The sequence below is a fragment of the Jatrophihabitans fulvus genome (assembly GCF_054781375.1).
In genome coordinates this window covers 1,524,824-1,581,669 of record NZ_BAAGUN010000001.1, presented here as the reverse complement: position 1 = coordinate 1,581,669, position 56,846 = coordinate 1,524,824, and the positions used below count along the sequence as shown (strand labels likewise).

Genomic DNA, 56,846 nt, shown 5'->3' with positions numbered 1-56,846 from the left:
CGGTGGTACTCGTCGACCACCACGCGTCCGTCGTCGCGGACGTCGACACCCGCCTTGTCCAGGCCCAGCCGGTCGGAGTTCGGCGTGCGTCCGGCGGCGACCAGGATGTCGTCCGCCTCGACGACGGTGCCGTCGGAGAGCGTGAGCCGGATGTCGCCGGTCGTGCCCTCCAGCGATTCGACGGTGACGCCGAGGCGCAGGTTCCACTCGTCGGCCTTGAGCTCGGTGAGCCTGCGGCCGAGGCTCTCGTCGAGTTCGCGCAGCACGCTGGTGCGCGACACCATCGTCACCTCGGTGCCGAAGGCCGAGAACACGTGCGCGAACTCGCACGCGATGTACCCGGCGCCGACGATCACGAGCCGCCGCGGCAGCTCGGGGATGCGCATGATCGTGTCGGACGTGTGGAACGGCACGTCGGCCGCCGCGATGGGCGGCGGGATCACCGGACGGGACCCGGTCGCGATCACGACCTGGTCGCCCGTGATCGTCGTGCCGTCGTCGAGCCGGACCGTGCGCGGCGCGACGAACTCGGCGTGCGACTCGTACAGGGTCAGGTTCGGGGTACCGGTGGCGCGGTAGTCCCGTCCGCCGGCCGAGATCGGGTCGATGCGACCGAACACGCGGTCGCGGATCGCGGCCCAGTCGGCGCGCAGCCGCGCCGGCTCGAGACCGAGACGGGCGGCCTCGGCGGCCTTCGCCGCCGTGTCGGCGGGATACACGTACATCTTGGTCGGGATGCACCCGACGTTGAGGCACGTGCCGCCGAAGACGCCCTGCTCGACGAGCGCGATGCGCTTGCCCTCGAGCTCGGGGGTGACGAGCGAGTTGGCCGAGCCGGAGCCGATGATGACGAGGTCGTAGTGGGTGGTTGCCACGGTTTCGAACGTACCGGCATCACCACCGGGCCACCGCCGTCGCCATGAGGTCGCCGAAGAGGTGGTCCAGTTCGGGTGTCTCCAGCCCCCGGGAGGAGAACCAGCTGCACACGTTGCGGACGTCGCGCTCGAGGTAGCTCGCGCCCTGCGGGTTGATGACGAGGTCGACGATCTGCGGCACGTCGATCATCACCAGCCGTCCACCGTGCACGAGCAGGTTGAACGCCGACAGGTCACCGTGCGCGAAGCCGGCGGCGGCCAGCTGGTGCATCGCGGCGACGCACTGCTCGAACAGGTCGGCGAGTTCCTCCGGTGACGGCCGCGTCTGCGCCAGTCGTGGCGCGGCGGTGCCGTCGGAGTCCCCGACGAACTCGAGCATCAGTTCCGTCCCGAGCAGCTGGACGGGGTAGGGGACGGGCGCACCGAGCGTCCAGAGGCGGGTGAGGGCGGCGAACTCGGCGTTCGCCCACTGCCCGGCGGCCAGCTCCCGTCCGTAGCCGGTGCCGCGGGCGACCGCGCGCTGGTCGCGGGAGCGGCGGGTCCGCCGTCCCTCCTGGTAGCCGGCGTCGCGGTGGAACATGCGGTGCTCGGCGGTGCGGTAGCGCTTGGCGGCCATGAGCACGCCGTCGGTGCCGGGAAGGGCACGGCGGACGAGGTGGACGTCCGCCTCCTTGCCGGTCTTCAGCACACCAAGTTCGGTGTCGAGGGCGTTGCGGTCGGTGACCACCCAGTCGGGGACCGGCTCGGGTCCGTGGGTGGAACCGTCCCAGCTCGAGAACGGTGGTTCCTCGAAGTCGGGATCGGGCTTGCGGTCGTCGTAGAGGGACGGGTCGTACGGCACTGTCGGGCTCCGTGAGGACGGGACGCGCCCGTCCGAGGACCGTCAGCGCGTGAGCGGGAGGGGGGTGGGCGCGCACGCCCGGACCACGTCGGACAAGGTGCACCTCCCGCAGCTCCGGGGGCCCCGCCTCGGGACCCGCTGAACCGATGCTCCCGTCCGGAGCAACCGCTTTTCGGGCCCGCACTAGCCTTGGCCCGTGCTGCGAATGTCGACCCTGTTCCTGCGTACCCTGCGCGACGATCCCGCCGACGCGGAGGTGCCGAGCCACAAGCTGCTGGTGCGTGCCGGCTACGTACGGCGCGTCGCGCCCGGCATGTACTCGTGGCTGCCGCTGGGCATGCGGGTTCTCGCCCGCGTCGAGGCGATCGTCCGCGAGGAGATGAACGCGATCGGCTCGCAGGAGGTGCACTTCCCGGCGCTGATCCCGCGGGAGATCTTCGAGGCCAGCGGCCGCTGGGACGACTACGGCGACACCCTGTTCCGGCTGCAGGACCGCAAGGACGCCGATTACCTGCTCGCCCCGACGCACGAGGAGCTGTTCACGCTGCTCGTGAAGGGCGAGTACTCGTCGTACAAGGACTACCCGCTGTCGCTCTACCAGATCCAGACGAAGTACCGGGACGAGGCGCGGCCGCGGGCCGGCATCCTGCGCGGGCGCGAGTTCGTCATGAAGGACAGCTACTCGTTCGACCTGACCGACGAGGGTCTCGAGGCCTCGTACCGGGCGCACCGGGACGCGTACGAGCGCATCTTCACCCGCATGGGCATGACCTACAAGATCGTTTTCGCGGTGTCGGGAGCGATGGGCGGGTCGGCGTCGGAGGAGTTCCTCGTGCCCGCCGCGTCCGGCGAGGACACGTTCGTGCAGTGCACGAACTGCGACTACGCGGCCAACACCGAGGCGGTGGTCATCGCCGCGCCGGAACCGCAGGACCCGTCCGCCCACCCGCCGGCGGAGGTGCTCGACACGCCCGACACCCCGACCATCGACACGCTCGTGGCGCGGGTGAACGAGCTCGGCATGCAGGCGACCGCGGCCGACACGCTGAAGAACGTCGTGCTGCGCACCCACGCGCCGGGCGCGGACGGGTGGGAGCTGCTGGTGGTCGGCGTCCCGGGTGACCGCGAGGTCGACCTCAAGCGCCTGGCGGGTCAGCTCGAGCCGACGATCGTCGAGCAGGCCGGCCCGGAGGACCTCGCCAAGGAGCCCGGGCTGGTGAAGGGCTACATCGGCCCGCAGGTGCTCGCCGACCTGAAGATCCGCTACCTGGTCGACCCGCTGGTCGTCGAGGGCAGCGAGTGGATCACCGGCGCGAACACCGAGAACGAGCACGCGGCGCACGTCGTCCGCGGTCGCGACTTCACACCGGACGGCGAGATCGGTGCCGTCGAGATCCGCGACGGCGACCGGTGCGCGCGCTGCGGTTCGGTGCTCGAGATCGCGCGCGGCATCGAGATGGGCCACGTTTTCGCACTCGGGCGCAAATACGCCGAGACGTTCGGTCTCACCGCGCTCGACCAGAACGGCAAGCCGGTCACGGTGACGATGGGCTCCTACGGCGTCGGTGTCACCCGCGCCGTCGCGGCCATCGCCGAGCAGACCTACGACGACAAGGGCCTGTGCTGGCCGCGTTCCGTCGCGCCCGCCGACGTCCACCTCATCGCGACCGGCAAGGACGACGCCATCTTCGCGGCCGCCGAAGAACTGGCCGCCGAGCTGACCGCCGCCGGACTCGAGGTGTTGTTCGACGACCGGCGCCAGACCTCCCCGGGCGTGAAGTTCAAGGACGCCGAACTCGTCGGCGTGCCCACGATCGTGACCGTCGGACGCGGTTTCGCCAACGGCGTCGTCGAACTGAAGGACCGCCGTAGCGACGATCGGCGCGAGGTGCCGGTCGCCGAGGCGGCCGGGGCCGTGCTCGACGCCGTCCGCTCGTCATGACGGTTGCTCCGTACGGCACCTGGCCCTCGCCGATCACGGCGGCCGACCTGGCGGCGTCGGCGCACCCCGTCGCGGGCGGACGGTTCGTCGGCGACGAGATCTGGTGGCTCGAGCTGCGCTCGTCCGAGGGCGGGCGGTACGCGGTGCGGCGGCACGGCGCGGACGGCTCGCCCGTCGACGTGCTGCCCGCGCCGTGGAACGCCCGCACCCGCGTGCACGAGTACGGCGGCGGCGCGTGGACGGTCGTCGACGGCGCTCTCGTCTTCGCCGAGTTCCGCGATCAACGCCTGTACCGGTGCCCGCCCGGAGGTGAGCCGGCGCCGTTGACGCCCGAACCGGCCGAGCCCGCGGGGGAGCGGTACGGCGAGCTCTCGGTCGTCGGCGACGAGATCTGGTGCGTGCGCGAACGCCACGCCGGCGGCGCGATCACGCGTGACATCGCGGCCGTGCCGCTCGACGGGTCCGCGGCGGACGACCCGTCCGCGATCCGGTCGGTCGTGTCGGGCTCGCACTTCCTCGCCCACCCCGTGGTGTCGCCGGACGGTGCTCATCTCGCGTGGATCGCGTGGGAGCACCCGCGGATGCCGTGGGACGGCACCGAACTGCGGGTCGCGGCGCTGGTCGACGGCGTGGCGGCGGACGTCCGCACGCTGCTCGGCTCGACCGAGGAGTCGGTGCTGCAGCCGGAGTGGCTCGACGACGCGACGCTGGTCGTCTCCTCCGACCGCAGCGGCTTCTGGAACCTCTACCGCGTGGCCGCTGCCGGCGGCGATCCCGTCCCCCTCGCGCCGTGCGACGCCGACGTCGGCGGCCCGATGTGGATGCTCGGCATGCGCTGGCACACCCGGCTGGACGACGGGCACTGGCTGTTCGTCCGCACGCTCGGCACCGACACGCTGTGCCGGCTCGACCTCGTGTCCGGTGCCGTCGAGGAGATCGAGCTGCCCGGGTTCACGTCCGTCTCGCTCGGCGCAGTGCACGGGTCGACCCTGCTGTTCGGGGGCGAGGGTGCGCGGACGCCCGGCGGCCTGCGGCGCCTCGATCTCGGGTCCGGCGACGTCGTGGACGTCCGCCTGTCGGCGTCCGACCTGCCGCCGGCCGAGTACTTCTCGCCCGCGTACGCGACGACCTTCACGACGCGGGACGGACGCGACGTGCACGCGGTCGTCTACCCGCCGCACCACCCGTCCTACGAGGCGCCCGAGGGCGAGTTGCCGCCGTACGTCGCGATGATCCACGGCGGGCCGACGTCGCACGTCGCGCCGATGCTCAACCGCACGTTCGCCTACTACACGTCCCGCGGCATCGGCGTCGTCGACGTCGACTACGGCGGGTCGACCGGGTACGGCCGCGAGTACCGCAACCGACTGCGCGGGCAGTGGGGCGTCGTCGACGTCGAGGACACCGTCGCCGCCGTGCACGGTCTCGCCGACGCCGGTCTCGCCGACCGCGACCGGCTCGGCATCGAGGGCGGCTCCGCCGGCGGGTGGACGGTGCTCGCCGCGCTCACCACCACGGACGCCTTCGCCTGCGGCGTCTCGCTGTTCGGCGTCGCCGAGCTCACCGAGTTCGTGAAGGAGACGCACGACTTCGAGTCGCGCTACGTCGACGGCCTCGTCGGCCCGCTGCCCGAGGCCCGCGAGCTGTACGAGCAGCGGGCACCGCTCAACCACGTCGACGGGCTGTCGTGCCCGGTGCTGCTGCAGCAGGGCCTCGACGACCCGATCGTGCCGCCGGCGCAGGCCGAACGCTTCCGCGACGCCCTGGTCGCCAAGGGCATCCCGCACGCGTACCGCGCGTACGAGGACGAGTCGCACGGGTTCCGGCGGGCGGAGACGATCGTCGACTCGCGGGAGTCGGCGCTGTCGTTCTACGGCCAGGTGTTCGGGTTCGAGCCGCCGGACGTCCCCGTGCTCGAGCTGTGGCGGCCGTGACCCGTCCGCTGGCGGACGTCGTCGAGGCGGGTTGGGCGTCCGCGCTCGAGCCGGTCGCCGACCAGGTGGCGGCGATGGGGGAGTTCCTGCGCGCCGAGGTCGCCGCCGGCCGCACCTACCTGCCGGCCGGGGAGCACATCCTGCGGGCGTTCACGCGGCCGTTCGCGGACGTCCGCGTGCTCGTCGTCGGCCAGGACCCGTACCCCACGCCCGGGCACCCGATCGGGCTGTCGTTCGCCGTCGACCGTGAGGTGCGGCCCCTGCCGCCCTCGCTGCGCAACATCTACAAGGAGCTGCACGCCGATCTCGGCATCGAACCCGCGCCCCACGGTGACCTGACGGCGTGGGCAGACCACGGGGTGCTGCTGCTCAACCGCTCGCTCACCGTCGCGCCGGGCAAGCCCGCCTCGCACCGCGGAAAGGGGTGGGAGGCCGTCACCGAGCAGGCGATCCGCGCGCTCGCCGCCCGCGGCGGCCCGCTCGTCGCGATCCTCTGGGGCCGCGACGCCCGCAACCTCAAGCCGCTGCTCGGCGACGTCCCCGCGATCGAGTCGGCTCACCCGTCACCCCTGTCGGCGTCCAACGGGTTCTTCGGGTCCAAGCCCTTCAGCCGCGCCAACGCCGCCCTCGTCGCCCAGGGCGGCGAGCCGGTCGACTGGTCGGTCACCTGAACGACTGGTATCACGGCGGTATCATCGGGGCATGGCGATGACGCTGCGACTGACGGACGAGCAGGATCGGCGGCTGACCGAGCGCGCGGAAGCGCAGGGCATCAGCAAGCAGGAGGCGGTGATCCGTGCTCTCGATCGGGACTCGGAGCGCGCTGCCGTCGCCGGCGAGGTCAAGGACTGGGCCGACTACGCGCTCACCCGCTACGCGTCGCTTCTCGATCGTTTGGCGCAGTGACGCGGTATCTCGACGTCGACGACATCCTGTACCTGGCCGTTCGCCTCGGAGAGCCCACGCCGAGGGACGTGGGTCTTGTGGCATCCGCCGTCGCCCGTCCGCAGGCGACCGCGTTCGGGGAGGACGCCTATCCCGACGTCCGCACCAAGGCTGCGGCGCTGCTCCATTCGCTCGCGCGCAACAACGCCTTCGTGGACGGCAACAAGCGGGTCGCCTGGCTCTCGGCCGGCGCGTTCTACCGCGTCAACGGATTCGATCTCGAGGCGCCGGACGACCCCGCCTACGACCTGGTCATCGGCGTCGCGACAGGCGATCTCGAGGTGGCCGAGATCGCCGAGGCGCTTGCCGGGTGGACCCGGCCGCGGTGATGTCCTGACACGAACCCGGATTCGAACGCATCGCGTCCACGATCCCGTCGTGCGGGTTCGGGCGAGTCTTCCCGGAGCTGTCCGATGACGGACCCTTTCGCCTCGGGGCAGGTGTACACCACCTTCGCTGCTGCCCGTGATGCCGTCGGGCGACGGGACGACGAGGTCGTCACCAAGCTCACCCGTTCGTTGGGGTTCTTCGCGGGCTACGCCTCCTACCGCGAAACGTGGCGGCGGCGGTTCGAGGAGAGATCCGTCCGCCAGCCGTTCCTCCAGATCGAACGGGAAGTGTTCGACGGGGACCCGTCCGAGTACTGGAACGTCAGGGTCGAGGCGGCCTCGCTGCATGCGCTCGTCCGTCACGGATGGCACTGGGGTCCGGCGGGGAGGCGGGCGCTGCGCATCTCGCTGTTCCGCCCGCTCGGCCCCGGCGGGACGGTGACGTTGTGCCTCGACCCGGGGGTTTCCGCGGTGTCGGACACCGCCGGCGAACCCGCGCAGCGCATCGACCGCGTCGTCCTCACGTCACGCCGGCACGACGACCTCGCCGTCTTCGGCGATCCGCCCCGGGTGACGCGGTCGGAGCTGCTGCACGATCTGTCGTCGCTGCGGCGGGTCTGACGGCGCTACCAGAGCACGTCGTCGACCGGCTGCAGCGGACTCGGTACCCGAGTCGGCGCGTGACGGCTCTCGGCGAGGTCGAGGGCCTGCAGCAGGTCGATCTCGATGGTGCGGCAGATGGCGGTCATCGGCACATCGTTGACGGTGTCGGAGAACGGCTCGGCGAGGTCGTGGCCGATCTGGACCGCGAGCAGGAACATCAGCCCGATCAGGCCGGAGCCGACCGGGGTCAGCCAGCCGAGGTCCTGGACGATCGCGAACGGCAGGATCACGCAGAACGCCCGCGAGAAGAACGACGGCAGGAACCGGTACTGCACCGGCAGCGGCGTCCGCTTGATGCGTTCCAGGCCGCCCTGGGCGTCCGAGAGCTCGCGCAGGGTGGCGGCCATCTGCATCCGGCTGATGTCGCTGAGTCGGCCGATGCGCACCGCCTCGCCCAGCAGCGCCGAGATGTGGGCGAGCAACGCGTTCGGCACGTTGGCGGCACCGAGCACGCGATTGCGGACCTGCGGCGTGAGGTACGTGAGCACCTCGTCGGGGGCGGCCTGGCCGCGCAGGAACGTGCGCAACGCGTGGACGTACGCGATCTGGGTGCGGACGATCTCGGCCCCGATGTCGTCGCCGTCCTCGTCGCGCTCGATCAGCGTGGTCGCCTCCCGCGCGATGGTGCGGGACTGGTTGACGACCGAACCCCACAGCGTGCGGGCCTCCCACCAGCGGGCGTACGCGGCGTTGACCATGAAACCCAGGAACAGCGCGATGGCCGTGCCGAACAGCGAGTACTGGATGGAGATGCCGTCGAAGTGGGTGGCGTCGATGTACCACGCGACGGTGATCGCGACGTCCCACACGAGCAGGGCGGCCATCGGCACGACGAGGCGCTTCCAGGCGCTGCGGGCCCTGGGGACGGGGGACACGATCACAGGGAGGACCTCGCCATGGTCGGGAGCGGGTGCGCGTCAGCGCATGGCCATGACGTTTCCCGGCCATCCTTTGCGTGGATTAGGATCCATATGTCCGATACGTGAACTCCGTTACGACTCCTCACGCAAACGCTCGGGGAACCCGCCCGTGGCGACCGGCCCCCACCTCTCGGGAGTGACGCGGATCAGCGACTTCCCCTGGTCGGCCATCGCCTGCTTGTACTCGTCCCAGTCGGGGTGCTCGCCGCTGATGCTGCGGAAGTACTCGACGAGGGGCTCCAGGGCCTCGGGCAGGTCGAGCACCTCGGCGGTGCCGTCGATCTGCACCCAGGGGTCGTTCCACTCGTCCGAGATCACCATCACCGAGCAGGACGCGTCCCGGCGGAGGTTGCGCACCTTGGCCCGCTCGGGATAGGTCGAGATCACCAGCCGGCCCTCGGAGTCGACGCCGCCGGAGACGGGCGAGAGCTGCGGGCTGCCGTCCTTGCGGCGCGTGACGAGGATCATCCGGTGACGCGGGCGGACGAAGTCGAGAAGACCGTCGAGGTCGACGCGGGTGTTGGTGGCGATGGTCTTGGGCATGACGGCAGTGTGCCCGCTCCCGACCGTGCTCGACCTCAGGTCGACGTCCAGCGTCGGAGCCGGGAACAGGCGGACGGGCGCCACCGTTGTCGGTGTCGCTCAGTACCCTCGGACGAGTTGTCCGACCGGGTGAAACCTGGCCAAACCCTCGACCCGAGAGAAGCGGTGTGAACGACCGTCTGATCGTCCGCGGCGCCCGCGAACACAACCTCAAGGACGTCAGTCTCGACCTCCCGCGTGACGCGATGATCGTGTTCACGGGGCTGTCCGGGTCCGGCAAGTCCAGCCTCGCCTTCGACACGATCTTCGCCGAGGGCCAGCGCCGCTACGTCGAGTCGCTGTCGGCGTACGCCCGGCAGTTCCTGGGCCAGATGGACAAGCCCGACGTCGACTTCATCGAGGGCCTGTCGCCGGCGGTCTCGATCGACCAGAAGTCGACGTCCAAGAACCCGCGCTCGACCGTCGGCACGATCACCGAGGTCTACGACTACCTGCGCCTGCTCTGGGCCCGCATCGGCAAGCCGCACTGCCCGGTCTGCGGCGAGCCCATCGCCAAGCAGACGCCCCAGCAGATCGTCGACCGCATCCTCGAGATGCCCGAGGGCACCCGCTTCCAGGTGCTGGCCCCGGTCATCCGCGAGCGCAAGGGCGAGTACGTCGACCTGCTCGGCGAGCTGCAGGTGAAGGGTTTCGCCCGCGTCCGCATCGACGGCGTCGTCCACCCGCTCACCGACCCGCCCAAGCTGAAGAAGCAGGAGAAGCACACCATCGAGGCGGTCGTCGACCGCCTCTCGGTCAAGCCCGCCTCGAAGCAGCGCATCACCGACTCGATCGAGACGGCGCTGGGCCTGGCCGGCGGCATCGTGATCCTCGACTTCGTCGACCTCGCCGACGACGACGCCCACCGCGAGCGCCGGTACTCCGAGCGGCTCGCCTGCCCGAACGACCACCCGCTGGCCATCGACGAGCTCGAACCGCGGTCGTTCTCGTTCAACTCACCGTTCGGCGCCTGCCAGGAGTGCACCGGCCTCGGCACCCGCCAGGAGGTCGACCCCGAACTCGTGGTTCCCGACCCCGAGGCGTCGCTGCGCGAGGGCGCCATCGCGCCGTGGGCCGGCGGCCAGACCAGCGAGTACTTCCTGCGCCTGCTCCAGGGCGTCGGCGACGCCATGGGCTTCGATCTCGACACACCGTGGCAGAACCTGACCACGCGCATGCAGAAGGCGATCCTGCACGGCACCGACGACCAGGTGCACGTCTCCTACAAGAACCGCTACGGCCGGCAGCGGTCGTACTACGCCGCCTACGAGGGCGTCGTCCCGTGGATCGAGCGGCGTTACACCGAGACCGAGAGCGACTACTCGCGCGAGAAGTACGAGGGGTTCATGCGCGAGGTGCCGTGCCCCGCGTGCCAGGGCACCCGGCTCAAGCCCGAGATCCTCTCGGTGACCGTGCACGGGCGCTCGATCGCCGACGTCGCGGGCCTGTCGATCGGCGACGCCGCGCAGTGGCTGTCCGAACTCGACCTCGACAACCGCGAGAAGATCATCGGCGAGCGCGTGCTCAAGGAGATCAACGCCCGGCTCGGGTTCCTCGTCGACGTAGGCCTGCACTACCTGTCGCTCGACCGGGCCGCGGCCACCCTCGCCGGCGGCGAGGCGCAGCGCATCCGGCTCGCGACCCAGATCGGGTCCGGGCTCGTGGGTGTGCTGTACGTGCTCGACGAGCCGTCCATCGGCCTGCACCAGCGCGACAACCACCGCCTGATCGAGACGCTCGTGCGGCTGCGCGACCTCGGCAACACCCTCATCGTCGTCGAGCACGACGAGGACACCATCAAGACCGCCGACTGGGTGGTCGACATCGGCCCGCTCGCCGGCGAGCACGGCGGCCGCATCGTCGTCAGCGGCACCGTCGACGACCTCAAGTCCTCCGAGGAGTCGGTGACCGGCGCCTACCTGTCGGGCCGCCGGGCCATCGAGGTGCCCGAGATGCGGCGGCCCCGCCAGCGCGGCCGCGAGCTGGTCGTCGAGGGCGCGCGCGAGCACAACCTGCGCAACGTCGACGTGGCGTTCCCGCTCGGCTGCTTCGTGGCCGTCACCGGGGTCAGCGGCTCGGGCAAGTCGTCCCTGGTCAACGACATCCTCTACAACACGCTCGCGAACCGCATCAACGGCGCGCGGCGGCCGGCCGGGCGCCACAAGCGGGTGCGCGGCGTCGAGGAACTCGACAAGGTCGTCGGCGTCGACCAGTCGCCGATCGGACGGACGCCGCGCTCGAACCCGGCCACGTACACCGGCGTCTTCGACCACATCCGCAAGCTGTTCAGCGAGACCACCGAGGCGAAGGTCCGCGGCTACCAGCAGGGACGGTTCTCCTTCAACGTCAAGGGCGGTCGCTGCGAGAACTGCGCCGGCGACGGCACGATCAAGATCGAGATGAACTTCCTGCCCGACGTCTACGTCCCGTGCGAGGTGTGCAAGGGCGCCCGCTACAACCGCGAGACGCTCGACGTGCACTACAAGGGCAAGACGATCAGCGAAGTGCTCGAGATGCCGATCGAGGAGGCCGCCGAGTTCTTCAAGCCGATCTCGAAGATCCACCGCCACCTCGAGACGCTCGTGCAGGTCGGGCTCGGCTACGTCCGGCTCGGCCAGCCCGCGCCGACGCTGTCCGGCGGTGAGGCCCAGCGCGTCAAGCTGGCCGCCGAGCTGCAGAAGCGCTCGACGGGCCGGACGGTCTACGTCCTCGACGAGCCGACGACCGGCCTGCACTTCGAGGACGTCAACAAGCTGCTCGGAGTGCTGCACTCGCTGGTCGACAAGGGCAACTCGGTCATCGTCATCGAGCACAACCTCGACGTCATCAAGACGGCCGACTGGCTCATCGACATGGGCCCCGAGGGCGGGTCCGGCGGCGGCACCGTCGTGGCCGAAGGCACGCCCGAGCACGTCGCGTCCGTCGCGGCCTCGCACACCGGCGGGTTCCTCAAGGAGCTCCTCGAGGCACCGGCCGCCCCGGCTGCCGCGAAGCGCGGCTCCGGTTCGGCGCGGCGTCCGGCCGCGTCCGCGCCGCGTGCCGGCAAGCCGGCCACGCGTCCGGCGGCGAAGACGGCGAAGGCCGCCGCCAAGCGGGCGTCCCGCAAGACGGCCTGACCGCGGCACCCGGTCGCACCCGGGTGGTGGCGTCCGGCGAAATGTGTCGGACCCTCGTGGCAACCTGACGGGGTGGGTTTCGGGACATATCGCACCGTGCTGGCGCGGCCGGCCGTCCGCCGGGTGCTGCTGCTGAGTTTCGCCATCCGGGTGCCCATGTGGGCCGGCAACGTCATCCTGACGCTGCACGTCGTCACCACGCTCGGGCACTCCTACGCAGCCTCCGGGGTGGTCGTCGCCGCGGCCACGATCGCGCTCAGCCTCAGCGCTCCCTGGCGTGGCCGCCTGCTAGACCGGCACGGCCTGCGGGCGACCGTGACCCCCTCACTCGTCGTCCTGACCGTGTGCTGGTCGATCGCGCCGTTCGGCAACTACGTGGTCCTGTTGGTGCTGGCGACGGTCGCCGGGTTGTTCGTCGTGCCGACGTTCTCGATCATCCGCCAGGCGCTGCTGGCCGTCGTCGACGAGGACGAGCGCAAGACGGCGCTGTCGATCGACTCCGTCGTCGTCGAGCTGTCGTTCATGATCGGCCCGGCGATCGGCGTGCTGCTCGCGACGTACTGGCAGACGTCCTGGGCCATGTTCACGTGCGAGATCGCGTCCGTCGTGGGCGCGCTGGTGCTCTGGTTCGTCAATCCTCGCCTGCGGTCGGGAGACGACACCGCCGCGGAGGTCGAGCACCGGGCGCGGCGCAGCTGGGTCAGCGCACCCGTGCTCGTCGTCCTCGCCATGGCGGTGGCCGCGACCCTCGTGCTGAGCGGCACCGACGTGGCCGTCGTCGCCGCCATGCGCGATTTCGGCAACCAGACGGCGATCGGCTGGGTGCTGCTCGTCTGGGGTCTCGGGTCCGCCATCGGCGGGCTGCTCTACGGCGCCATGACCCGCACCGTCCCGGTAGCGGTCATGCTGGCCTTCCTCGCCGCCGCGACGCTGCCCGCGGCCCTCGCCACCGGGCCGGTCACGGCCGCCCTGTTGCTGTTCGTCGCCGGGTTCTTCTGCGCGCCGACGATCACGGCCACCGTCGACACCCTCAGCCGGCTCGTGCCCGAGCACCGCCGCGGCGAGGCCATGGGCTGGCACGGCGGCGCCATGACCGCCGGGTCGGCGGCCGGCGCGCCGATCGCGGGTGTCGCGATCGACCAGGCCGGCTGGCAGGGCGGGTTCTGGTTGCCCGCCGCCGTCAGCCTGGCCATCGCTCTGGTGGGGTTGCGCTTCGTGCGCGTCAACGCCGCCGCGCCCGGCGAGCCGCTGGAGCCGCCGGCCGACCGTCCGGCGACGGTCCTGGACGGCCCGACCCTGGCGGTCCCGCCCTCGGCGGACGCCGTCGCCGCCGCAGAGCTCGAGAGGTCGGGCCGATAGCGCGGAAGGTCGCGCGCCGAACTTGACACGCATGTGTCAGAATTTGGCCATGAGTCGGATGGGCGACTTCGTCGCCGGTTTGCCCAAGGCCGAGCTGCACGTGCACCACGTCGGGTCGGCATCGCCGCGCGTCGTGGCCGAACTCGCCGCGCGGCACGAGGGCGCGACCCCGGTGCCGGCCGACCCCGACAAGCTCGCCGAGTACTTCCGGTTCACCGACTTCGGTCACTTCATCGAGGTGTACCTGACCGTCGTCGACCTGATCCGCACCGGCGAGGACGTCTGGACGCTCACCTACGAGGTCGCCCGCGAGCTCGCCGCGCAGCAGGTCCGCTACGCCGAGCTGACGGTCACGCCGTACTCGTCCGTCCGTCGCGGCATCCCGGCGCCGGAGTTCTGCGAGGCCATCGAGGACGCCCGCCGCCGCGCCCGTGACGACTTCGGCCTCGGCCTCACCTGGTGCTTCGACATCCCCGGCGAGGCCGGTCTCGAGGCGGCCGAGGTCACCCTCGACGTCGCCACGCGACTGCGTCCGGACGGGTTGGTCAGCTTCGGTCTCGGCGGGCCCGAGATCGGTGTGCCGCGCGCCCAGTTCGCGCCGCACTTCCAGCGGGCCGTCGCCGAGGGCCTGCACAGCGTCCCGCACGCGGGGGAGTCGACCGGTCCCGAGACCATCTGGGACGCCCTCGAGCACCTCGCCCCCGAGCGCATCGGCCACGGCATCGCCGCCGCCCGCGACCCGCGACTCATGGAACGGCTCGCCGCCGACGGCATCGCGCTCGAGGTGTGCCCGACGTCGAACGTCTGCACGCAGTCGGTGCCGTCGCTCGCAGAGCACCCGCTGCCCGCGCTCGTCGAGGCCGGCGTACCGGTGACGATCAACTCCGACGATCCGCCGATGTTCTCGACCACCCTCGTCCGCGAGTACGAGGTCGCGGCCGAGTTGCTCGACCTCGACGAGAGCGGTGTCGCCGAACTCGCCCGGTCCGGCGTCCGTCACTCGTTCCTCGACGACGCCGGCAAGGCCGCGCTGCTCGCCGAGATCGACGACTACGTCGCCGTGCGCTCGTGCCGATCTTCATGACTCCGCGCCGGTATGCGGACGCCGGACCATGAAGATCCGCGGGAGAGATCAGGAAGGTCAGCTCCCGAGCAACCTGCGGACGTCGAAGGTCACGCGGATGCGGTCGATTCGGCCGTCCGAACCGACGTGCGACCAATTGACGGTGGGCACCGCGTCCTTGCCCTCGCGGCGCAGCTCGAACCAGGTGATGGCATCCGCGCCGTCGACCCACCGCTTCACGACGTCGATGCCGTCGACCATGTCGCGGACCCCGCGCAATCCGCCCACGCACTGCTCGACCCCCTGCACGGCGCCCATCGCACCGACGAAGTCGACGTCGTCGGCGAGCAGCGCCGTGAACGCGTCGAAATCGCGAGCCTGCCAGCTCGAGAAGTACGTGTCGGCCGCCCTTCGGGTGATGTCCGTTCGGTCGCTCATGCGCCTACGGTCGCTGCTCGGCGTTCATAAGTCCAAGACATGTTCGGGCTTGTTGCCATAAGATCACGTGATGGAGCTGCGTCAGCTGCGCTATCTCGTGGCGATCGCGGACGAGCGCAGTTTCACCGCGGCGGCCGCGCGCGAGCTGGTGGCCCAACCCGCCATCAGCGCGCAGATCGCCGGTCTGGAGCGTGAGGTCGGTCAGCGCCTGTTCGAGCGCACTCCGCGCGGCGCGGTGCCGACGGCTGCCGGCGACGAGCTGGTCCGCCGCGCGCGGTCCGTGCTCGCGCAGGTCGACGACGCCCGCGACGCGATGGCCGAACTGGCGGGCCTGGTGCGCGGTGAGGTGACCGTCGCCACCGTCCGCGGCGCACCGCTGGGACGTCTCGCGTCCCTGCTCGGCGGGTTCCGCCGCGACCACCCCGGGGTTCGGCTGCGCCTGCGCGAGGGCGAGTCGGACGGTCTGGTCGACGCCCTGACGGCCGGCACGGTCGACCTGGCCGTCGTCGGGCTGGCCGGTGCCGCGCCCGCCGGCCTCGACACGCACCCGTTGCTCGAGGCGCCGGTGCACGCGTACGTGTCCGCCGACCACCGCTGGCACGGCCGGCGGACGGTCGCGCTCGCCGACGTCACGGCGCAGCCGCTGGTCACCCTCTCGAGCGGCACCGGGGTTCGTTCGGCCTTCGACGCCGCCTGCCGCGATCGCGGACTCGACCCGGAGATCGCGTTCGAGGTGGGCACCGTCGCGGCGGCCGTCGACCTGGCCCGCGAGGGCCTCGGGGTGGCGGTCCTGCCGGGGGAGCCCGGTGACGGTGCGTCTGTCGTGCGGGGCCTGCACGCGATACCGATCGTCCGTCCGGTCGTCCGCAGCCGACTGGCCCTCGCGTGGTCGCGCGACGCGGAACGGGGCCGCCCGGCCGTCCGAGGGCTCGTCGCGGCCGCACGCCGTCACTACGGGATCGTCCGCCCGCGATCGTGACGCTCAGGCGTCCGCTCACGTCCGTCGGGCCGTGGCGATCACCCGGGAGACGTGCGGGCCCGCGATCGTGCGGGGCGGGCGTCCGCCGGCGTCCGTCCGGCCATGAAGATCGTCCCGGCGGCGGACGTCACGCGCCACCCTCGCGGGCACCCGACGTCGGCGGCGACGACTAACCTCGACGGCGTGCCCGACCCGTCCACCTATCGCCCCGCACCCGGGACGATCCCGCTGGAGCCGGGTGTCTACAAGTTCCGCGACGAGCGCGGCCGGGTGATCTACGTCGGCAAGGCGAAGAGCCTGCGCCAGCGGCTCAACTCCTACTTCGCCGACGTCGCCGGGCTGCACCAGCGCACCCGGCAGATGGTCACCACCGCGGCCAGCGTCGAGTGGACGGTGGTGCGCACCGAGGTCGAGGCGCTGCAGCTCGAGTACACGTGGATCAAGGAGTTCGACCCGCGGTTCAACGTCAAGTACCGCGACGACAAGAGCTACCCGTCGCTGGCCGTGACGCTGCACGAGGAGTATCCGCGGCTGCAGGTCATGCGCGGGCCCCGCCGCAAGGGCGTGCGCTACTTCGGCCCGTACAGCCACGCGTGGGCGATCCGCGAGACGCTCGACCTGCTCACCCGGGTCTTTCCTGCTCGCACCTGCAGCAACGGCGTCTTCAAGCGCGCCGGCCAGGTCGGACGGCCGTGCCTGCTCGGCTACATCGGCAAGTGCAGCGCGCCGTGCGTCGGGCGGGTGTCGGCCGACGAGCATCGCGACATCGTCGACGGCTTCTGCGACTTCATGGCCGGCCGCACCGACGCGATGGTCAAGCGGCTCGAACGCGAGATGGCGCAGGCGAGCGCCGAGCTCGAGTTCGAGCGCGCGGCGCGGTTGCGAGACGACCTCGGCGCCCTCAACCGCGCACTCGAGAAGCAGGCGGTGGTGTTCGGCGATGGCACCGACGCCGACGTCGTCGCGTTCGCCGAGGACGAGCTCGAAGCTGCCGTCCAGGTGTTCCACGTGCGCGGCGGACGCGTCCGCGGCCAGCGTGGCTGGGTCGTCGACCGGCTCGAGGAGATGTCGACCGGCGACCTCGTCGAGCAGTTCCTGACGCAGTTCTACGGCCTGTTCGCCGAGTCCGGCGAGGACATCCCGCGCGAGATTCTCGTCCCCGCGCTGCCCGACGACGCCGAGGTGCTCGAGCAGTGGCTCACCGAGCGCCGCGGTACGCGGGTGTCCGTCCGCGTGCCGCAGCGGGGCGACAAGCGCGCGCTCGCCGAGACCGTCGCCCGCAACGCCGCGCAGTCGCTGAACCAGCACAAGCTCAAGCGCGCGTCCGACCTGACGGCGCGCTCGCGCGCCCTCGACGAGATCCAGGAGAACCTCGAGCTGCCCAGCGCCCCGCTGCGCATCGAGTGCTTCGACATCAGCCACGTGCAGGGCACGAACGTGGTCGCGTCGATGGTGGTGTTCGAGGACGGCCTGCCGCGCAAGAGCGAGTACCGCCGCTTCGCCCTGCGCGACACGTCCGAGGGCACCGGCGACGTGCAGTGGATCGCCGAGGTGGTGCGGCGCCGCTTCGCCCGCTACCTGGACGAGCAGGTCGAGACGGGCGCCGATGCCGACAGCGACCCGGGCGCCGAGTCGACCGAACCCGGCGGGCCGCCCGGGATCGACCCCACCACCGGACGTCCGAAGAAGTTCGCGTACGCGCCGAACCTGCTCGTCGTCGACGGCGGCGCGCCGCAGGTGGCCGCGGCTGCGAAGGTGCTCGCCGACCTCGGCATCGACGACGTGTCGCTGGTCGGGCTGGCCAAGCGGCTCGAGGAGGTCTGGCTGCCCGACCAGCCGTACCCGGCGATCCTGCCGCGCACCTCCGAGGGCCTGTACCTGCTGCAACGCGTCCGCGACGAGGCGCACCGCTTCGCCATCACCTATCACCGGCAGAAGCGGTCGAAGTCGATGACGGTCTCGGCGCTCGACGGCATCCCGGGCCTCGGCGAGACGCGGCGCAAGGCCGTCCTCAAGCGGTTCGGATCGTTGAAGAAGCTGCGCGCCGCGACCGTCGACGAGCTCGTCGAGGTCCCCGGCATCGGCCGGCAGACCGCCGAGGCGATCGTGGCCGCGCTCGCCGCCGAGGAACCGGCGGCGCCGGCCGTCAACGTCACCACGGGAGAGGTGCTGTGAGCGAGCACGAGCAGTCGAAGGGCGGCCTCGAGACCGTCATCGTCACCGGCCTGTCCGGGGCGGGACGCAGCGCCGCCGCGAAGTGCTTCGAGGACCTCGGCTTCTACGTCGTCGACAACCTGCCCGCCGAACTCATCGGCACGCTGGTCGACCTGGGCAGCCGGACCCAGGGCACGGTCACGCGGCTGGCCGTCGTCATGGACGTCCGCGGCCGCGCGTTCTCGTCCGACCTGCGCGAGACGATCCGGGGACTGTCCGGACCGCTGCGACCGCGGGTGCTGTTCCTCGAGGCGAGCGACGACGTGCTCGTGCGCCGTTTCGAGAACGTGCGCCGGCAGCATCCGCTGCAGGGCTCCGGACGGCTGATCGACGGCATCAGCGCCGAACGCGAGCTGCTGTCGGGGCTGCGCGACGACGCCGACCTCGTGATCGACACCAGCAACCGGTCGGTGCACGACCTGCGGCGCGCCATCGAGTCGGCGTTCACCGGGCCGATGACCGACGACCGCACCGCACTGCGCGCGACCGTGCTGTCGTTCGGGTTCAAGTACGGCCTGCCCGTCGACGCCGACATGGTCGTCGACGTGCGCTTCCTGCCGAACCCGCACTGGATTCCCGAGCTGCGCCCGCTCACCGGCCAGGACGCGGAGGTGCGCGACTACGTGCTCAGCCAGGAGGGTGCGGCCGAGTTCGTCGACAAGTACACCGAGATCCTGCGCATCGTGGGCGCCGGCTACCGGCGCGAGAGCAAACGCTTCCTCACGCTCGCGGTGGGGTGCACCGGAGGCAAGCACCGCTCGGTCGCGATCAGCCAGCAGCTCGCCGACCGGCTCAGCGCGCTGGGCGTGCGCACGACCGTCGTCCACCGCGACCTGGGGCGGGAGTAGTGAAGGCGGTCGCGCTCGGCGGCGGCCACGGCCTGCACGCCACGCTGTCGGCGCTGCGGCTGCTCACCGACGACCTCACCGCGATCGTCACCGTCGCCGACGACGGGGGGTCGTCCGGACGCATCCGCCGCGAGCTGAAGGTGCTGCCGCCCGGCGACCTGCGCATGGCGCTCGCGGCCCTGGCCGGCAGCGACCCCGAGCACGCGGCGTGGGCCGAGCTGCTGCAGCACCGCATCGGTGGCACCGGCGTGCTCGCCGGTCACCCGGTCGGCAACCTCATGCTCACCGGGCTGCTCGAGCGCGACGGCGACGCGGTGGCGGCACTGCGGCGCCTCGCGTCGCTGGTCGGTGCCGTCGGACGGGTGCTCCCGATGAGCCCCGCGCCGCTGGACCTCGTCGCCCAGGCCGACCGCTTCGACCCGGACGACCCCGACCGCACCCGCACCATCCGCGGTCAGGTGTCCATCGCGTCGACGCCCGGGCGGGTGCGGTCCATCTCGCTGCTGCCGCCGGGCGCGCCGGCCTGCGCGGACGCCGTCGACGCGGTGCGCGAGGCCGATCTCGTCACCCTCGGCCCGGGGTCGTGGTTCACCAGCGTGATCCCGCACCTGCTGTTGCGGGAGCTGGGCCGCACCATCGCGACCACCCGCGCCCGGCTCGTCGTCGTGCTCAACCTCGTGCCGCAGCTCGGCGAGACCGACGCCTACGAGCCGCACGAGCTGCTGGACCTGCTGCAGCGGCACGCCGAACCCTTCGGTGGGCTGCCGGTGCACACCGTGCTGGCCGACGAGGACTCGGTGCTCGACCGGCAGAATCTGACGCGAGCCGTACACGCGGCGGGCGCGCGCCTCGTAGTGTCTAGACTCGCCGCGGACGACAGCGCCGAACGGCATGACCCGCTCAGGCTCAGCCAGGCGCTCCACGACGTGATGCAGGACGGCCCGACACAGGAGGCCGCCCCGCCCGGCGACGGGGCGCGGCGTGCAATGCGGGCAGATCAGTCCGCCACGGGGACGCCCGGGGGAGGAGCAGACGCATGGCGATGACCGCCGCCGTCAAGGACGAGCTGAGCCGGGTACCGGTCGAGCGGATGTCCGCACGCAAGAGCGAGCTCGCCACGATGCTCCGGTTCGCCGGGGCCCTGCACCTGGTGGGCGGCCACATCGTCATCGAGGCCGAACTCGACACCGGCTCGGTCGCGCGGCGGCTGCGCAAGGAGATCGCCGACATCTTCGGCCACGGCTCCGAGGTGCAGATCGTGGCCGCGGGCGGCATCCGCAAGACCAGCCGCTACCTCGTCCGCGTGACGAAGGACGGCGAGGGTCTCGCCCGTCAGGCCGGGCTCGTCGACCTGCGCGGACGTCCGGTGAAGGGCCTGCCCCACCTGGTCGTCTCCGGTGGCGTCGCGGATGCCGAGGCCGCCTGGCGGGGTGCGTTCCTCGCCCACGGTTCGCTCACCGAGCCCGGCCGCGCCTGCTCGCTCGAGATCTCCTGCCCGTCCGCCGAGGCCGCGCTCGCCCTCGTCGGGGTCGGCCGCCGCCTGGGCGTCACCGCGAAGGCCCGCGAGGTGCGCGGCGGCGACCGCGTGCTCGTCCGCGACGGCGACGCGATCGGCACGCTGCTCACCCGCATCGGCGCCCACGAGTCGGTCATGGCGTGGGAGGAGCGCCGCATGCGCCGCGAGGTGCGCGCCACCGCGAACCGGCTGGCCAACTTCGACGACGCCAACCTGCGCCGGTCCGCCCGCGCCGCCGTGGCTGCCGGGGCGCGCGTCCAACGGGCGCTCGAGATCCTCGGCGAGGACGCGCCCGACCACCTGCTGCAGGCCGGGCGGCTGCGCCTCGAGCACGCGCAGGCCTCCCTCGAGGAACTCGGCGCGCTGTCCGAACCGGTCATGACGAAGGACGCCGTCGCCGGACGCATCCGGCGCCTGCTCGCGATGGCCGACAAGCGGGCCTCCGAGCTCGGCATCCCCGACACCGAGTCTGCGGTGACCCCGGAGATGCTCGCCCCCTGACCGAGGGCCTGCGGCGTGGGACCCTGGCGGGGTACTAGTCCCATCGTCCGATGGCGGGCACGACCGCCGCTCCGGGAGAACTGACGGTGACACACCAACCCCGGAGGAGAGTCACCGTGAAGAAGCTCATCATCGCCGCCGCGACCGCCGCCGGCGCCGCGGCCATCGCGGTCCCGACCGCGCTCGCCCTGGCCAGCACACCGTCGTTCTCGCAGCCCGTGCCCGTGCGGGTGCCGTCCGACGCCGCGCAGGTCTCCTACGACGACAGCGGACACGCGTCGGTGTCGGCGCCGGCGTCGTCCCCGACCTCCGTCACCCCGTCCCCGACCGCGTCGGACGACCACGGCCGCCGTCACGGACGCGACGGACGCGACGGACGCGACGGACGCGACGACGAGCCCGGCGACGACCACGGCCGCAGCTCCGAGCCCGGCGACGACCACGGCCGCAGCTCCGAGCCGGGCGACGACCACGGCCGCAACCGTGGTGGCGACGACCGTGGTGGCGACGACCGCGACGGCACCCGCAGCGCGGAGCCGGGCGACGACCACGGCGCGAGCACCGAGCCCGGTGACGACAACGGCGGCGATCGCAGCGGACGCGACGACAGCGGACGCGACGACAGCGGACGCGACGACAGCGGCAGTGGGCACGGCGGCCGCGGTGCCGACGACAACGGCGGCCACGACAACGGCCACGACAACGGCGACGACAACGGCGACGACAACGGCGGCGACAACGGCGGCGACGACTGACATGAGTGAGACGGCGACCCGGTCGGTGCGTGCCGACGGCCCTGACGATCCACCCGAGTCGTCGCCGTCGTCGGATCCCTCGCGCACCGACTGGGTCGTCGTGCGCGACGCGGGGCGCCCCGCGCGGGACCGCCGGTTGCCGAGCCTGCGCGCCGTGCTGCTTCGACTCGGCGCGGCCGCGCTCGTGGTCACCCTCGCCGTCGCGGTGGTCGGGCTCGCGATCAGCCGCCGCGCCGCCGAGAGCGAGGCGGTGCGCGACTCCGCCGAACTCACGAACGTGCTGGCCGACAGCGTCGTCCAACCCGCGCTCACCGACGCCATGGCCGGCAGCGCGGCCGCGGCGGCCGCCCTCGGCCCGGTGATCCGGCAGCGTGTGCTGTCGCTGTCCGACATCGTCCGCGTGAAGATCTGGAACCCCGACGGCGAGATCCTGTGGTCGGACGAGTCCCGGCTGGTCGGCGCGCGCTTCGCGCTCGACGCGGACGCCCGGGCCACCTTCAGCGACCCGAAGGTCGACGCCGGCATCAGCGACCTGGACGAGCCGGAGAACCGGTACGAGCGCGGGCAGGGAACGCTGCTCGAGGTGCACCGCCCGGTGTGGACACCCGCCGGCCGTCCGCTGCTGTTCGAGGCCTACTACCGCTACGACCAGGTCGACCAGCGGGCGAGCTCCATCTGGCGGGGCTTCGCCGCCATCACGCTGGGCAGCATCGGCCTGCTCGTGCTGCTGCTCGTGCCCATCGGCTGGACGCTCGTCGCGCGGGCCCGACGCGCGCAGCGCGAGCGCGAACGCAGCCTGCAGCGGGCGGCCGACGCCTCGCTCGACGAGCGCCGCCGCATCGCCGCCACCCTGCACGACGGCGTCGTGCAGGAGTTGGTCGCCGCGTCGTTCGCGGTGGGAGCCGGCGCCCAGGCGGCGTCCGCCCGCGGCGAGGCAGCGCTGGCCGACCAGCTGCGCGAGGCGCAGGACGCCGTCCGCTCCGGCATCGGCGGCATGCGCTCGCTGCTCGTCGACCTGTACCCGCCGTCGCTGCACGACGCCGGACTGGCCGCCGCGCTGCGCGACACCGCGGCCGGACTGCGCATCGAGCACCTCGACCTCGCCGTCGACGAGGACGCCGCCGCGGACCTGGAGCGCGACGAGGTCGAGGCCGTGTTCCGGGTCGCGCAGGAGGCCCTGCGCAACGCCGCGCGGCACGCGCCGGGCGCGCCCGTCACGCTGACCCTGCACCGGGAGGACGACGACGTGCTGCCTGTCGAGGTGGTGGTGCTCGAGGTCGCGGACGCCGGTCCCGGCTTCGACGCCACCGACCGTCCCGAGGGCCACTTCGGCCTGTCGCTCATGGACGACGTGGCGCGTGACCACGGCGCCGAACTCGCGCTGCGCACCGCGCCGGGCCGGGGGACGGCCTGGCGGCTGCGGCTGCCGGTGAGCGCGTGAGCGCGCCGATCCGGGTCGTCATGGTGGACGACCACCGCATGGTGCGCGTGGGGCTCGGAGCCATGCTCGCCACCGCCCCCGACATCGAGGTCGTCGGCGAGGCCGCCGACGGCGCGCAGGCGGTCGAGGTGCTCACCGGCACCGACGCCGACGTCGTGCTCATGGACCTCTCGATGCCGGTGCTCGACGGCGTCGCCGCCACCCGGCGGCTGCGCGAGATCCGCCCGTCCGCCCGGGTGGTCGTGCTGTCCAGCTCGAGCGACCGCAAGCAGGTGCGCGACGCGGTCGCCGCCGGCGCGGTCGGCTATGTGCTCAAGGACTGCGCACCCGAGGAGTTGCTGTCGGCCGTCCGCTCGGCGGCCGCCGGGCACAGCCCGCTCGATCCCCGGGTCGCCGGGGCGCTGCTGCCCGGGACGGGGGAGCCGGCTCCGTCCGCGGTGGGGTTGTCCGATCGCGAGGTCGAGGTGCTGCGGCTGGCGGCGCGCGGCCTGGCCAACAAGCAGATCGGACGGTCGCTGGGCATCGCCGAACGCACGGTCAAGGTGCACCTCGGCAACGTGTTCCGCCGCATCGGGGTGGCCGACCGGACGTCCGCCGCGCTGTGGGCGCGGGAGAACCTGCCGCCGGAGTAGGTCACTGCTCGCCGCGGGCCTCGACCTCATCGGCTTCGATCGCGGCGACGAACTCGGCGTGGTCGAGCTCGACCCGGTCGGCGTAGGCGAGCGCGAAACGGGCGACGGCGGCGTCGAACTCCTTGCCCTTCGCCAGGTAGCCGGACAGGGTGCGCGCGTCGATCGTGCGGCAGTGCGCGCGGGCCAGCAGCGCGCCCGCCAGCCGCGCGTAGTCGTCCAGGTGGTCGGCGGTGAGCACGGTCGGGTCGATCGATCCCTTGCGGTTGCGGAACTGCCGCACGATGAACGGACGGCCGGCGATCGTGGTCCAGCCGAACAGCAGGTCCGTCGCGCTCTGCACCAGCCGCGCGCCCTCGACGACGCGCTGACCGTCGTGCATCGGCTCCGACGGCGGCAGGTACGGCGCCAGGGCGGACGGACCGGCCTGCTTCAGCTGCAGCACCAGCGCCTCGTCGCCGTTGCCCTGCAGCAGCGCGACGTACGCCCGCATGCCCACGCTGCCCGTGCCGACCACGCGCATCGCGACGTCGCGGGTCGCGTAACGCTCGATGAGGCGGCGGCGGGAGGCGTGCAGCGACGGCGGGTAGGCGCGCAAGCCCTCGACGACGGCTGCGGTGGTCGCGTCGTCGACCTCGGTGAGGATCGGCGGATCGGGCACGAACCGCCAGACGTCGTCGTCGCGCCGCGTGACCTTGCCGGCGACCTTCTCGCTCGTGTTGCGCACCGCCTTCGCGGCGGCCGCCTCGAAGTCGTCGAACAGCGCGTCGGCGTCGGCCAGCGCGATGTAGGACTCGTCGCCGAGTGCGGTCCACGCGTCGAGGAACGGCAGCCCGGCCAGGTGCCGGCACGCCCGGCGGTACGCGCGCGCCGCGTGCCGCGCCGCCTTGCGGGTGGCCTCGTCGCCGACCCGGCTGCCGGTGCGTCCGGCCAGCACCAGGCTCGTGGCCAGCCGCTTGAGGTCCCACTCCCACGGCCCGACGACGGTCTCGTCGAAGTCGTTGACGTTCATGACGATGCGGCCGTCGTCGGTGCCGTACAGCCCGAAGTTCGACGCGTGCGCGTCGCCGCAGATCTGCGCCCGCAGCCCCGTCACCGGGTCGTCGGCGAGATCCATCGCCATCAGCCCGGCGCTGCCGCGGAAGAACGCGAACGCGTCGACGGCGATGCGGTGGTGGGCCAGCGGCAGCAGGGCGGGGTCGCGTCCCTCGTCGCGCGCACGCACGAACTCGACCATCGTCGGACGGTCGGTCGCCGGCACGAACGTGCCGTGCGCGTCGTGCGGCACCGTCCGCCGCACCTGCTCCCCGGCCGCCCGGGCCTCGTCGGCATCCGTCCACTCCACGCCGGTGATCGTGCCCGCCACCGCACCCGTCGTCCCGCTCGCTCCGGGACCGGCCCGTCGCGCGGTTAGGGTGGAGGCGCCGATCGGAACCACGAAGGGGGCGGCCATGCCGGGCAAGCCGGGCGAGCGGGCGAAGGACGCGTACGAGCGGGCGAAGGCCGCGGCCGCGCCGAAGATCGCGCGGGCACAGGCCGAGGCCGCGCCGCGCGCCGAGAAGGCGGCCAAGAAGGCGGGCTCGCTGTTCGGGCAGCTCAAGGACAAGGCCACCGAGACCGCGAAGGGGTTCAAGGACGGCTACCAGAAGGACGGCGCCGACGTGCCGTCCGACCAGCCCGCCGCGAGCCCGTCGCCGAAGCCGGCCGACCGTCCGAAGCCGGGTCCCGGAGCGGTCTGAGGCGCCCTGCGCATTACCCGCCGGTCACCTCGGGGGCGGCGGACGGGTCGGGGGCACCCGATAGGGTCGGGTCCGAGATTCCGGGACACGTGAGCGACACCTCGAGGAGCAACGCAGTGACCGTACGTGTGGGCATCAACGGCTTCGGCCGCATCGGGCGCAACTTCTTCCGGGCGGTCGCGGCCTCCGGCGCCGACATCGAGATCGTGGGCGTCAACGACCTCACCGACAACGCCACCCTCGCGCACCTGCTGAAGTACGACTCGATCCTGGGACGGTTCCCGGGCGAGGTCTCCGCGACCGAGAGCGAGATCTCCGTCGACGGCAAGGCCTTCAAGGCCTACGCCGAGCGCGACCCGGGCGCGCTGCCGTGGGGCGAGATCGGCGCCGACGTCGTCATCGAGTCGACCGGCATCTTCACCGACGCCACCAAGGCCAAGGTCCACGTCGACGGCGGCGCGAAGAAGGTCATCATCTCGGCGCCGGCCTCGAACGAGGACGTCACCGTCGTCATGGGCGTCAACGACGGCGACTACGACCCCGCGAAGCACACCGTCATCTCCAACGCCTCGTGCACGACCAACTGCCTCGGCCCGCTGGCGAAGGTGCTGCACGACAACTGGGGCATCGAGCGTGGCCTCATGACCACGATCCACGCGTACACCCAGGACCAGAACCTGCAGGACGGCCCGCACAAGGACCTGCGCCGCGCCCGGGCCGCCGCGCTCAACATCGTGCCGACCTCGACCGGCGCCGCCAAGGCCATCGGCCTCGTGCTGCCCGAGCTCAAGGGCAAGCTCGACGGCTACGCGCTGCGGGTGCCGATCCCCACCGGTTCGGCCACCGACCTCACCGTCACGCTGTCGCGCGAGGCGTCCGTCGACGACATCAAGGCGGCCTACAAGGCGGCGGCCGAGGGCCCGCTCAAGGGCTACCTCAGCTACACCGAGGCGCCGATCGTGTCGTCCGACATCGCCACCGACCCGGCGTCGTGCATCTTCGACGCCGGCCTCACCAAGGTGATCGGCGACCAGGTCAAGGTCGTCGGCTGGTACGACAACGAGTGGGGCTACAGCAACCGCCTCGTCGACCTGACCGCGCTCGTCGGCTCCTCGCTGTAGACCATGCGCACCCTCGACGACCTGATCGGGGTCGGCGTCGCCGGCCGACGGGTGCTCGTGCGCTCCGACCTCAACGTCCCGCTCAAGGACTCTGCCGACGGACGTGAGGTCACGGACGACGGCCGTATCCGCGCGTCGCTGCCGGTGCTCGAGAAGCTGCTCGACGCCGGGGCGCGGGTGCTCGTGACCGCTCACCTCGGGCGTCCCAAGGGCGCACCGGACGAGAAGTACTCGCTGCGCCCGGTCGCCGACCGGCTCGCCCGGCTGCTGGGCCGCCCGGTCGAGTTCGCGACCGACACCGTCGGCGAGAGCGCGCGGCTGCTGGCCGACGGCCTCGGCGACGGCGAGCTGGTGCTGCTCGAGAACGTCCGCTTCAACGCGGGCGAGACGAGCAAGGACGACGCCGAGCGGCTCGAGTTCGCCCGGCAGCTCGCGATCCTCACCGGTGGCGATGACGGCGGCGGCGCCTACGTCGACGACGCCTTCGGAGCGGTGCACCGCAAGCACGCGTCCGTGTACGACGTGGCCACCCTGCTGCCGCACTACTGCGGCGATCTCGTCCGGGACGAGCTCGACGTGCTGCGGCGCCTCACCGGTGAGGCCGACCGTCCGTACGCGGTCGTGCTCGGCGGGTCGAAGGTCAGCGACAAGCTCGCCGTCATCGAGTCGCTGCTGCCCAAGGTCGACACCCTGCTCGTGGGCGGCGGCATGTGCTTCACGTTCCTGGCCGCGCAGGGTCACTCCGTGGGCGACTCGCTGCTCGAGGCCGACCAGGTCGACAACTGCCGGCGGTTCCTGTCCGAGGCGGGCGACAAGATCGTCCTGCCGTCCGACATCGTGGTGTCGGCCGAGTTCTCCGCCGACGCAGAGACGCGGGTCGTCGGCGCCGACGCCATCCCGGACGGGCAGAAGGGACTCGACATCGGCCCCGAGTCGGTGCGCGCGTTCGCGGCCAGGCTCGACGGCGCCCGGACGGTGTTCTGGAACGGCCCGATGGGCGTGTTCGAACTGGCCCCGTTCGCGGCGGGCACGAAGGGCGTGGCCGAGGCCGTCGCGGCCGTCGACGGCCTGTCCGTGGTGGGCGGCGGCGACTCCGCCGCGGCGGTGCGCGCGCTCGGCCTCGACGAGTCGGCGTTCGGCCACATCTCGACCGGCGGCGGCGCGTCCCTGGAGTTCCTCGAGGGCAAGGAGCTGCCCGGTGTTCAGATCCTCGAAACGAGCTGATCGCGTGGCCACCGGCAAACCCGCCCCCCAGCGTCCCGGCACCGACGGCCGGCAGCCGCTCATCGCCGGCAACTGGAAGATGAACTGCAACCACCTCGAGGCCATCGCGCTGCTGCAGAAGCTGATCTTCAGCCTCAACGAGCAGCAGATGTCCCGGGTCGAGGTGGCCGTGCTGCCGCCGTTCGTCGACCTGCGCAGCGTGCAGACGGTCATCGACGGCGACCAGGTGCCGATCGCGTTCGGCGCGCAGGATCTGTCGCCGCACGACTCCGGGGCGTACACCGGCGACGTCTCCGGTCCGATGCTGGCCAAGCTCGGCTGCCGGTTCGTGATCGTCGGGCACTCCGAGCGGCGCGAGCACCACGGCGAGACCGACGAGACCGTCAACAACAAGGTGATCGCGGCCTACCGCAACGGCATCACCCCGATCCTGTGCGTGGGCGAGTCGCTCGAGGTCCGGCAGGCCGACGGCCACGTCGCGCACACGACGGCACAGCTGAAGGCCGGGCTCGCGGGCGTCACCGCCGAGCAGGCCGAGTCGGTCGTCGTCGCCTACGAGCCGATCTGGGCGATCGGCACCGGCGAGGTCGCCACGCCCGACGACGCCCAGGAGGTGTGCGCCGCCCTGCGCGCCACCCTCGCCGAGCTGTACTCGCCCGAGCTGGCCGCCGGCGTGCGGGTGCTCTACGGCGGTTCGGTCAAGGGTGGCAACGCCGCCGAGATCGTCGCTCGGACCGACGTCGACGGCGCGCTCGTGGGCGGCGCGAGTCTCGACGCCGACGAGTTCGCGAAGATCTGCATCGCCGCGGGTGAGCCGAGGGCCGCGTCCGGCGAGCCGGTGAAGTAACCTTTGTCGGGCGCGGCACCTCGTGTCGCGCCGCACCGAACCGCACCCGACCCGAGGACCGACCCGTGATCCTGACGCTGTCGATCGTGATGATCGTGGCGAGCCTGCTGCTGATCGTGCTCGTGCTGCTGCACCGCGGCAAGGGCGGCGGCCTGTCGTCGATGCTCGGTGGCTCCTTCAACTCCAGCCTGTCGGGCTCCTCGGTGGTCGAGCGCAACCTCGACCGGCTCACCGTGGTGGCCGGTGCCGTGTGGTCCATCTCGATCATCGGGCTGTGCCTGCTGTACAAGAACCAGGGTTAGAACCGGCCGAGCACACCGGCTCGAGGAAAGGACGACGTTCGTGGCAGGTGGCAGTGCGATCCGGGGCAGCCGGGTGGGCGCGGGTCCGATGGGCGAGAACGAGCGCGGCGAGTCCGCGCCCCGCCAGTTCATCTCCTTCTTCTGCGCCAATGGGCACGAGACCCGTCCGGCGTTCGCCATGGACGCGCCGGTGCCCGACACCTGGGACTGCCCGCGGTGCGGGTACCCGGCCGGCCGGCAGTCCGAGGCGCCGCCGAGCGCACCGCGCAACGAGCCCTACAAGACACACCTCGCATACGTGAAGGAGCGCCGCACCGACGAGGACGGCGCGGCCATCCTCGACGAGGCCCTCGCCCGCCTGCGCGCCCGCCGCGGGGAGTGATCCGGGCCGAGGTCTCGGGTCCACGTCCCGATCTCGTCGCCCGGTTGCTCGACGCCCTGCCCGACTGGTTCGGGCAGGCGGACGCCAACCACCAGTACGTCCGCGACGCCGCGTCGTGCGGCACTCTCGTCGCCCATGACGACGACGCCGACGTAGGCGTCCTGCTTCATCGACGCACCCTCCCGGACGTCGTCGACATCCACCTCATGGCCGTCGACCCGGCCTACCACCGGCGCGGTGCCGGGGCGGTGCTGGTCGACCTGGTCGCCGATGTCGCCGCCCGGCTCGGTGCGCGGGCCCTGACCGTGGCGACGCTCGGTCCGTCCGACCCGGACCCGTTCTACGCCGCGACCCGCGCGTTCTACGAGGCGCAGGGCTTCGTGCCCGTCGAGGAACGCGACGACGTCTGGCCGGGCAGCCCGCGTGTGGTCATGGCGCGCCTGCTCGGCTGATCACCTCTGCGCGCCGGATCGTCGGTTCGAGGTCGTCGACGCGACATCCTCGCGCGCGAACCCGATCGTTCCTCGATGAGCGCCGCGGTCCGGGCAGGGGAGCGTCGCCGAGCGAGGAAACGTCGCCGACCTTCCTCGATGAGTGACGTCGGAGCATGCCCGCAACGTCACCTGTCGAGGAAAGCCCGGCCGGGCCGGGAGGGCGTCACCGACCGGTCAGGACGGCAGCTGGGACGCGGCGTCCTCGTCGAGCAGCCACAGCGTGCGCTCGCGGCCGCGCGGCCGGGCGGACGGCAGCGACTCGTCGCCACCCACTGCCTTCGCGACCGCGTCGGCCTTGCCGTCGCCGGAGGCGATCAGCCAGATCTCGCGCGCGGCGTCGAGGCCCTCGAACGTCAGCGACAACCGGTCCGGCGGGGGCTTGGGCGAGTCGTGCACGGCGATCACCGGGCGTCCGGTGACCTGCGTGCCGGGATGGCCGGGGAACAGCGAGGCGCAGTGCCCGTCCGGCCCGAGCCCGAGCAGGATCACGTCGAACGGCGGCACTGAGCCGCCGCCGGCGTCCAGCATCGCCTGCTGGTAGGCGTCGGCCGCCGCCTCGGCGTCGTCGAAGCCGACGTCGGACGCCGGCATGCGGTGCACCTTGGCGGGGTCGACCGGAACCAGGTCGAACAGCTTCGCCATCGCCGGACGGTCGTTGCGCTCGTCGCTGTCGGACGGGACGAACCGTTCGTCACCCCACCACACGTGCACGGCCGACCAGTCGAACGCGTCGGCCCGCGGCGCCATGCCGGCCAGGACCTTCTCGAGGATCGACCCGCCGGTGACGACCAGGTGCGCCTCGCCGCGGGCGGTGACGGCCGCTGCCAGTGTGGCGACGGCGCGGTCGGCGACCGAACCGGCGAGCGCGTCGGACGTCGGCTGGACGACGACTTCGGGCACTCCACGGTCGGGCTCTCCCGAACCGGACGAGCCGACCGAGGTACCGGGCGACGTCACGATGCTTCCTCCTCGCGCGCGGGTGGCTCCTGCGGGCCTTCCTTGCCGGTGGCCGGGTCCCACCAGATGTGCTGACGCTGCGACGGACGCTCCTCGAGCCCGCTCACACCGCTGACCTGTGCGAGCGCCTCGGCGTACACGTGGTCGGCGTCGAGGCGGCGCAGTTCCTCGGCGAGCAGCTCACCGAGCGGACGCTCGCCGAAGGGCTGGTAGGAGTCCTGCTGGCCCTCGCGGCGCAGCACGAGGCTGCTTCCCTCGATGGTCGCCCGGGTCGTCTTGCCGTTGGCGAACGTGATCTCGACACCGTTGATCGGCTCGTCGTCGGTGCCGTCGACCGACACGTCGAGGTCGAGGCGCGAGGCCAGCCAGCCGGCCAGCAACCGGGCCGAGGGTTCGTTGGCGCCGCCGTGCACGACCGCCGAGGTCGGACGGTGCCGCCGCGCGCCGTCGAACGCGGACGCCAGCGCCGCGCGCCACGGTGTCAGCCGGGTCCAGGCGAGGTCGGTGTCGCCGGGGGCGAAGTCGACGGCCCGTTGCTGCAGCGCCGCATTGGGCTCGGACGCGCGCAGCACGTCGGTGATGCGCCGCTCGGCGAAGACGCCGAGCGGGTCGTAGGCGATCTTGTGCGGCGGCTCGCCGAACCACCAGGTGACGACGGGGGCGTCGGGGGCGAGCAGGGGCAGCGTGACCGACTCGGCGTGCAGCGCGAGCCGGCCGTACATGCGCAGCACGACGGACTCGCCCGGGCCGAGCCGTCCGCCGATGGTCACCTCGGCGTCGAGCCGGGGGACGGGCGCCTCGATCTGCTGCCGCACCACCATGAGCATGCGCATCGGATGCATGCTCGAGGCGAGCGCCGCGGCCTCCTCGACCTCGTCGATGTCCTTGTGGTCGGTGACGATCACGAGGGTCAGGGCGAGCCCCGACGTCACCGCCCCGCCGGTGCGCCGCTCGGCGGCCAGCGCCTTCACGACGTGGGTTCCGGTGGTGTCCCAGAGGGTGGTCACTGCAGGTCTCCCGTCACGGTCGCCGCCATTGCCGTCCGTCGCGCGCGAGCATCTCGTCCGCCGCCTTCGGGCCCCACTCGCCGGCGCGGTACAGGTGCGGTTCGCTGCCCGCCCAGAAGCTCTCGAGCGGGTCGATGACCCGCCACGAGGCCTCGACCTCCTCGCTGCGCGGGAAGAGGGTCGCGTCGCCCACGAGCACGTCCAGGATGAGTCGCTCGTACGCCTCCGGCGAGGACTCGGTGAACGCCTCGCCGTAGAGGAAGTCCATCGCGACGTCGCGCACCTCCATCGCGCTGCCCGGCACCTTGGACCCGAACTTCAGCGTCACGCCCTCGTCCGGCTGCACGCGGATGACGAGCTGGTTGTGCCCGAGTTCCTGGGTGTCGGTCTTGCTGAAGGGCAGGTGCGGCGCCTTCTTGAACAGCACCGCGATCTCGGTGACCCGCTTGGGCAGCCGCTTGCCGGTGCGCAGGTAGAACGGCACGCCGGCCCATCGCCGCGTCTCGACACCGAGGCGGACGGCCGCGTAGGTCTCGGTGGTGGAGTCCTCGGGGATGCCGTCCTCGGACCGGAACGCGACCGCGCGGGTGCCGGCGAGCCAGCCCTGGTCGTACTGCCCGCGGATGGCGTACGACTCGAGGTCGGACGGCAACGAGATGGCCCGCAGCGCCTTGATCTTCTCGATGCGGACGGACTCGGACGAGAACTCGACCGGCTCCTCCATCGCGGTGAGCGCGAGCAGCTGCAGCAGGTGGTTCTGCAGCACGTCCCGTGCCGCGCCGGTGGCCTGGTAGAACGCCGCGCGCCCGCCGATGCCGACGTCCTCGGCCATGGTGATCTGCACCGAGTCGACGAAGTTGCCGTTCCACACCGGCTCGAACAACTGGTTGGCGAAGCGCAGCGCCAACAGGTTCTGCACCGTCTCCTTACCGAGGTAGTGGTCGATGCGGTAGACGTTGCGCGCGGGGAAGACGTGGTCGACGAGCTGGTTGAGTTCGAGAGCGCTCGCCAGGTCGTGCCCGAAGGGCTTCTCGACCACGACCCGGCGGAAGCCGTGTGTCTGGTCGTTCAGGCCGGCCCGCTCGAGCTGCTGCAGCACATCGGGGAACAGCTTCGGCGGGATCGACAGGTAGAACGCGATGTTGCCCTGGATGCCGCGCGACTTCTTCAGTTCGCCGACGGTGCGGGTCAGCTCGTCGAACACGTTGTCGTCGTCGAACGCGCCCTCGATGAAGGTGGTGTTGCCGGCGAGGCGCCGCCACACCTCCTCGTTCCAATGGGTGCGCGCGCCGTCCTTCGCGCACTTGCGCGCCAACTGCTCGAACGACCCGCCGCCCGGCCAGTCGGCCTTCGAGACGCCGACCAGTGCGAAGTCGGTGGGCAGCAGGCCACGGTTGGCGAGGTCGTAGACGGCCGGGATCAGCTTCTTGCGCGACAGGTCGCCGCCGATGCCGAAGACGACCAGCGCGCACGGCGCGGGCACCCGCGGCAGGCGACGGTCGGACGGGTCGCGCAGCGGGTTGCCGGCGTCGCCGGACTCGGACAGCGGTTCGCCGACCGCCGCCGGCTCCTGCGCCGACGCGGCGTCGGACCCGGCGGGGTGCGGGTCGGCCTCGCCGACCGGAGCCGAGCCGTCGACCGTGCCGGAACCCGACTCGCCGGTGTCGCCGGCGTCGTCGGGCCCGGCCGTCCGGGTGTCGGACTGCTGGTCGGCCTCGGTGCTGTCGTCGGTCACTGCCACCCTCCCCGGTCGAGCGGTCGGTCGAGCGATCGGTCGGGAACCGTCACTTCGCGAGTCGCTCGAGGTTTCCCTTGACGCTCTCGGCCAGTTGCGCGTAGGAGTCCTCGAACTTCTGCACGCCCTCCTGCTCGAGGGTCGCGATGACGTCGTCGTAGTCGACGCCGAGACCGGCGAGGGTCTCGAACGTCGCCCGGGCGTCGTCGTAGGTGCCGGTGACCGTGTCGCCGCGGATCTCGCCGTGGTCACCGACCGCGTCGAGGGTCGCTTCGGGCATCGTGTTCACGGTGTTCTGGGCGACGAGGTCGACGACGTACATCGTGTCGTCGTAGGCCGGGTCCTTGACGCCGGTCGAGGCCCACAGCGGACGCTGCACGTTGGCGCCGGCCGACTCGAGGTCCTTCCACCGGTCGGACGTGAAGACCTGCTCGTACTTCTCGTACGCCAGGCGGGCGTTGGCGACGGCGGCCTTGCCCTTGGCGGCCGCGGCCTCGTCCGACCCGAGCTTGTCGAGCCGCTTGTCGATCTCGGTGTCGACGCGCGACACGAAGAACGACGCGACCGACCGGATCTTCGCGAGGTCGTGGCCGTTCTCGCGCGCCTGCTCGAGGCCGGCCAGGTACGCCTCCATGACCTGCTCGTAGCGGGAGAGACCGAAGATCAGCGTCACGTTCACGCTGATGCCGGCCGCGGTCGCGTCCGTGATCGACGGCAGACCCTCCTCGGTGGCCGGGATCTTGATCATCACGTTCGGACGGTCGACCAGCCACCACAGCGCCTTGGCCTCGGCCGTGGTGCGCTTGGTGTCGTGGGCCAGGCGGGGGTCGACCTCGATCGAGACGCGACCGTCCTTGCCGGACGTGCTGTCGAACTGCGGGCGCAGCACGTCGCAGGCCCAGCGGATGTCGTAGGCCATCAGGTAGCGGACGGCCTCGTCGACGTCGGTCTTGCGCAGCGCGAGATCGTGCAACTGCTCGTCGTAGGCGTCGCCCTTGTCGAGCGCCTTCTGGAAGATCGTCGGGTTGCTGGTCACGCCGACCACGTGCTTCTCGTCGACCAGCTGCTGCAGGTTGCCGCTGCGCAGCCGCTCGCGGCTGATGTCGTCCAGCCAGATGGACACGTCCTGGTCGGACAGCTTCTTCAGAGCGTCACTCATGTCGTTTCTCCTTCGTCCGGGTGGGGGATCAGGCGCCGGCGTGCTGGAGCGCGGAGTGGGCCGCGGCCACGACGCGGTCGGTCGTGAACCCGTACTGCTCGTAGACGACGTCACCCGGCGCGCTGGCGCCGAAGTGGTCGACCGAGATGATCTCGCCGGCGTCGCCGACGAACTCGCGCCAGCCCTGGCTGACGCCCGCCTCGATGCTGACGCGCGCCTTGATCTCCGGCGGGATGACCTCCTGCTGGTACGAGCCGGGGGTCGAGCGGAACCACTCGACGCACGGCATCGACACCACGCGGGTGGGGGTGCCCTCGGCCTCGAGCGCCTCGCGCGCCTTGAGCGCGAGCGCCACCTCGGAACCGGTGGCGATCAGGATGACCTTCGCGCGGCCGGAACCGGCGTCCTTGAGCACGTAGCCGCCCTCACGGGCGCCGCGGACGTCCTCGGCCGGCAGCACCGGCAGGTTCTGGCGCGACAGCACGATGCCGGCCGGGTGATCGGTGGTCTCGAGCATGCGGCGCCAGCAGACGGCGACCTCGTTGGCGTCGGCCGGGCGGACGACGTCGAGGCCGGGGATCGCGCGCAGGGACGCGATCTGCTCGACCGGCTGGTGGGTGGGTCCGTCGCCGCCAAGGGCGATGGAGTCGTGCGTCCACCACCAGATGGACGACAACTCCATCAGTGCCGACAGGCGGACCGGCGGGCGCATGTAGTCGCTGAACACCAGGAACGTCGCGCCGTACGGACGGGTGTTGCCGTGCACGGCGATGCCGTTCACGATGGCGCCCATCGCGTGCTCACGGATGCCGAAGTGCAGGTTGCGGCCGTACGGCCCGCCCTGCCACATCTTGGTCTGGTGGGCGGCGGGGATGAAGCTCGGTTCGCCGTCCATGTCGCTGTTGTTGCTGCCCGCGAGGTCGGCCGACCCGCCCCACAGCTCCGGGAGCACGTCGGCGAGTGCGCTGACGACCTCGCCCGCGGCCTTGCGCGTGGCGATGGTGTTCGGCTTGCCGTCCTTCTCGGTGGGGAACTCGATGAGCGAATCGGTCCAACCGGAGGGCAGCTCGCGCTCGGCGATGCGCTGGTAGAGCTTCGCGTTGTCGGGGTTGGCCGACTGCCAGGCGTCGAACGACTTCTGCCACTCGGCGTGCGCCTCGCGGCCCCGGTCGATCGCGCCGCGCGCGTGCTCGAGCACACCCTCGGGCAGGAAGAAGGTCTCGTCCTCGGGGAAGCCGAGGATCTTCTTCGTCTTCTTGATCTCGTCGTCGCCGAGCGCGGCACCGTGGGCCTTGCCGGTGTTCTGCAGCGTCGGCGCGGGCCAGCCGATGATGGTGCGGACGACGATGAACGACGGCTTGTCGGTGACCTTCTTGGCCTCGGCGACCGCGTTCTCGAGGGCGACGACGTCCTCGCCGGACTCGACGTACTGCACGTGCCAGCCGTAGGACTCGTAGCGCTTCGCGACGTCCTCGCTGAACGCGACGGCGGTGTCGTCCTCGATGGAGATCTTGTTGTCGTCGTAGAAGACGATCAGGTTGCCCAGCTGTTGGTGGCCGGCCAGCGAGGACGCCTCGGACGCCACGCCCTCCTGCATGCAGCCGTCACCGGCGATGACGTAGACGAAGTGGTCGAACGGCGACTCGCCCGGCGCGGTGTCGGGGTCGTACAGACCGCGCTCGCGGCGGGCGGCCATGGCCATGCCGACGCCGTTGGCGACGCCCTGGCCCAGCGGACCCGTGGTGATCTCGACGCCCGCGGTGTGGCCGTACTCGGGGTGGCCGGGGGTGCGCGAGTCCCACATGCGCAGCGACTGCAGGTCGCCGAGCTCGAGGCCGTACCCGGCCAGGAAGAGCTGGCAGTACTGCGTCAGCGACGAGTGGCCGTTGCTGAGGATGAAGCGGTCGCGCCCGACCCACTTCGGGTCGGTGGGGTCGTGGCGCATCACGCGCTGGTAGAGCAGGTAGGCCAGCGGCGCGAGGCTCATCGCGGTGCCGGGGTGACCGTCGCCCGCCTTCTGCACGGCGTCGGCGGCCAGCAGCCGGGCGGCGTCGACCGCCTTCGTGTCGAGATCGGACCACCAGTCGGGGTGCGTGCTGGTGATCACGGCCTCGGAGGAGCCGCTGTCGGTGTCGGTCACAGCCGATCAAGTCCTTTCGAATGCGTTTTCGGTCGCCATTTGGTTCAGGTCGTCACCCGTCGTCCTACCCACTTGCGAGCGTAGCCACATCGCCCGCGGCCGCGGGGGCTGCCACGGGTGTCGAATCGCTGAACCTGCGTGCGGTCCGGCCCGCCCCGGCGGCTACCCTGGCGGAGTGACGCAGACCCCCGTGGCGCCCCTCGATCTGGGCGGAAACCACGGCGGGGACGGCTCCCGGGGCGGAGCGGATCGAGCATCCGCCGATCGCGGCCGCCCGGTTCGCCGCACGCGCGACCGGCGCGGCACGTTCGCCGCGTACGTCGCGCTGACCAAGCCCCGCATCATCGAACTGCTCCTGGTCACCACGCTGCCGGCGATGATCCTCGCCGCCGGTGGGCTGCCCGACTGGCAGATCGTGGTCGCGACGATGGTCGGCGGCACGCTCGCCGCCGGCAGCGCGAACGCCCTGAACTGCTACGTCGACCGCGACATCGACGCGGTCATGCGGCGCACCGGCCACCGTCCGCTCGCCCGTCACGAGGTCAGCCCCCGCGGAGCCCTCGTCTTCGGGGTGCTGCTGGGCGTGGTCTCGGTCGGGGTCATGGGCCTGGTCACCAACTGGCTCGCCGCCGGCCTGACGCTCGTGGCCATCGCGTTCTACGTCGTCATCTACACCATGGTGCTGAAGCGGCGCACCGCCCAGAACATCGTCTGGGGCGGCGCCGCCGGCTGCATGCCGGTGCTCATCGGCTGGGCCGCGGTCACCGACTCGCTGGCCTGGGCGCCGGTCGTGCTCTTCGGTGTCGTCTTCTTCTGGACGCCGCCGCACTTCTGGGCCCTCGCCATCCGGTACCGCGAGGACTACGCCCGCGCCGGCGTGCCGATGCTGCCCGTCGTCGCCGCGCCGCGGCGCGTCGCCCGCGAGATCGTCGTCTACAGCTACCTCACCGTCGCCGCCTCGCTGGCGCTGTGGCCGCTGGCCACCGGGTGGATCTACGGGCTGCTCGCCTCCCTCGCCGGAGCCGGGCTGATCGTCGCGGCTCACCGGCTGCTGTCGGCGACCCGCCGCGAGGCCAACGCCAAGGCCGCGATGTCGCTGTTCCACCTGTCGAACAGCTACCTCGCGTTCGTCTTCGTCGCCGTCGCCGTGGACGTCTTCGTCCGCTGACGGCCGTCCCGAACCGCCCGGCACCCGAAGATCCGCGCCGGGTGGCGATCTTCAGGCGCCCGCGGCCCTATGGCGCCGCCCCGGCATGAAGATCCAATCCGCGGTGGCGATCTTCAGGCCCCCGCGGCCCCATGGCGCCGCCCGCGCATGAAGATCCAGCCACGCCGCGACCTCGGCAGACGACCCGGAGTACACCCGACACGACGAGGCCCCCGGCGGTTCGCCGGGGGCCTCGTCGCGAGAACCGTCAGTTCTGCAGGTTGATCGGCAGCGTCGCGCCCTTGGTGATGCGGACGGTGATGCCCTGGACCACCGTCGAGCCGCCGATGACGAGGGTTCCCGACTTGAAACTCGCCGGGACCTCGAACACGCCGCGGACCTTCGTCGGGCCGGGGGCGACGTCGCGGCAGGCGTAGGTCTTGCCGCCGGCGCGCAGCTTCATCAGCGAGACGTTGAATGCGAAGTTCCGTGTCTCGTCGGTGTAGCGGCGCACGACGGTGACCGACAGCATCGCGTTCTTGGTGCTGCTCGGGTGCACGGACTCGTTGTTGAGCGCCCAGAAGTCGAGCGAGGCACTGCGCAGCGTGACGGCCCAGGCCGCCGAACCGGTGCGCGATCCCTGCCGCAGCGCGATCGGCACGGTGGCCTTCTTCTCGGTGTTGTCGACGCGGCCCTGCCGCTGCAGCACCTGGATGTTGTTCGCACCGGGCGTTCCGGCGGGCAGCGACAGCGTCTGCTTGTAGCGGCCGTCGTCCATGAGCAGCTGGGCCGACCCGCTCTGCGGGATCGCGGCGATGATGTAGGTGCTGCCGCTGGCCTCGGGCAGCTCGCGCGGGCTGCTGCCGTCGACGACGAGCTTCGGCTTGGCGCCGTCGTCGTCGGTGTCACCCTCGCTGTACTCGACCTGAAAGGCGATCAGCTTCTGGCCGTCGGGTGCGGACCGTGCGTCGTCGCCGGTGCCGTAGGTGTCGAGCTCGGCGACCTTCGTGATGGTGGCGCGCAGGTCGTAGCCGGCCATCGTGGCGTTGTCGAGGCTCTTCGCGGTGACGCCCGACGGCAGGGTGCCGGTCGTCAGCAGGTCCTTCTCCGCCTTGGGCGGCGTCGGCACCTTCAGTCCGCCCGAGCCCGACGGCGGCTTTTCGCCGTCCGGACGCTCGAGGGTGACCGACCCGATCGACGACGGCTGGATCCCGGTGAGCGTGTCCGGCGGGGTGAGATCGACGGACGACCCGTTCGGGCTGTCGGTCAGCGGCACCCGCAGGTACGCCTCCGACTCGTCGCCCTCGAGGAACAGCACGGGGCCGCACCGCAACTCGTTCTCGACGTCGGTGCTCTTGCCGCCGCTCGGCGGCGTCTTCGGCTTCGCGAAGTAGCAGCGCGTCTGGTCGTTGCTGGCGCCGTTGCGCTCCTTGACGGTGGACTTCAGGGCGTCCTCGGCCTTGGTGAGCACGCCGGACGGGTCGTTGATCTGCTTGCCGTTGTAGGTCAGCGACGGCGCGTCGTCGTCGTCGCCACCGCTGCCCAGCACGAACCAGGTGACGGCGCCGGCGACGAGGACGACCACGCCGAGGCCCGCGGCGATCAGGGGGCCCTTGCGGCGGCCCGGCCGGCCGGCCGGTGGCGGGGCGTTCCAGTCGCCCTGTCCGTACGGCTGACCCTGGGGGACGGGCGGCGTCGACCCGTACCCCGGCTGGCCGTATCCCACCGGCTCGCCCTGGCCGTACCCGGCCGGCGGCGGGGTGCCGTAGCCGCCCGGGTGACCGTAACCGCCCTGATCACCCGCAGCCGGGGCGACGCCCGGGGAACTGCGGGGCCCGTGGTCCTGGCCGTACGGCTGCCCGTACGGCTGGCCGGCCTGCTGACCGTTCTGATGGACGTTCTGCTGCCCGTCCTGCTGGTTCCACAGGTCGCCGCGCCGCACGGTGTCACCCGTGGGCGAGGCGCCGTGGCTCGCGGCAGCGTCCTGGCCGGCCTCGGACATCGGACGGCGCTGGCCGGTCCAGTTCTGGCCGTCGAAGTAGTGCTGCATGGTGGGGTCGTAGTCGTCCGGGTACCAACCGGCGTCGGCCATCGGGCTCACTCTCCACAGACGTAGGTCGAACAGTGATCGTCACACGGAAACCTGGGACACGCCCGCCCACCCGCCGGGGAGCACTGCCCGTGTCGCCCTCCTAGGATCGGATCCCATGCCTGATGTCGTGCTCGCCACCTGCGCCGACCTGCCCGCCGGCGACGAGGACGCGGCCGAGCTCACCGCCGCGCTGGTCCGCCGCGGCGTCGACGTGCGGTGGCAGGTGTGGACGGACCCGTCCGCCCGGTGGGACGACGCGACCGTCGTGATCCGTTCCACGTGGGACTACCACGACGATGTCGAGCGATTCCTTCGCTGGGTGGGCACCCTCCCGTCCGTGTGCAACAGCTCGGACGTGATCGGGTGGAACACCGACAAGCGCTACCTGGACGATCTGGCGCGCGCCGGTGTGCCGACCGTCCCCTCGCGCTTCGCCGCGCCCGGACAGGACGTCGAGGTGCCCGACGGCGAGTTCGTGGTGAAGCCGTCGGTCGGCGCGGGCTCGCGCGGCGCGGGACGCTTCGGTCCCGGTCGGCGCGACGACGCGCTCGCCCACGCCGCATCGCTGCACGAGGCCGGTCGCACCGTGCTGGTGCAGCCGTTCATGACCGGGGTCGACGCCCAGGGGGAGACGGCCCTGCTGTACTTCGACGGTCGTTTCAGCCACGCGATCCGCAAGGGCGTCATGCTGCCGCCCGACTCGTCCCACCCCGTGTCGGGCGGGTCGTTGTTCGTTCCCGAGAACATCACCGCCCGCGAGCCCGACCCCGCGCAGCTCGAGGTCGGCGACGCCGCTCTGGCGGCCGTCCGGGACCGCTTCGGCGACGATCAGCTGTACGCCCGTGTCGACCTGCTGCCCGGCCCGGACGGGCCGGTGGTGACCGAACTCGAGCTCACCGAGCCGTCGATGTTCCTGGGTTACGCGGACGGCGCCGCGGACCGGTTCGCCGAGGCGATCGCGGCCCGCGCGTGACGCGCCCCAGCCCGACGCGGAATCCCGCGCCGCCGGCGTCACAGGACGCCGGCGGGCCGCCCGTCCGCATGCCGGAGGTCAAGCAGGAGCGCATCGACGCGCTGCGGCGCATGAAGCGGGTCGCCACCGCGCTGTTGCTGATCGCCGCCGCGGTGTACGTCGTCTGCCGCACGGTCGGCGACGGGCGCGGGGTGTGGGGCTACGTCGAGACGGCCGCCGAGGCGTCGATGGTCGGCGGCCTGGCCGACTGGTTCGCGGTGACCGCGCTGTTCCGGCACCCGTTGCGCATCCCGATCCCGCACACCGCGATCATCCCGGCCAAGAAGGACCAGATCGGTGAGGGTCTGGCGAACTTCGTCAGCGAGTACTTCCTGACCAGCGAGGTGCTGGCCGAGCGGCTGCAGGCGGCGCAGGTGCCGCAGCGGGTGGGTGACTGGCTCGCCGATCCCGAGCACGCGCGCCGGCTCTCGACGGAACTGAGCAACGCGATCAGCGGCATGGCCGAGGTGATGCGCGACGACCAGATCCGGGTCGCGGTCGCGTCGTTCGCCGACCGGCGGTTGCGCAAGCTCGACATCGCGCAGCTGCTCGCGCGCATCATCGAGGCCGCCTGCGACGCGGGCCAGCACCAGGCCGCGCTGACGCTGTTCCTGCGTGGCAGCCGCAAGTTCCTGGACGAGAACAAGGCGCTGCTGCGGCAGCGGGTCGCCCACGAGTCGCCCGAGTGGGTGCCCGACTGGATCGACGACCGGGTCTTCGCCAAGGGCTTCGCGATGCTGCGCTCGTTCATCACCGACGTCGTCGAGGACGACGAGCACGGGCTGCGGCAGGGCTTCGACCGGCAGCTGCGCGAGCTCGCCGACCAGCTGCGCAACGACCCCGAGCGCATCGCTCGCGTCGAGGCCGCCCGGGACGAGCTGCTCGACCACCCGCGCATCCACGAGTACCTCAACCAGCTCTGGGACGCGCTCAAGGGTGCCCTGCTCACCGAGACCGGCGACCCGAACTCCGACCTGCGTCGCTCAGCCGAGTCGCTCACCGTCCGCGGCGGCGAGGTGCTGCGCGACGACCCGAACGTGCGTCGGCGCGTCGACGACGCGCTGCACCGGTTGGCCGGCCACGTCGCCACGCACTACGCGGACGACCTCACCGGCGTGATCTCGTCCACGATCGAGCGCTGGGACACCGACGAGACGAGCCGCCGCGTCGAGATGCAGGTCGGACGGGACCTGCAGTTCATCCGCATCAACGGCACCGTCGTCGGTGCGCTGGCCGGCCTCGCGATCCACACGCTGTCCCAGCTGCTCTGACGCCGCCCGGTTACCCGATCTTCATGGTCAGACGCCGCGATGAACCCGTCGGACCATGAAGATCCGCGAGGCTCAGGCGGGGACGGGCCGCGCCGACCGGCGCGCGGCCGGTTCGGACAGCAGCAGCACCTGCAGCGCGGCGAGCCACACGAGGCACGCCCCCAGCATGTGGATGCCGACCAGCAGCTCCGGCAGGTGCAGGAAGTACTGCGCGTACCCGACACCGCCCTGCGCCAGCTCGACCGCGACCAGGATCGCCGCGGCCCGGCGCACGGCCGCGTGCGCCTTGAGCACGTGGACGAGCACGAGCAGCCCGACGCTGAGGCCGATGAGCACCATCACCGAGTCGGCGTGCAGCTGCGACATGGACGCCGGACTGAGACCGGTGCGACGCACCCGTCCGCTCGTGAGGTCGCCGGCGTGCGGGCCGCTGCCGGTCACGACGGTGCCGATCATCAGCGTGATCGCGGCGGCGGCCGTGGTCAGCCGGGCGAGCAGCCTGACCCGGGTGTCGGCCGCGGGCACCGCCCCGTCCGGACGCACCCGCCAGAAGAGCGCGAACGTGATCGCGATGATCACCGACGACAGCAGGAAGTGCGCTGCGACGAGCCACGGGTTCAGGTGGGTGAGCACGGTGAGGCCGCCGAGCACGGCCTGGGCGGGGATGCCGAGCGCGGCGAACGTCGCGAGCCGTCGTTCGCGACGCTGCGCCATCGCGGCCAGCCAGGTGCCGATCGCGATCGCGACGAGCACGAACGTCAGCATGCGGTTGCCGAACTCGACGTAGACGTGGAAGCCCGACTCGGGTTCGGGCGTCAGCCGGCCTCCGCCGCAGTTGGGCCAGGTCGGGCAACCGAGGCCGGAGTCGGTGAGCCGCACCGCCCCGCCGGTGACCACGATGACGACGTTGGCCACCACGGACGCCACGGCGAACCGCAGCAGCACCGACGGTCGGCGCAGGAACCGCAGCACCGGCTCCAGCGGCGAGCGACGCGCAGGGGGCGTGGCCGAGACGCGGCCTTCGAGGTCGGTGCTCACTCCCACCGGAACCACCTCGCGGCGGCCGGGATGGTGACGGCGGCCCACACGGTGAGGACCACGACGTCCTGCAGCGGGTAGCCGTGGCCGCCCTCGAACACCTGGTGCAGCCCGTCCGACAACGCGGCGGACGGCAGGTACTGCAGTATGTCCTGGGCCACCGAGCCGAAGCGGTCGAGCGGGATCGCGATGCCCCCGCCGAACAGCAGGACCAGCCAGATCAGGTTGGCGGCCGCCAGCGTGACCTCGGCCTTGAGCGTGCCGGCGACGAGCATGCCGAGACCGCCGAACGCGAGCGTCCCCATGATCACGAGCGCTGCCGCGAACAGCGGGTCGCCGTGCGGCTGCCACGCGAGCGCGAAGCCGAGACCGCAGATCAGGGCGACCTGCACGACCTCGAGCAGCAGCACCGCCAGCGTCTTGCCGCCGATGAGCACCGAGCGCGGCAGCGCGGTGGCGCCCAGGCGTTTGAGCACGGCGTACTTGCGCTCGAAGCCGGTGCCGATCGCCAGGCCGGTGAACGCCGCCGACATCACCGCCAGCGCGATGATGCTGGGCACGACGAAGTCGATGCGCCGCTCGACGCCGAGCGAGTACAGCAAGGGCAGGTTGAAGAAGAACAGCAGCAGCAACGGGATGAGCAGGGTCAGCCCGACCTGTTCGGCGTTGCGCAGCAGGAGCTTGAACTCCATGACGGTCTGCGCGGCGAGCATGCGCCCGCGCGGGGCCGTGCCCGGGTCGGGGGCGAAGGAGATCGCCGCCCTCGTGCCGGCGGTCATGCGCGCAGCTCCCGTCCGGTCAGGTCGAGGAACACGTCCTCCAGGGTGCGCTTCTCGACGTGGAGGTCCTCGGGCAGCACCTGCTGCGCGGCGCACCAGGCCGTCAGCGTGGCCAGCAGCTGCGGGGTGACCTCGCCGGTCACCAGGTAGCGGCCGGGGGAGTCCTCGACGACGGACGTGCCCGCCGGCAGCGCCTCGACCAGTTTCGCGACGGGCAGGTCCTGCTCGGCGCGGAAGCGGATCTGACCCTCCGCGCCGGCGCGGGTCAGCTCGGCCGGGCTGCCCTGCGCGACGATGCGGCCGGCGTCCATCACGACGACGGTGTCGGCGAGCTGCTCGGCCTCGTCGAGGAAGTGGGTGGTGAGCACGACGGTCACCCCGTCGGCCCGCAGCGAGCGGACGAGCTCCCAGGTGCCGCGCCGCGACTGCGGGTCCATGCCGGCGGTCGGCTCGTCGAGGAACACCAGTTCGGGACGCGCGATCAGCGCGAGCGCGAGCGACAGCCGTTGCCGCTGCCCGCCGGACAGCCGCTTCACCGCGGTGCGCGCGGCGTCGCCGAGACCGACGACGTCGAGCAGCGCGCGCGGGTCCTGGGGACGGACGGCGTAGGACGCGAACAGGCGCAACAGTTCGAGCGCGCTGGCACCGGTGTAGCCGCCCACGCCGTCCTGCAGCATCACGCCCACCCGCGGGCGCAGGGCGGCGGCGTCGGCGTGCGGGTCGAGACCCAGCACCCGCACGCGTCCGGAGTCGGGCCTGCGGAAGCCCTCGCAGATCTCGATGGTGGTGGTCTTGCCGGCGCCGTTGGGGCCGAGCAGGGCCAGCACGCCGCCGCGCGGCAGGGTCAGCGACAGCCCGTCGACGGCCCGGGTGGTCCGCTCGCCGGACCCGTACGCCTTGACGAGATCGACGATCTCGACGGCGGCGGGATCCACGGACACCAGGTCAGTCTAGGAATCGTGGCGACCGGCCGGGCACGCGCGCCTCCGCGCGGTGACCGGCGACTCCGGCCCCCGCGTCGAGCGGTGCCTCATGCGGCCGGATGCGGGACCTTCCGCCCGTCGGACCGGGGCCCGTCCTGCCGATCATGACGGCGGGAGGGTGGACCAATGGGTGGACGTACGGGTGGACCAACGGGTGGACGGCTGGGTGGACGGCGGCGTGGACGACTGGGTGGACGACTGGGTGGACGACGCCCGGCGCTGGGCGCGCTGATGGCGGTGACAGCGGCGCTGACGGTGACCGGGGCATCGCTCGTCGCCGCGCCGTCGCTGCCCGGTGCCGCGGACCGGGCGGGCGCTGCGACCGCACCGCGCAAGCCTCCGGTGGCCAAACCCAGACCCAAGCCCAAACCCAAGCCGCCACGGGCGCTGGCGCCGACCCGTCTGACCCGCGGCGCGGTCGTGAGCTCGCGCTACTTCACCGTCCGGTCCGGCTCCCGCCGGCTGCCGCAGCGCATGACCCTGCTGCGGCTGTGGCTCGGTCCGGACGGGGTGCGGTTGGTCCCGTCCGCCACCAACGGCCTGATCGGTGCCGCGCACCGCGGGGTGCTCGGCCTCGCCCGCCGGGAGAAGGCACTCGCAGCGGTCAACGCCGACTTCTTCGACCCGGGCACGGCGACCGGCGAGACTCGCGGCGGACTCATGCGCGACGGACGGGTCTACCGCTCGGCCCGCGCCGACACCGCCGCCACGCTGTACACGACGTCCGACGGACGGGCCCACATCGGCAGCCCGGGATACGCCGGTTCCGTCACCACGCCCGGCGGACGGACGCACACCGTCCGCGTCCACAACAGCCTGCGGGCGGCGCGTCTCGGTGCGCTGGCCCTGGTCGACGAGCTGCACGCCGGCGGCAAGCTGACCACGGGGTGCGTGGTCGCCGACCTCGCGCCGGCCGTCCCTGGCAGCACGGCCGCACCCGGAGCGACGGCCCCGGGGGCCGTCGCTGTCGTCGTCACCGCCGTGACGTCCGGCCTCGCCACGTTCCCGCGCCGCCCGGCCGGCGGACGCGCGCTGGTCGGGTGCGGCGAAGCCGGACGGTGGCTGACCTGGGCGGTCAGGCCGGGTCTCGAGCTGAACCTGACCATGAGCTACACGGTGCGCGGGCTGACGTCGTTCGTCGGCGGCGGCACGGTGCTGCTGCGCGCCGGGCGGACGTACCGCGACACCACGGCCTCGTTGCGGATCCCGGACCGCTACCGCAACCCGCTCAGCTTCGCCTGCGTGCAGGCGGGCGGGCGGTCGGTGTACCTCGGCACGGTCGACGGCCGCTGGCGGTTCTCCGCCGGCATGACGTACACCGAGCTCACCCGGTACCTGCGCGGGTCGCTGGGCTGCTGGTCGGCGATCATGCTGGACGGCGGGGGCTCGAGCACCCTGGTCGCCGCGCTGCCGCGACATGCCCCGGCGATCCTCAACCGGCCGAGCGACGGGGTGGCGCGTCCGGTGGCGACGGCCCTGCTCGTGCTGCCGCGCCGCTGAGCGACGCGCCGTCCGACCGGTGGTTGTCACGAACCGCATCGCCGCGCATACTCGGTGTCGAGTAGAACTCACGCGGAGTTAACATGAATCGTCGGATCCTGCCGGCTGCGCTCACCTCGTCGGTGCTGTCGCTGCTGCTGGCGAGCCTGGCCGTCGGCACGGTCACGGGGACGGTCGTCGGGACGTCGCCCGCAGGTGCCGCGTCCGACGTCACGACCCTGTCGCCCGGCGTCACGTTGACGACGTACTCGTTCTCGCTCGGCGTCGGACGGCGCGCCCTGCCGCAGCGGGTCATGGTCGTCACCGCCAGGCTGGGCGCCCGCACCGCGCTGGTGCCCGCGGCCGGCAGCGGCCTGGTCGGTGGCCCCCGCGCCGACACGCCGACCATCGCGCGCCGGCAGCACGCCGTGGCCGGCGTCAACGGCGACTTCTTCGATCTCGACGACCCGAACAGTCCACCGCGGGGCGGGCTGATGCGCGACGGCATCCTTTACAAGTCGGCCCGTACCGACACCGCCGCCACGCTGTACGTCACCGCCGACGGACGGGCCCACATCGGCGACCCCGGCTACCGCGCGACGGTCACGGCGCCCGACCGCGCGACCCACCGGGTCGGCAACGTCAACAACGTCGAGTACGCGATGCGTGGGGGCATCACCCTCGCCACCCCCGCGCTCGCGCCTACCGGGCTCCACGGCCGGTGCACCGCGGCCGGCGTCCGCACCGTCGTGACCACACGGACGGTCCGCTCCGCCGGGAGGACGCGCTCGGTGCGCACGGTCACCCGCACCGTCGCGTCCGTGCAGAAGCGCGTGCGCGCGTGGGCCCGCCTGGCCGCCGGCCAGCGGACACTGCTGGCCTGCGGAGAGGGCGGCGACTGGCTCGCCGCCCACCTGCGCCGGGGCGGCGGGCTGGGCCTCGACACCGCGCACACGGTCGCGGGCGTGCGCTCCTACATCGGTGGCGGGCGCGTGCTGCTGCGCCACAACGCGCCCTACCGCGACACGCCGTCGTCGATCACGATCCCGAACCGGTACCGCAACCCGCTCACCTTCGCGTGCGTCTCGGCGGACGGCGCGACCGTGCGTCTGGGCACCGTCGACGGCGGCTCCCGCACCGCCCGCGGCATGACCTACGGCGAGCTGACGGGGTGGCTGCGCGACACGCTGCGGTGCTGGTCGGCGATCATGTTCGACGGCGGTGGCTCGACCACGATGGTCGCGCGGATGCCCGGAGCACCGGACGTGACGGTGCGCAACGTGCCCGCCTACGGTGTCGTCCGGCCCGTGCCGGACGGGTTGTTCGTCGTCCGCAGGTAGCGGCTCGGGGTGACGCTCAGCCCGCGGCCTTCACGTTCGAGCCGAAGGTGTCGACGTACTCCTGACCCGACAGCGACTGGATCGCCTCGCGGATCTGCTCGGTGACCTGCCGCAGCACCCGGGCGCTGCGCTCCTGGGCGGCCAGGTGGCCGAACGACATCGGGGCGCCGAAGTGCACCGACACCGGCGCCCGGTGCCACATGCGGCTGTCCGGCGGCTGCACGTCACGGGTGCCGACCAGGCCCACGGGGACGACGGGGGCGCCGCTGCGCAGGGCGAGGCGGGCCACGCCGGTGCGGAACTTGTGCAACCGGCCGTCGGGGGAGCGGGTGCCCTCGGGATAGATGCCCAGTGCCTTGCCCGACTGCAGCACCTCGACCCCGATGTCGATGACCGCGGCCGCCGAGCGGGTGTCGGTGCGGGCGACCGGGACCTGACCCATGCCGTTGAAGAAGGCGGCCATCGCCCGCCCGCGCAGCCCGGGGGTCGTGAAGTACTCGGCCTTGGCGAAGTAGAAGATCTGCCGGCGGGCGGCCAGCGGGGTGAAGAACTCGTCCGCGAACGAGATGTGGTTGGCCGCGACGATCACGGGCCCGTCGACCGGGAGGTGCTCCAGGCCCGTGACGTGCGGCCGGTAGACGGCGCGCAGCGCGGGGGCCAGGGTCAGCTCGAGCGCGCGATACAGCACGGAGCGGAACCTACAACGCCGGTGATCGGCGGTGACCCGTGCCACGCCTGGGTGAGCCGCCTGCATCGCGTCCGGAAATACGACATACTTGTGTTGTGAAAATCAGTGGGGACGGGAAGCGTGCCGACGGCACGCGCGACGCCGTCGCCCGCAGCGTGCTCGAACAGGGTCCGCAGAGCGCCGCCGCACTGGCCGAGCGGCTGGGCCTGTCCGCCGCGGCGATCCGCCGCCACCTCGACGCCCTGGTCGCGGACGGGTTGCTCGTCGAGCGCGAGCCCCGCACGTCCGACCGCCGCGGTCGCGGCCGTCCGGCCCGCACCTATGCCCTGACCGACGCCGGCCGGGCCGCGTTCCCGCACGGTTACGACGACCTGGCGAACACCGCCCTGCGCTACCTGTCCGACACCGGCGGCGACGCCGCGCTCGAGGGCTTCGCCCGCCACCGTGCCCGCGCGCTGGCCACCCAGCTGCAGCAGCGCGTCGACCCGAAGGCCCCGCTGCCGGCCCGTGCCGACGCCATGGCCGACGCGCTGACCGCGAACGGGTATGCCTCCACCACGCGGACGGTGGGAATGCCGGGGGAGGTCTCCGGTGTCCAGATCTGTCAGCACCACTGCCCGGTCGCGCACGTCGCGGCCGAGTTCCCGCAGCTGTGCGAGGCCGAGACGCGCGCCTTCGAGAGCGTCCTCGGTACCTACGTCCAGCGGTTGGCGACCATCGCCCACGGCGACGGCGTCTGCACCACCTACGTCCCCGTCGCGAGCGGGACGAGCAGCACCAGCAGCACCAGTACGAACACCGGCACCATGCGATCCGAGAGGTCCGATACATGACCACCACTCCCGAGCGCACGCTCACCCAGGACGAGCAGATCGACAGCCTGGGCCGCTACGGCTACGGCTGGGCCGACACCGACGTCGCGGGTGCCAGTGCGCAGCGCGGGCTGTCCGAGGCCGTCGTCCGCGACATCTCGGCCAAGAAGTCCGAGCCCGAGTGGATGCTCGAGCGCCGGCTGAAGGCTCTCGCGGTGTTCGACAAGAAGCCGATGCCGAACTGGGGCTCCGACCTCGCGGGCATCGACTTCGACAACATCAAGTACTTCGTGCGGTCGACGGAGAAGCAGGCCGCCACCTGGGACGACCTCCCCGCGGACATCAAGAACACCTACGACAAGCTCGGCATCCCCGAGGCGGAGAAGCAGCGCCTCGTGTCCGGTGTCGCGGCCCAGTACGAGTCCGAGGTGGTCTACCACCAGATCAACGAGGAGCTCGAGAAGCAGGGTGTCATCTTCATGGACACCGACACCGCGCTCAAGGAGCACCCCGAGATCTTCGAGGAGTACTTCGGCACCGTCATCCCGTCGGGTGACAACAAGTTCGCCGCGCTGAACACGGCGGTGTGGTCGGGCGGCTCGTTCATCTACGTGCCGAAGGGCGTGCACGTCGAGATCCCGCTGCAGGCCTACTTCCGCATCAACACCGAGAACATGGGCCAGTTCGAGCGCACGCTGATCATCGCCGACGAGGACTCGTACGTGCACTACGTCGAGGGCTGCACGGCGCCGATCTACAAGAGCGACTCGCTGCACTCTGCCGTCGTCGAGATCATCGTGAAGAAGGGCGCGCGCTGCCGCTACACGACGATCCAGAACTGGTCCAACAACGTCTACAACCTGGTGACGAAGCGGGCCCGCGCCGAGGCCGGCGCCACCATGGAGTGGATCGACGGCAACATCGGCTCGAAGGTCACGATGAAGTACCCGGCCGTGTGGCTGACCGGTGAGCACGCGAAGGGCGAGGTCCTCTCGATCGCGTTCGCGGGCGAGGGCCAGCACCAGGACGCCGGCGCCAAGATGCTGCACCTCGCGCCGCACACGTCCTCGACGATCGTGTCGAAGTCGGTGGCCCGCGGCGGTGGCCGCACGTCCTACCGCGGCCTCGTGCAGGTCAACAAGGGCGCCCACCACTCCGCGTCCACGGTGAAGTGCGACGCGCTGCTGGTCGACGACATCAGCCGGTCCGACACCTACCCCTACGTCGACGTCCGCGAGGACGACGTGTCGATGGGTCATGAGGCGACCGTCTCGAAGGTCAGCGAGGACCAGCTGTTCTATCTCATGAGCCGCGGCCTGTCCGAGGACGAGGCGATGGCCATGGTCGTGCGCGGCTTCGTCGAGCCCATCGCCCGCGAGCTGCCGATGGAGTACGCGCTCGAGCTCAACCGCTTGATCGAACTGCAGATGGAGGGCGCTGTCGGATGACAGCAACACTGGCACCGACCGGATCCCCGGCCGAACGTTTCACGTCCCGCAACCCGGACGACTTCCCGGCGCCCGACCGGCACCAGGAGGACTGGCGCTTCTCGCCGATCCCTCGGCTGCGCGAATTCTTCGAGCCCTTCGAGGCCGACGGCTCCGAGCGCGTCGAGGTCGACGCCCCCGAGGGCGTCACCCACTCGATCGTCGACCGCGAGCACCCGCTGTTCGGGCGGGTGGCCGAGCCCGCCGACCGCGTGGCCGCGCTGGCCATGGCCAACGTCCGCGACGTGCTGCTGATCGAGATCGCGGCCGAGGCCCGTCCCGAGCGCCCGGTCGTCGTCGACGTGCAGGGCAGCCCCGGACGCAACTACGGGCACGTGATCGTGCACGCCGCGAAGTTCAGCAACGCGACCGTGGTCTTCGACCACCACGGCGAGACCGGTGACGCCGCGAACGTCGAGTTCGTGGTCGACGACGGCGCACAGCTGTCGGTGGTCACCGTGCAGGACTGGGCGACCGGTGCCGTGCACCTGAGCGCCCACACCGCGCTGGTGGGACGCGACGCCACGTTCCGCCACCACAACGTCACCCTCGGCGGTTCCGTCGTGCGGCTGGTGCCGACCGTCCGCTTCGGCGGTCCCGGCGGGCATGCCGAGCTGCTCGGCGTGAGCTTCGCCGGCGACGGCCAGCACTTCGAGAACCGGCTGCTCGTCGACCACTCGCAGCCGAACTGCAGCTCGGACGTGCTCTACAAGAACGCCCTGCTGGGCGAGTCGGCGCGGACGGTCTGGATCGGCGACGTGCGCATCCGTCCGTCCGCCACGGGCACCGACACCTACGAGATGAACCGCAACCTGCTGCTGAGCGACGGCGCCCGCGCCGACTCGGTGCCCAACCTCGAGATCGAGACCGGCGACATCGCCGGGGCCGGGCACGCGAGCGCGACGGGACGATTCGACGACCTGCAGCTGTTCTACCTGCAGTCGCGCGGCGTCCCCGAGGACGAGGCGCGCCGGCTGGTCGTCCGCGGCTTCTTCGCCGACGTCGTCGACCGTATCGGCGTCCCCGACCTGCAGCGCCAGCTGATGACCGCCATCGAGGCCCGCCTGGGCTTCACGCCCGAGTTGCCTGAGACGGAGAACGACGATGACTGAGCTCGTGATCAAGGACCTGCACGTCACCGTGGCCGGTGAGGGCGGGGAGCCCAAGGAGATCCTCAAGGGTGTCGACCTGACCGTGCGGTCGGGCGAGACGCACGCGATCATGGGGCCGAACGGGTCCGGCAAGTCGACCCTGGCCTACTCGATCGCCGGCCACCCGAAGTACACGATCACCGGCGGTTCGGTGACGCTCGACGGCGAGGACGTCCTCGCGATGACCGTCGACGCGCGCGCCCGCGCGGGCCTGTTCCTGGCCATGCAGTACCCGGTCGAGGTCCCGGGCGTGTCGGTGTCGAACTTCCTGCGCACCGCCGCCACCGCCACGCGCGGTGAGGCCCCGAAGCTGCGGCACTGGGTCAAGGAGGTGTCCACGGCCATGAACGACCTCGGCATGGACAAGGCCTTCGCCGACCGCTCCGTCAACGAGGGTTTCTCCGGCGGCGAGAAGAAGCGCCACGAGATCCTGCAGCTCGAGCTGCTCAAGCCGAAGATCGCGATCCTCGACGAGACCGACTCCGGCCTCGACGTCGACGCGCTGCGCGTCGTCAGCGAGGGCGTGAACAAGGTGCGCTCCGAGCAGGGCATCGGCACGCTGCTGATCACCCACTACACGCGCATCCTGCGCTACATCGAGCCCGACTTCGTGCACGTGTTCTTCGACGGCCGCATCGTCGAGTCCGGCGGCAAGGAGCTCGCGGACGTCCTCGAGAACGAGGGTTACGCGCGGTTCGGTGTCCCGGAGACCGCGTCCGCCTGACACCAACTTCCGGCGGCCCGACGCCTCGTGTGGCGTCGGACCGCCGAAACCGGAAGGGACAGAGGATGGACGTCGAGACGATCCGCAAGGACTTCCCGATCCTGTCGCGCGAGGTGCACGGCACCCCGCTGATCTACCTCGACTCGGCGAACACCTCGCAGAAGCCGCAGCAGGTGCTCGACGCGATGACCGAGCACTACGCCATGCACAACGCGAATGTCGCGCGGGCGGTGCACACGCTCGGGTCCGAGGCGACCACGGCCTTCGAGGACGCGCGCGACAAGGTGGCCCGCTTCCTCAATGCGCCGAACCGCGACGAGATCGTGTTCACCAAGAACTCGTCCGAGGCGCTGAACCTGGTCGCGTACTCGCTGTCGAACGCCACCACGTTCCCCGGCGCCGAGCGGTTCCGTGTCGGCCCGGGCGACGAGATCGTGGTCACCGAGATGGAGCACCACAGCAACATCGTCCCGTGGCAGCTGCTCGCGCAGCGCACCGGCGCGACGTTCCGGTGGATCCCCATCGACGACGAGGGCCGGTTGGTCGACATCGAGTCGACCATCACCGAGAAGGCCAAGGTCGTCGCGTTCGTGCACCAGTCGAACGCGCTCGGCACCGTCAACGAGGTGTCGCGGGTGGTCGCGCGCGCCCGCGAGGTCGGCGCGCTCACCGTTCTCGACGCCTCGCAGTCGGCCCCGCACCTGCCGCTGGACGTGCAGGCGCTGGACGTCGACTTCCTCGCCTTCACCGGGCACAAGCTGTACGGACCCACCGGGGTCGGAGTGCTCTGGGGTCGCTACGACCTGCTGGCCGCAATGCCCCCGTTCCTCGGCGGCGGCGAGATGATCGAGACCGTCGACATGACGGGCACGACGTACGCCGCCCCGCCGCACCGTTTCGAAGCCGGCACTCCGATGATCGCCGAGGCCGTCGGTCTCGGCGCCGCCATCGACTGGATCACCGACATCGGCATGGAGAACGTCGCCGCGCACGAACGCGAGTTGACGACGTACGCGCTCGAGAAGCTGTCGGCGATCGAGGGCGTCCGCATCATCGGCCCGTCCACGCCCGAAGGCCGCGGCGCGACGATCGCGTTCGTCGTCGACGGCGTGCACCCCCACGACGTCGCGCAACTGCTCGACGAGGACGGCATCGCCGTGCGCGCCGGCCACCACTGCGCGCGGCCGGTGTGCGTGCGCTACGGCGTGCCCGCCACGACCCGCGCGTCGTTCGGGGTCTACAGCACGACCGACGAGGTCGACGCCCTCGTCACCGGGATCCGCAAGGTGCAGGAGATGTTCGTCCGATGACCAACATGGTCGAGAGCATGTACCAGGAGATCATCCTGGATCACTACAAGCACCCGCAGCACAAGTCGCTGCCCGACGAGTTCGACGCCGAGGTGCACCACGTCAATCCCACCTGCGGTGACGAGGTGACGCTGCGCGTCACCGTCGCCGACGGCGCGATCGCCGACATCGGGTGGGACGGCGAGGGCTGCTCCATCAGCCAGGCGTCCACGTCCGTGATGAGCGGCCTCGTCGCCGGCAAGCCGGTGTCCGACGCGTTGGCGCTGGAGCGCCGGTTCCTCGAGCTCATGCAGTCGCGGGGCGCGGCCGAGCTGACCGAGGCCGACGAGGAGCAGCTCGAGGACGCCGTGGCGTTCGAGGGCGTGTCGAAGTACCCGGCGCGCGTGAAGTGCGCGCTGCTGGGCTGGATGGCCATGAAGAGCGCGGTCGCCGAGGCCGGCTGGAAGGCGGAGGACTGATGACACAGGCGACGGTTCCCTCGCGGGACGAGATCGACGAGGCGATGCGCGACGTCGTCGACCCCGAGCTGGGCATCAACGTGGTCGACCTCGGCCTGCTGTACGACGTCGACGTCGCGTCCGGCGACGCGGGCAACGTGATCACGCTCGACATGACGCTGACGTCGGCGGCGTGCCCGCTGACCGACGTCATCGAGGACCAGGCGCACTCCGCCCTCACCGGCGGCCCGACGCCGTTGGCCTCCGAGGTCAAGATCAACTGGGTCTGGATGCCGCCGTGGGGCCCGGACAAGATCACCGACGACGGCCGCGAGCAGCTGCGGGCCCTGGGCTTCAACGTCTGAGGCGTTACACGCACACCGTGTCACGGGGACATCAGTGCCATGGCTGACCCCGTGCCCGGCGCTCGCGCCGACGTCGACACCGACCTCTTCGGCTACCGCGAGCTGCTGGCCGACGACGAGCGTGACATTCTCGCGAACCTGCGCGAATGGCTAGAGAAGAACCTCGACCCGGTCGTCGACGACCACTGGGCGCGTGCGGAGTTCCCGCACGAGCTGATCCCGAAGCTCGCAGAACTCGACGTCATGGGTCTGTCGCTCGACATGACCGACCGTCCGGCGCGGCGGCGCATCCTGTCCGGTTTCGTGAGTCTCGAACTGTCGCGCATCGACGCGTCCTTCGCGTCGTTCTACGGGGTGCACTCGGGCCTGGCGATGGGCAGCATCGCCACCTGCGGCTCGGACGAGCAGAAGGAACGCTGGTTGCCGGCCATGCGCCGGCTCGAGCTCATCGGGGCGTTCGGCCTGACCGAGCCGCACGGTGGGTCCGACGTCGCCGGCGGTCTCGAGACGACCGCGCGCCGCGACGGCGACGGCGACGACTGGATCATCGACGGCGCGAAGCGCTGGATCGGCAACGGCACCTTCGCCGATCTGATCGTCGTCTGGGCCCGCGACGTCGAGGACGACTCGGTCAAGGGCTTCGTCGTCGAGAAGGACATGGCGGGTTTCTCGGCGCAGAAGATGGAGAACAAGCTCGCGCTGCGCATCACGCAGAACGCGGTGCTGACCTTCGACGGCGTCCGCGTGCCCGAGGCGAACCGGTTGCAGCACGCCAACTCGTTCGCCGACACCAACAAGGTGCTGCGCAATACCCGCGGCAGCGTCGCCTGGTCGGCCGTCGGGGTGATGACGAACCTCTACGAGGTGTCGGCGCAGTATGCCCGCGACCGGGTGCAGTTCGGACGGCCGATCGGCGGGTTCCAGCTCATCCAGGACCTGCTGGCCCGGCAGCTCGGCAACCTGACAGCCTCGCTCGGCATGGCCGCCCGGGGCGCGCAGCTGCAGGACGACGGCATCTTCCGCGACGAGCAGGGCGCTCTCGCCAAGTCGTTCTGCACCACGCGGCTGAGGGAGAACGCCGGGTGGGCCAGGGAACTCATGGGTGGCAACGGCATCATCCTGGAGTACGGCATCGTCCGGCCCTTCCTGGATGCCGAGGCCCTCTACTCCTACGAGGGCACCCGCGAGATCAACACGCTGATCGTCGGCCGGTCGATCACGGGGGAGAGTGCGTTCACGTGAACGTCCTGAAGGCCTTCCGCATCGTCGCCGTCGTCGAGGCGGTGTCGTGGTTGCTGCTGATCGTCGCCACGATCGTGAAGTACACGACCCATCCGATGCAGGAGACCGGCGTCAAGATCATGGGCCCGGTGCACGGCCTGCTGTTCGTCGTGTACGTCGGCATGGTGCTGTTCGAGGTGCGCCGCCGCGCCGCCTGGGACGCCCGCACCACCCTCGTCGTCCTCGTCGAGTCGGTCATCCCCGGCGGCGGTTTCCTCGCCGCGAAGCGCCCGGAGTTGCAGAGCAGCCCCGCAGCCCGCTGACGTGTGGTCCGGTCGCGCATCCCTTCGGCCCCTCTCCGACGGGCGACGGCACACGCCGTCGAGCCACTGCGGCACCCTCTTCCGGAAACAATTGAGAGGGCTTCACGAGAGGGCTTCACGAGAGGGCTTCACGAGAGGGCTTTACGAGAGGGCTTCACGAGAGGGCTTCACGAGAGGGCTTCACGAGAGG

Annotated in this window: 54 protein-coding genes (1 of these 54 cut by a window edge); 38 read left to right on the top strand and 16 right to left on the bottom strand. The window is 71.6% G+C overall.

Features of this window, described 5'->3' with window-relative positions:
• Nucleotides 1–875 carry the 5' portion of a mycothione reductase gene (locus ACYVP9_RS07680; protein WP_460604107.1) on the bottom strand. It extends 538 nt beyond the left edge of the window, so only the first 875 of its 1,413 coding nucleotides appear in the window; the start codon lies at nucleotides 873–875; the stop codon falls past the left edge of the window.
• A gap of 19 nt (nucleotides 876–894) precedes the next feature.
• Complete coding sequence (locus tag ACYVP9_RS07675; RefSeq protein WP_460604106.1) at nucleotides 895–1,716, bottom strand: serine protein kinase RIO; 822 nt, start codon at nucleotides 1,714–1,716, stop codon at nucleotides 895–897.
• Nucleotides 1,717–1,921: 205 nt separating this feature from the next.
• On the opposite strand from ACYVP9_RS07675, the gene ACYVP9_RS07670 reads away from it, so the two are divergent.
• The 6 genes from ACYVP9_RS07670 (at nucleotide 1,922) to ACYVP9_RS07645 (ending at nucleotide 7,487) form a co-directional block, all read left to right on the top strand.
• Nucleotides 1,922–3,658 carry a proline--tRNA ligase gene (locus ACYVP9_RS07670; RefSeq protein ID WP_460604322.1) on the top strand — a complete coding sequence of 579 codons (1,737 nt, stop codon included), beginning with the start codon at nucleotides 1,922–1,924 and terminating at the stop codon, nucleotides 3,656–3,658.
• Nucleotides 3,655–5,592 carry a S9 family peptidase gene (locus tag ACYVP9_RS07665; protein WP_460604105.1) on the top strand — a complete coding sequence of 646 codons (1,938 nt, stop codon included), beginning with the start codon at nucleotides 3,655–3,657 and terminating at the stop codon, nucleotides 5,590–5,592. Before ACYVP9_RS07670 ends, ACYVP9_RS07665 begins: the two co-directional genes overlap by 4 nt.
• Nucleotides 5,589–6,263 carry a uracil-DNA glycosylase gene (locus ACYVP9_RS07660; protein WP_460604104.1) on the top strand — a complete coding sequence of 225 codons (675 nt, stop codon included), beginning with the start codon at nucleotides 5,589–5,591 and terminating at the stop codon, nucleotides 6,261–6,263. The genes ACYVP9_RS07665 and ACYVP9_RS07660 overlap by 4 nt, the downstream gene beginning before the upstream one ends.
• Nucleotides 6,264–6,294: 31 nt before the next feature.
• On the top strand, nucleotides 6,295–6,498 hold the full coding sequence (locus tag ACYVP9_RS07655; RefSeq protein ID WP_460604103.1) for a CopG family transcriptional regulator: 204 nt from the start codon (nucleotides 6,295–6,297) through the stop codon (nucleotides 6,496–6,498).
• Nucleotides 6,495–6,866 carry a type II toxin-antitoxin system death-on-curing family toxin gene (locus ACYVP9_RS07650; RefSeq protein WP_460604102.1) on the top strand — a complete coding sequence of 124 codons (372 nt, stop codon included), beginning with the start codon at nucleotides 6,495–6,497 and terminating at the stop codon, nucleotides 6,864–6,866. The genes ACYVP9_RS07655 and ACYVP9_RS07650 overlap by 4 nt, the downstream gene beginning before the upstream one ends.
• Nucleotides 6,867–6,950: 84 nt before the next feature.
• Entirely contained in the window at nucleotides 6,951–7,487 is a 537-nt protein-coding gene (locus tag ACYVP9_RS07645) for a hypothetical protein (protein WP_460604101.1), read from the top strand.
• A 5-nt stretch (nucleotides 7,488–7,492) separates the two neighbouring features.
• Here ACYVP9_RS07645 and ACYVP9_RS07640 read toward each other — a convergent pair whose 3' ends face one another.
• The gene (locus ACYVP9_RS07640) at nucleotides 7,493–8,410 is read right to left on the bottom strand and encodes a bestrophin family protein (RefSeq protein ID WP_460604100.1); all 918 of its coding nucleotides are present in this window, start codon (nucleotides 8,408–8,410) and stop codon (nucleotides 7,493–7,495) included.
• 111 nt (nucleotides 8,411–8,521) lie between these two features.
• Nucleotides 8,522–8,992, bottom strand: a complete 471-nt coding sequence (locus ACYVP9_RS07635) for a PPOX class F420-dependent oxidoreductase (protein WP_460604099.1) — start codon at nucleotides 8,990–8,992, stop codon at nucleotides 8,522–8,524.
• Between the two features lie 167 nt (nucleotides 8,993–9,159).
• Here ACYVP9_RS07635 and uvrA point away from each other — a divergent pair, with 167 nt between their 5' ends.
• From uvrA to ACYVP9_RS07620, 3 genes are all read left to right on the top strand, one after another.
• Complete coding sequence (gene uvrA, locus ACYVP9_RS07630) at nucleotides 9,160–12,147, top strand: excinuclease ABC subunit UvrA (protein ID WP_460604098.1); 2,988 nt, start codon at nucleotides 9,160–9,162, stop codon at nucleotides 12,145–12,147.
• Between the two features lie 72 nt (nucleotides 12,148–12,219).
• Nucleotides 12,220–13,506, top strand: coding sequence for an MFS transporter (locus ACYVP9_RS07625; protein WP_460604097.1), 1,287 nt, complete (start codon nucleotides 12,220–12,222; stop codon nucleotides 13,504–13,506).
• 49 nt (nucleotides 13,507–13,555) lie between these two features.
• Nucleotides 13,556–14,590, top strand: coding sequence for an adenosine deaminase (locus tag ACYVP9_RS07620; RefSeq protein WP_460604096.1), 1,035 nt, complete (start codon nucleotides 13,556–13,558; stop codon nucleotides 14,588–14,590).
• A 57-nt stretch (nucleotides 14,591–14,647) separates the two neighbouring features.
• On the opposite strand, the gene ACYVP9_RS07615 is transcribed toward ACYVP9_RS07620, so the two are convergent.
• Nucleotides 14,648–15,007, bottom strand: a complete 360-nt coding sequence (locus tag ACYVP9_RS07615) for a nuclear transport factor 2 family protein (protein WP_460604095.1) — start codon at nucleotides 15,005–15,007, stop codon at nucleotides 14,648–14,650.
• Between the two features lie 70 nt (nucleotides 15,008–15,077).
• Here ACYVP9_RS07615 and ACYVP9_RS07610 point away from each other — a divergent pair, with 70 nt between their 5' ends.
• From ACYVP9_RS07610 to ACYVP9_RS07575, 8 genes are all read left to right on the top strand, one after another.
• Complete coding sequence (locus ACYVP9_RS07610; protein WP_460604094.1) at nucleotides 15,078–15,986, top strand: LysR family transcriptional regulator; 909 nt, start codon at nucleotides 15,078–15,080, stop codon at nucleotides 15,984–15,986.
• A gap of 183 nt (nucleotides 15,987–16,169) precedes the next feature.
• Nucleotides 16,170–18,161, top strand: a complete 1,992-nt coding sequence (gene uvrC / locus ACYVP9_RS07605) for an excinuclease ABC subunit UvrC (protein WP_460604093.1) — start codon at nucleotides 16,170–16,172, stop codon at nucleotides 18,159–18,161.
• The gene (gene rapZ, locus ACYVP9_RS07600) at nucleotides 18,158–19,048 is read left to right on the top strand and encodes a RapZ family nucleotide-binding protein (RefSeq protein WP_460604092.1); all 891 of its coding nucleotides are present in this window, start codon (nucleotides 18,158–18,160) and stop codon (nucleotides 19,046–19,048) included. The genes uvrC and rapZ overlap by 4 nt, the downstream gene beginning before the upstream one ends.
• Nucleotides 19,048–20,094 (top strand): gluconeogenesis factor YvcK family protein, encoded by a 1,047-nt coding sequence (locus tag ACYVP9_RS07595; RefSeq protein WP_460604091.1) that lies wholly within the window; start codon nucleotides 19,048–19,050, stop codon nucleotides 20,092–20,094. The genes rapZ and ACYVP9_RS07595 overlap by 1 nt, the downstream gene beginning before the upstream one ends.
• Nucleotides 20,085–21,065 carry a DNA-binding protein WhiA gene (gene whiA / locus ACYVP9_RS07590; protein ID WP_460604090.1) on the top strand — a complete coding sequence of 327 codons (981 nt, stop codon included), beginning with the start codon at nucleotides 20,085–20,087 and terminating at the stop codon, nucleotides 21,063–21,065. The genes ACYVP9_RS07595 and whiA overlap by 10 nt, the downstream gene beginning before the upstream one ends.
• A gap of 116 nt (nucleotides 21,066–21,181) precedes the next feature.
• Complete coding sequence (locus ACYVP9_RS07585; protein WP_460604089.1) at nucleotides 21,182–21,820, top strand: hypothetical protein; 639 nt, start codon at nucleotides 21,182–21,184, stop codon at nucleotides 21,818–21,820.
• Nucleotide 21,821: 1 nt separating this feature from the next.
• Nucleotides 21,822–23,261 carry a sensor histidine kinase gene (locus ACYVP9_RS07580; RefSeq protein WP_460604088.1) on the top strand — a complete coding sequence of 480 codons (1,440 nt, stop codon included), beginning with the start codon at nucleotides 21,822–21,824 and terminating at the stop codon, nucleotides 23,259–23,261.
• A complete protein-coding gene (locus ACYVP9_RS07575; RefSeq protein WP_460604087.1) occupies nucleotides 23,258–23,893 on the top strand; it encodes a transcriptional regulator in 636 nt (211 codons plus the stop codon). Before ACYVP9_RS07580 ends, ACYVP9_RS07575 begins: the two co-directional genes overlap by 4 nt.
• 1 nt (nucleotide 23,894) lies before the next feature.
• Here ACYVP9_RS07575 and ACYVP9_RS07570 read toward each other — a convergent pair whose 3' ends face one another.
• Nucleotides 23,895–25,343 carry a DUF2252 domain-containing protein gene (locus ACYVP9_RS07570; RefSeq protein WP_460604086.1) on the bottom strand — a complete coding sequence of 483 codons (1,449 nt, stop codon included), beginning with the start codon at nucleotides 25,341–25,343 and terminating at the stop codon, nucleotides 23,895–23,897.
• Here ACYVP9_RS07570 and ACYVP9_RS07565 point away from each other — a divergent pair.
• The 7 genes from ACYVP9_RS07565 to ACYVP9_RS07535 all read left to right on the top strand — a co-directional run bounded on the left by ACYVP9_RS07565 (nucleotide 25,342) and on the right by ACYVP9_RS07535 (nucleotide 29,957).
• Complete coding sequence (locus tag ACYVP9_RS07565; protein ID WP_460604085.1) at nucleotides 25,342–25,629, top strand: hypothetical protein; 288 nt, start codon at nucleotides 25,342–25,344, stop codon at nucleotides 25,627–25,629. The two genes, ACYVP9_RS07570 and ACYVP9_RS07565, sit on opposite strands and share 2 nt — an antisense overlap.
• A gap of 116 nt (nucleotides 25,630–25,745) precedes the next feature.
• Complete coding sequence (gene gap / locus ACYVP9_RS07560; protein WP_460604084.1) at nucleotides 25,746–26,750, top strand: type I glyceraldehyde-3-phosphate dehydrogenase; 1,005 nt, start codon at nucleotides 25,746–25,748, stop codon at nucleotides 26,748–26,750.
• Between the two features lie 3 nt (nucleotides 26,751–26,753).
• The gene (locus tag ACYVP9_RS07555; RefSeq protein ID WP_460604083.1) at nucleotides 26,754–27,974 is read left to right on the top strand and encodes a phosphoglycerate kinase; all 1,221 of its coding nucleotides are present in this window, start codon (nucleotides 26,754–26,756) and stop codon (nucleotides 27,972–27,974) included.
• 4 nt (nucleotides 27,975–27,978) lie between these two features.
• Nucleotides 27,979–28,821: a triose-phosphate isomerase family protein gene (tpiA, locus tag ACYVP9_RS07550; protein ID WP_460604082.1), complete on the top strand. Its 843-nt coding sequence runs from the start codon at nucleotides 27,979–27,981 to the stop codon at nucleotides 28,819–28,821.
• Nucleotides 28,822–28,886: 65 nt separating this feature from the next.
• The gene (gene secG / locus ACYVP9_RS07545) at nucleotides 28,887–29,123 is read left to right on the top strand and encodes a preprotein translocase subunit SecG (protein WP_460604081.1); all 237 of its coding nucleotides are present in this window, start codon (nucleotides 28,887–28,889) and stop codon (nucleotides 29,121–29,123) included.
• A 40-nt stretch (nucleotides 29,124–29,163) separates the two neighbouring features.
• Nucleotides 29,164–29,505 (top strand): RNA polymerase-binding protein RbpA, encoded by a 342-nt coding sequence (locus tag ACYVP9_RS07540; protein ID WP_460604080.1) that lies wholly within the window; start codon nucleotides 29,164–29,166, stop codon nucleotides 29,503–29,505.
• Entirely contained in the window at nucleotides 29,502–29,957 is a 456-nt protein-coding gene (locus ACYVP9_RS07535) for a GNAT family N-acetyltransferase (RefSeq protein ID WP_460604079.1), read from the top strand. Before ACYVP9_RS07540 ends, ACYVP9_RS07535 begins: the two co-directional genes overlap by 4 nt.
• A 216-nt stretch (nucleotides 29,958–30,173) precedes the next feature.
• Here the strand turns inward: ACYVP9_RS07535 and pgl are convergent, their stop codons facing one another.
• The 5 genes from pgl to tkt all read right to left on the bottom strand — a co-directional run bounded on the left by pgl (nucleotide 30,174) and on the right by tkt (nucleotide 36,997).
• Entirely contained in the window at nucleotides 30,174–30,956 is a 783-nt protein-coding gene (gene pgl, locus ACYVP9_RS07530; protein WP_460604078.1) for a 6-phosphogluconolactonase, read from the bottom strand.
• Entirely contained in the window at nucleotides 30,953–31,963 is a 1,011-nt protein-coding gene (locus ACYVP9_RS07525; RefSeq protein ID WP_460604077.1) for a glucose-6-phosphate dehydrogenase assembly protein OpcA, read from the bottom strand. Before ACYVP9_RS07525 ends, pgl begins: the two co-directional genes overlap by 4 nt.
• Before the next feature lie 13 nt (nucleotides 31,964–31,976).
• The gene (zwf, locus tag ACYVP9_RS07520; protein WP_460604321.1) at nucleotides 31,977–33,509 is read right to left on the bottom strand and encodes a glucose-6-phosphate dehydrogenase; all 1,533 of its coding nucleotides are present in this window, start codon (nucleotides 33,507–33,509) and stop codon (nucleotides 31,977–31,979) included.
• Nucleotides 33,510–33,747: 238 nt separating this feature from the next.
• Nucleotides 33,748–34,857 carry a transaldolase gene (tal, locus tag ACYVP9_RS07515; protein WP_460604076.1) on the bottom strand — a complete coding sequence of 370 codons (1,110 nt, stop codon included), beginning with the start codon at nucleotides 34,855–34,857 and terminating at the stop codon, nucleotides 33,748–33,750.
• Between the two features lie 28 nt (nucleotides 34,858–34,885).
• A complete protein-coding gene (gene tkt / locus ACYVP9_RS07510; protein ID WP_460604075.1) occupies nucleotides 34,886–36,997 on the bottom strand; it encodes a transketolase family protein in 2,112 nt (703 codons plus the stop codon).
• A gap of 175 nt (nucleotides 36,998–37,172) precedes the next feature.
• Between tkt and ACYVP9_RS07505 the strand changes: the two genes are divergently transcribed.
• Entirely contained in the window at nucleotides 37,173–38,165 is a 993-nt protein-coding gene (locus ACYVP9_RS07505; RefSeq protein ID WP_460604074.1) for a protoheme IX farnesyltransferase, read from the top strand.
• A 247-nt stretch (nucleotides 38,166–38,412) separates the two neighbouring features.
• Here ACYVP9_RS07505 and ACYVP9_RS07500 read toward each other — a convergent pair whose 3' ends face one another.
• Entirely contained in the window at nucleotides 38,413–40,236 is a 1,824-nt protein-coding gene (locus ACYVP9_RS07500; protein WP_460604073.1) for a DUF2510 domain-containing protein, read from the bottom strand.
• 115 nt (nucleotides 40,237–40,351) lie between these two features.
• Here ACYVP9_RS07500 and ACYVP9_RS07495 point away from each other — a divergent pair, with 115 nt between their 5' ends.
• The gene (locus ACYVP9_RS07495) at nucleotides 40,352–41,209 is read left to right on the top strand and encodes an ATP-grasp domain-containing protein (protein WP_460604072.1); all 858 of its coding nucleotides are present in this window, start codon (nucleotides 40,352–40,354) and stop codon (nucleotides 41,207–41,209) included.
• Nucleotides 41,206–42,519, top strand: coding sequence for a DUF445 domain-containing protein (locus ACYVP9_RS07490; RefSeq protein ID WP_460604071.1), 1,314 nt, complete (start codon nucleotides 41,206–41,208; stop codon nucleotides 42,517–42,519). Before ACYVP9_RS07495 ends, ACYVP9_RS07490 begins: the two co-directional genes overlap by 4 nt.
• 72 nt (nucleotides 42,520–42,591) lie before the next feature.
• Here the strand turns inward: ACYVP9_RS07490 and ACYVP9_RS07485 are convergent, their stop codons facing one another.
• The 3 genes from ACYVP9_RS07485 to ACYVP9_RS07475 are packed head-to-tail and all read right to left on the bottom strand — an operon-like array spanning nucleotide 42,592 to nucleotide 45,271.
• Nucleotides 42,592–43,563 carry a COX15/CtaA family protein gene (locus ACYVP9_RS07485; protein ID WP_460604070.1) on the bottom strand — a complete coding sequence of 324 codons (972 nt, stop codon included), beginning with the start codon at nucleotides 43,561–43,563 and terminating at the stop codon, nucleotides 42,592–42,594.
• Nucleotides 43,554–44,336, bottom strand: coding sequence for an ABC transporter permease (locus tag ACYVP9_RS07480; protein WP_460604069.1), 783 nt, complete (start codon nucleotides 44,334–44,336; stop codon nucleotides 43,554–43,556). Before ACYVP9_RS07480 ends, ACYVP9_RS07485 begins: the two co-directional genes overlap by 10 nt.
• Nucleotides 44,333–45,271: an ABC transporter ATP-binding protein gene (locus ACYVP9_RS07475; RefSeq protein ID WP_460604320.1), complete on the bottom strand. Its 939-nt coding sequence runs from the start codon at nucleotides 45,269–45,271 to the stop codon at nucleotides 44,333–44,335. The genes ACYVP9_RS07480 and ACYVP9_RS07475 overlap by 4 nt, the downstream gene beginning before the upstream one ends.
• A gap of 279 nt (nucleotides 45,272–45,550) precedes the next feature.
• On the opposite strand from ACYVP9_RS07475, the gene ACYVP9_RS07470 reads away from it, so the two are divergent.
• Nucleotides 45,551–46,819: a phosphodiester glycosidase family protein gene (locus tag ACYVP9_RS07470; RefSeq protein WP_460604068.1), complete on the top strand. Its 1,269-nt coding sequence runs from the start codon at nucleotides 45,551–45,553 to the stop codon at nucleotides 46,817–46,819.
• Between the two features lie 83 nt (nucleotides 46,820–46,902).
• Nucleotides 46,903–48,138 (top strand): phosphodiester glycosidase family protein, encoded by a 1,236-nt coding sequence (locus tag ACYVP9_RS07465; protein ID WP_460604067.1) that lies wholly within the window; start codon nucleotides 46,903–46,905, stop codon nucleotides 48,136–48,138.
• A 16-nt stretch (nucleotides 48,139–48,154) separates the two neighbouring features.
• Here the strand turns inward: ACYVP9_RS07465 and ACYVP9_RS07460 are convergent, their stop codons facing one another.
• Nucleotides 48,155–48,826, bottom strand: a complete 672-nt coding sequence (locus ACYVP9_RS07460; protein ID WP_460604066.1) for a lysophospholipid acyltransferase family protein — start codon at nucleotides 48,824–48,826, stop codon at nucleotides 48,155–48,157.
• 95 nt (nucleotides 48,827–48,921) lie between these two features.
• Between ACYVP9_RS07460 and ACYVP9_RS07455 the strand changes: the two genes are divergently transcribed.
• The 9 genes from ACYVP9_RS07455 to ACYVP9_RS07415 all read left to right on the top strand — a co-directional run bounded on the left by ACYVP9_RS07455 (nucleotide 48,922) and on the right by ACYVP9_RS07415 (nucleotide 56,656).
• On the top strand, nucleotides 48,922–49,659 hold the full coding sequence (locus ACYVP9_RS07455) for a helix-turn-helix transcriptional regulator (RefSeq protein WP_460604065.1): 738 nt from the start codon (nucleotides 48,922–48,924) through the stop codon (nucleotides 49,657–49,659).
• Nucleotides 49,656–51,086 carry a Fe-S cluster assembly protein SufB gene (sufB, locus tag ACYVP9_RS07450; RefSeq protein ID WP_460604064.1) on the top strand — a complete coding sequence of 477 codons (1,431 nt, stop codon included), beginning with the start codon at nucleotides 49,656–49,658 and terminating at the stop codon, nucleotides 51,084–51,086. The genes ACYVP9_RS07455 and sufB overlap by 4 nt, the downstream gene beginning before the upstream one ends.
• Nucleotides 51,083–52,237 (top strand): SufB/SufD family protein, encoded by a 1,155-nt coding sequence (gene sufD, locus ACYVP9_RS07445; RefSeq protein ID WP_460604063.1) that lies wholly within the window; start codon nucleotides 51,083–51,085, stop codon nucleotides 52,235–52,237. Before sufB ends, sufD begins: the two co-directional genes overlap by 4 nt.
• Complete coding sequence (gene sufC, locus ACYVP9_RS07440) at nucleotides 52,230–53,000, top strand: ABC transporter ATP-binding protein (protein WP_460604062.1); 771 nt, start codon at nucleotides 52,230–52,232, stop codon at nucleotides 52,998–53,000. The genes sufD and sufC overlap by 8 nt, the downstream gene beginning before the upstream one ends.
• 65 nt (nucleotides 53,001–53,065) lie before the next feature.
• On the top strand, nucleotides 53,066–54,310 hold the full coding sequence (locus ACYVP9_RS07435; RefSeq protein WP_460604061.1) for a cysteine desulfurase: 1,245 nt from the start codon (nucleotides 53,066–53,068) through the stop codon (nucleotides 54,308–54,310).
• Complete coding sequence (sufU, locus tag ACYVP9_RS07430; protein ID WP_460604060.1) at nucleotides 54,307–54,768, top strand: iron-sulfur cluster assembly scaffold protein; 462 nt, start codon at nucleotides 54,307–54,309, stop codon at nucleotides 54,766–54,768. Before ACYVP9_RS07435 ends, sufU begins: the two co-directional genes overlap by 4 nt.
• Nucleotides 54,768–55,112: a metal-sulfur cluster assembly factor gene (locus ACYVP9_RS07425; protein ID WP_460604059.1), complete on the top strand. Its 345-nt coding sequence runs from the start codon at nucleotides 54,768–54,770 to the stop codon at nucleotides 55,110–55,112. Before sufU ends, ACYVP9_RS07425 begins: the two co-directional genes overlap by 1 nt.
• A gap of 39 nt (nucleotides 55,113–55,151) precedes the next feature.
• Nucleotides 55,152–56,354, top strand: a complete 1,203-nt coding sequence (locus ACYVP9_RS07420; protein ID WP_460604058.1) for an acyl-CoA dehydrogenase family protein — start codon at nucleotides 55,152–55,154, stop codon at nucleotides 56,352–56,354.
• Nucleotides 56,351–56,656 (top strand): DUF3817 domain-containing protein, encoded by a 306-nt coding sequence (locus tag ACYVP9_RS07415; RefSeq protein WP_460604057.1) that lies wholly within the window; start codon nucleotides 56,351–56,353, stop codon nucleotides 56,654–56,656. The genes ACYVP9_RS07420 and ACYVP9_RS07415 overlap by 4 nt, the downstream gene beginning before the upstream one ends.
• Nucleotides 56,657–56,846 lie beyond the last annotated feature (190 nt).

Excerpts from the sequence above, each read along its gene's own strand:
- sufB (WP_460604064.1), top strand. The coding sequence starts at position 49,656 with ATGACCACCACTCCCGAGCGCACGCTCACCCAGGACGAGCAGATCGAC.
- sufC (WP_460604062.1), top strand. The coding sequence starts at position 52,230 with ATGACTGAGCTCGTGATCAAGGACCTGCACGTCACCGTGGCCGGTGAG.
- ACYVP9_RS07580 (WP_460604088.1), top strand. The coding sequence starts at position 21,822 with ATGAGTGAGACGGCGACCCGGTCGGTGCGTGCCGACGGCCCTGACGAT.
- ACYVP9_RS07495 (WP_460604072.1), top strand. The coding sequence starts at position 40,352 with ATGCCTGATGTCGTGCTCGCCACCTGCGCCGACCTGCCCGCCGGCGAC.
- ACYVP9_RS07655 (WP_460604103.1), top strand. The coding sequence starts at position 6,295 with ATGGCGATGACGCTGCGACTGACGGACGAGCAGGATCGGCGGCTGACC.
- ACYVP9_RS07670 (WP_460604322.1), top strand. The coding sequence starts at position 1,922 with ATGTCGACCCTGTTCCTGCGTACCCTGCGCGACGATCCCGCCGACGCG.
- ACYVP9_RS07500 (WP_460604073.1), bottom strand. The coding sequence starts at position 40,236 with ATGGCCGACGCCGGTTGGTACCCGGACGACTACGACCCCACCATGCAG.
- ACYVP9_RS07435 (WP_460604061.1), top strand. The coding sequence starts at position 53,066 with ATGGACGTCGAGACGATCCGCAAGGACTTCCCGATCCTGTCGCGCGAG.
- whiA (WP_460604090.1), top strand. The coding sequence starts at position 20,085 with ATGGCGATGACCGCCGCCGTCAAGGACGAGCTGAGCCGGGTACCGGTC.
- sufD (WP_460604063.1), top strand. The coding sequence starts at position 51,083 with ATGACAGCAACACTGGCACCGACCGGATCCCCGGCCGAACGTTTCACG.
- sufU (WP_460604060.1), top strand. The coding sequence starts at position 54,307 with ATGACCAACATGGTCGAGAGCATGTACCAGGAGATCATCCTGGATCAC.
- ACYVP9_RS07425 (WP_460604059.1), top strand. The coding sequence starts at position 54,768 with ATGACACAGGCGACGGTTCCCTCGCGGGACGAGATCGACGAGGCGATG.
- ACYVP9_RS07615 (WP_460604095.1), bottom strand. The coding sequence starts at position 15,007 with ATGAGCGACCGAACGGACATCACCCGAAGGGCGGCCGACACGTACTTC.
- ACYVP9_RS07570 (WP_460604086.1), bottom strand. The coding sequence starts at position 25,343 with ATGGCCGCCCCCTTCGTGGTTCCGATCGGCGCCTCCACCCTAACCGCG.
- ACYVP9_RS07555 (WP_460604083.1), top strand. The coding sequence starts at position 26,754 with ATGCGCACCCTCGACGACCTGATCGGGGTCGGCGTCGCCGGCCGACGG.
- ACYVP9_RS07465 (WP_460604067.1), top strand. The coding sequence starts at position 46,903 with ATGAATCGTCGGATCCTGCCGGCTGCGCTCACCTCGTCGGTGCTGTCG.
- ACYVP9_RS07480 (WP_460604069.1), bottom strand. The coding sequence starts at position 44,336 with ATGACCGCCGGCACGAGGGCGGCGATCTCCTTCGCCCCCGACCCGGGC.
- ACYVP9_RS07565 (WP_460604085.1), top strand. The coding sequence starts at position 25,342 with ATGCCGGGCAAGCCGGGCGAGCGGGCGAAGGACGCGTACGAGCGGGCG.
- ACYVP9_RS07420 (WP_460604058.1), top strand. The coding sequence starts at position 55,152 with ATGGCTGACCCCGTGCCCGGCGCTCGCGCCGACGTCGACACCGACCTC.
- ACYVP9_RS07470 (WP_460604068.1), top strand. The coding sequence starts at position 45,551 with ATGGCGGTGACAGCGGCGCTGACGGTGACCGGGGCATCGCTCGTCGCC.
- ACYVP9_RS07620 (WP_460604096.1), top strand. The coding sequence starts at position 13,556 with ATGAGTCGGATGGGCGACTTCGTCGCCGGTTTGCCCAAGGCCGAGCTG.
- ACYVP9_RS07610 (WP_460604094.1), top strand. The coding sequence starts at position 15,078 with ATGGAGCTGCGTCAGCTGCGCTATCTCGTGGCGATCGCGGACGAGCGC.
- tal (WP_460604076.1), bottom strand. The coding sequence starts at position 34,857 with ATGAGTGACGCTCTGAAGAAGCTGTCCGACCAGGACGTGTCCATCTGG.
- ACYVP9_RS07635 (WP_460604099.1), bottom strand. The coding sequence starts at position 8,992 with ATGCCCAAGACCATCGCCACCAACACCCGCGTCGACCTCGACGGTCTT.
- ACYVP9_RS07645 (WP_460604101.1), top strand. The coding sequence starts at position 6,951 with ATGACGGACCCTTTCGCCTCGGGGCAGGTGTACACCACCTTCGCTGCT.
- ACYVP9_RS07665 (WP_460604105.1), top strand. The coding sequence starts at position 3,655 with ATGACGGTTGCTCCGTACGGCACCTGGCCCTCGCCGATCACGGCGGCC.